At 63.6% G+C, this 56,559-nt stretch carries 51 protein-coding genes (2 of these 51 cut by a window edge); 31 read left to right on the top strand and 20 right to left on the bottom strand.

The annotated features are described in order from the left end of the window. The 3 genes in view from U873_RS0112175 to U873_RS0112165 are tightly spaced (at most 25 nt apart) and all read right to left on the bottom strand, a layout consistent with a single transcriptional unit that may run on beyond the window. Nucleotides 1-1,083 carry the 5' portion of a CynX/NimT family MFS transporter gene (locus U873_RS0112175; RefSeq protein WP_025128524.1) on the bottom strand. It extends 123 nt beyond the left edge of the window, so only the first 1,083 of its 1,206 coding nucleotides appear in the window; the start codon lies at nt 1,081-1,083; the stop codon falls past the left edge of the window. Then, a complete protein-coding gene (locus U873_RS0112170) occupies nt 1,070-1,531 on the bottom strand; it encodes a nucleoside deaminase (protein ID WP_025128523.1) in 462 nt (153 codons plus the stop codon). Before U873_RS0112170 ends, U873_RS0112175 begins: the two co-directional genes overlap by 14 nt. Before the next feature lie 25 nt (nt 1,532-1,556). Then, a complete protein-coding gene (locus U873_RS0112165; protein ID WP_043274532.1) occupies nt 1,557-2,219 on the bottom strand; it encodes an ankyrin repeat domain-containing protein in 663 nt (220 codons plus the stop codon). Between the two features lie 108 nt (nt 2,220-2,327). Here U873_RS0112165 and U873_RS0112160 point away from each other — a divergent pair, with 108 nt between their 5' ends. From U873_RS0112160 to U873_RS0112085, 14 genes are all read left to right on the top strand, one after another. Then, nucleotides 2,328-3,191 carry a LysR substrate-binding domain-containing protein gene (locus U873_RS0112160; protein WP_025128521.1) on the top strand — a complete coding sequence of 288 codons (864 nt, stop codon included), beginning with the start codon at nt 2,328-2,330 and terminating at the stop codon, nt 3,189-3,191. Between the two features lie 178 nt (nt 3,192-3,369). Continuing rightward, nucleotides 3,370-3,693 carry a hypothetical protein gene (locus U873_RS0112155; RefSeq protein WP_025128520.1) on the top strand — a complete coding sequence of 108 codons (324 nt, stop codon included), beginning with the start codon at nt 3,370-3,372 and terminating at the stop codon, nt 3,691-3,693. A 421-nt stretch (nt 3,694-4,114) separates the two neighbouring features. Next, the gene (locus U873_RS0112150) at nt 4,115-4,930 is read left to right on the top strand and encodes an energy transducer TonB (protein ID WP_025128519.1); all 816 of its coding nucleotides are present in this window, start codon (nt 4,115-4,117) and stop codon (nt 4,928-4,930) included. A gap of 55 nt (nt 4,931-4,985) precedes the next feature. After that, the gene (locus U873_RS0112145) at nt 4,986-5,711 is read left to right on the top strand and encodes a MotA/TolQ/ExbB proton channel family protein (protein ID WP_011058606.1); all 726 of its coding nucleotides are present in this window, start codon (nt 4,986-4,988) and stop codon (nt 5,709-5,711) included. Nucleotide 5,712: 1 nt separating this feature from the next. Further along, a complete protein-coding gene (locus U873_RS0112140; RefSeq protein ID WP_009041659.1) occupies nt 5,713-6,114 on the top strand; it encodes a biopolymer transporter ExbD in 402 nt (133 codons plus the stop codon). 537 nt (nt 6,115-6,651) lie between these two features. Continuing rightward, nucleotides 6,652-7,233, top strand: coding sequence for an alpha/beta hydrolase (locus U873_RS0112135; RefSeq protein WP_025128518.1), 582 nt, complete (start codon nt 6,652-6,654; stop codon nt 7,231-7,233). Between the two features lie 58 nt (nt 7,234-7,291). Next, nucleotides 7,292-8,230, top strand: coding sequence for a sigma 54-interacting transcriptional regulator (locus tag U873_RS0112130; RefSeq protein ID WP_025128517.1), 939 nt, complete (start codon nt 7,292-7,294; stop codon nt 8,228-8,230). A 107-nt stretch (nt 8,231-8,337) separates the two neighbouring features. Next, on the top strand, nt 8,338-8,772 hold the full coding sequence (locus tag U873_RS36645) for a hypothetical protein (RefSeq protein WP_157838077.1): 435 nt from the start codon (nt 8,338-8,340) through the stop codon (nt 8,770-8,772). Then, entirely contained in the window at nt 8,772-9,413 is a 642-nt protein-coding gene (locus tag U873_RS0112120) for a hypothetical protein (protein WP_025128516.1), read from the top strand. Before U873_RS36645 ends, U873_RS0112120 begins: the two co-directional genes overlap by 1 nt. Nucleotides 9,414-9,631: 218 nt before the next feature. Then, nucleotides 9,632-10,414, top strand: coding sequence for a MetQ/NlpA family ABC transporter substrate-binding protein (locus tag U873_RS0112115; RefSeq protein ID WP_011058610.1), 783 nt, complete (start codon nt 9,632-9,634; stop codon nt 10,412-10,414). Nucleotides 10,415-11,058: 644 nt separating this feature from the next. Beyond that, entirely contained in the window at nt 11,059-11,724 is a 666-nt protein-coding gene (locus tag U873_RS0112100) for an amino acid ABC transporter permease (RefSeq protein ID WP_025128514.1), read from the top strand. Then, nucleotides 11,705-12,364 carry an amino acid ABC transporter permease gene (locus U873_RS0112095; RefSeq protein ID WP_015633731.1) on the top strand — a complete coding sequence of 220 codons (660 nt, stop codon included), beginning with the start codon at nt 11,705-11,707 and terminating at the stop codon, nt 12,362-12,364. The genes U873_RS0112100 and U873_RS0112095 overlap by 20 nt, the downstream gene beginning before the upstream one ends. Continuing rightward, entirely contained in the window at nt 12,361-13,143 is a 783-nt protein-coding gene (locus tag U873_RS0112090; RefSeq protein ID WP_025128513.1) for an amino acid ABC transporter ATP-binding protein, read from the top strand. Before U873_RS0112095 ends, U873_RS0112090 begins: the two co-directional genes overlap by 4 nt. Further along, complete coding sequence (locus U873_RS0112085) at nt 13,140-14,024, top strand: transporter substrate-binding domain-containing protein (RefSeq protein WP_025128512.1); 885 nt, start codon at nt 13,140-13,142, stop codon at nt 14,022-14,024. Before U873_RS0112090 ends, U873_RS0112085 begins: the two co-directional genes overlap by 4 nt. Before the next feature lie 362 nt (nt 14,025-14,386). Here the strand turns inward: U873_RS0112085 and U873_RS0112080 are convergent, their stop codons facing one another. After that, on the bottom strand, nt 14,387-15,547 hold the full coding sequence (locus U873_RS0112080) for an AAA family ATPase (RefSeq protein WP_025128511.1): 1,161 nt from the start codon (nt 15,545-15,547) through the stop codon (nt 14,387-14,389). Nucleotides 15,548-15,816: 269 nt separating this feature from the next. Between U873_RS0112080 and U873_RS0112075 the strand changes: the two genes are divergently transcribed. The 4 genes from U873_RS0112075 to U873_RS0112060 all read left to right on the top strand — a co-directional run bounded on the left by U873_RS0112075 (nt 15,817) and on the right by U873_RS0112060 (nt 23,400). After that, on the top strand, nt 15,817-16,896 hold the full coding sequence (locus tag U873_RS0112075) for an efflux RND transporter periplasmic adaptor subunit (RefSeq protein WP_029978352.1): 1,080 nt from the start codon (nt 15,817-15,819) through the stop codon (nt 16,894-16,896). Between the two features lie 11 nt (nt 16,897-16,907). Further along, nucleotides 16,908-17,978: an efflux RND transporter periplasmic adaptor subunit gene (locus U873_RS0112070; RefSeq protein WP_025128510.1), complete on the top strand. Its 1,071-nt coding sequence runs from the start codon at nt 16,908-16,910 to the stop codon at nt 17,976-17,978. Continuing rightward, nucleotides 17,975-21,040, top strand: a complete 3,066-nt coding sequence (locus U873_RS0112065) for an efflux RND transporter permease subunit (protein ID WP_025128509.1) — start codon at nt 17,975-17,977, stop codon at nt 21,038-21,040. The genes U873_RS0112070 and U873_RS0112065 overlap by 4 nt, the downstream gene beginning before the upstream one ends. A gap of 104 nt (nt 21,041-21,144) precedes the next feature. Then, nucleotides 21,145-23,400 carry a glycoside hydrolase gene (locus U873_RS0112060; protein WP_025128508.1) on the top strand — a complete coding sequence of 752 codons (2,256 nt, stop codon included), beginning with the start codon at nt 21,145-21,147 and terminating at the stop codon, nt 23,398-23,400. A gap of 24 nt (nt 23,401-23,424) precedes the next feature. Here U873_RS0112060 and U873_RS0112055 read toward each other — a convergent pair whose 3' ends face one another. The 11 genes from U873_RS0112055 to U873_RS0112005 all read right to left on the bottom strand — a co-directional run bounded on the left by U873_RS0112055 (nt 23,425) and on the right by U873_RS0112005 (nt 35,063). Further along, complete coding sequence (locus tag U873_RS0112055) at nt 23,425-24,051, bottom strand: bifunctional 2-polyprenyl-6-hydroxyphenol methylase/3-demethylubiquinol 3-O-methyltransferase UbiG (RefSeq protein WP_025128507.1); 627 nt, start codon at nt 24,049-24,051, stop codon at nt 23,425-23,427. Between the two features lie 152 nt (nt 24,052-24,203). After that, nucleotides 24,204-24,848, bottom strand: coding sequence for a methionine ABC transporter permease (locus tag U873_RS0112050; RefSeq protein ID WP_011058620.1), 645 nt, complete (start codon nt 24,846-24,848; stop codon nt 24,204-24,206). Next, the gene (locus U873_RS0112045) at nt 24,838-25,962 is read right to left on the bottom strand and encodes a methionine ABC transporter ATP-binding protein (protein WP_025128506.1); all 1,125 of its coding nucleotides are present in this window, start codon (nt 25,960-25,962) and stop codon (nt 24,838-24,840) included. The genes U873_RS0112050 and U873_RS0112045 overlap by 11 nt, the downstream gene beginning before the upstream one ends. 1 nt (nt 25,963) lies before the next feature. Beyond that, nucleotides 25,964-26,773, bottom strand: a complete 810-nt coding sequence (locus U873_RS0112040; protein ID WP_025128505.1) for a MetQ/NlpA family ABC transporter substrate-binding protein — start codon at nt 26,771-26,773, stop codon at nt 25,964-25,966. A gap of 112 nt (nt 26,774-26,885) precedes the next feature. Next, nucleotides 26,886-28,253 (bottom strand): LLM class flavin-dependent oxidoreductase, encoded by a 1,368-nt coding sequence (locus U873_RS0112035; RefSeq protein WP_025128504.1) that lies wholly within the window; start codon nt 28,251-28,253, stop codon nt 26,886-26,888. Beyond that, on the bottom strand, nt 28,253-29,452 hold the full coding sequence (locus tag U873_RS0112030; protein WP_025128503.1) for an SfnB family sulfur acquisition oxidoreductase: 1,200 nt from the start codon (nt 29,450-29,452) through the stop codon (nt 28,253-28,255). Before U873_RS0112030 ends, U873_RS0112035 begins: the two co-directional genes overlap by 1 nt. Nucleotides 29,453-29,491: 39 nt before the next feature. Continuing rightward, nucleotides 29,492-30,733 (bottom strand): SfnB family sulfur acquisition oxidoreductase, encoded by a 1,242-nt coding sequence (locus tag U873_RS0112025; RefSeq protein WP_025128502.1) that lies wholly within the window; start codon nt 30,731-30,733, stop codon nt 29,492-29,494. 599 nt (nt 30,734-31,332) lie between these two features. Continuing rightward, nucleotides 31,333-32,094 (bottom strand): L-cystine ABC transporter ATP-binding protein TcyN, encoded by a 762-nt coding sequence (gene tcyN / locus U873_RS0112020; protein WP_025128501.1) that lies wholly within the window; start codon nt 32,092-32,094, stop codon nt 31,333-31,335. Between the two features lie 4 nt (nt 32,095-32,098). Further along, nucleotides 32,099-32,764 carry a cystine ABC transporter permease gene (gene tcyL / locus U873_RS0112015; RefSeq protein WP_025128500.1) on the bottom strand — a complete coding sequence of 222 codons (666 nt, stop codon included), beginning with the start codon at nt 32,762-32,764 and terminating at the stop codon, nt 32,099-32,101. Then, nucleotides 32,764-33,561: a cystine ABC transporter substrate-binding protein gene (tcyJ, locus tag U873_RS0112010; RefSeq protein WP_025128499.1), complete on the bottom strand. Its 798-nt coding sequence runs from the start codon at nt 33,559-33,561 to the stop codon at nt 32,764-32,766. The genes tcyL and tcyJ overlap by 1 nt, the downstream gene beginning before the upstream one ends. 506 nt (nt 33,562-34,067) lie before the next feature. Next, complete coding sequence (locus U873_RS0112005) at nt 34,068-35,063, bottom strand: D-cysteine desulfhydrase (protein WP_025128498.1); 996 nt, start codon at nt 35,061-35,063, stop codon at nt 34,068-34,070. A gap of 189 nt (nt 35,064-35,252) precedes the next feature. Here U873_RS0112005 and epsC point away from each other — a divergent pair, with 189 nt between their 5' ends. Together epsC and betT are read left to right on the top strand one after the other, a co-directional pair. Continuing rightward, the gene (gene epsC, locus U873_RS0112000; RefSeq protein ID WP_025128497.1) at nt 35,253-36,179 is read left to right on the top strand and encodes a serine O-acetyltransferase EpsC; all 927 of its coding nucleotides are present in this window, start codon (nt 35,253-35,255) and stop codon (nt 36,177-36,179) included. Between the two features lie 723 nt (nt 36,180-36,902). Then, nucleotides 36,903-38,864 (top strand): choline transporter BetT, encoded by a 1,962-nt coding sequence (betT, locus tag U873_RS0111995; protein WP_177330264.1) that lies wholly within the window; start codon nt 36,903-36,905, stop codon nt 38,862-38,864. A gap of 37 nt (nt 38,865-38,901) precedes the next feature. Here betT and U873_RS0111990 read toward each other — a convergent pair whose 3' ends face one another. Further along, nucleotides 38,902-39,159 (bottom strand): hypothetical protein, encoded by a 258-nt coding sequence (locus U873_RS0111990; RefSeq protein WP_025128495.1) that lies wholly within the window; start codon nt 39,157-39,159, stop codon nt 38,902-38,904. A gap of 70 nt (nt 39,160-39,229) precedes the next feature. Continuing rightward, entirely contained in the window at nt 39,230-39,970 is a 741-nt protein-coding gene (locus U873_RS0111985) for an SDR family oxidoreductase (protein WP_025128494.1), read from the bottom strand. A 133-nt stretch (nt 39,971-40,103) separates the two neighbouring features. On the opposite strand from U873_RS0111985, the gene U873_RS0111980 reads away from it, so the two are divergent. Further along, a complete protein-coding gene (locus U873_RS0111980) occupies nt 40,104-40,994 on the top strand; it encodes a LysR family transcriptional regulator (protein ID WP_025128493.1) in 891 nt (296 codons plus the stop codon). An 895-nt stretch (nt 40,995-41,889) separates the two neighbouring features. Then, entirely contained in the window at nt 41,890-42,927 is a 1,038-nt protein-coding gene (gene mgrA, locus U873_RS0111975; protein WP_025128492.1) for an L-glyceraldehyde 3-phosphate reductase, read from the top strand. Nucleotides 42,928-43,030: 103 nt separating this feature from the next. Here the strand turns inward: mgrA and U873_RS0111970 are convergent, their stop codons facing one another. Then, a complete protein-coding gene (locus U873_RS0111970; RefSeq protein ID WP_025128491.1) occupies nt 43,031-44,227 on the bottom strand; it encodes an HlyD family secretion protein in 1,197 nt (398 codons plus the stop codon). Nucleotides 44,228-44,304: 77 nt separating this feature from the next. On the opposite strand from U873_RS0111970, the gene U873_RS0111965 reads away from it, so the two are divergent. Beyond that, complete coding sequence (locus tag U873_RS0111965; protein WP_025128490.1) at nt 44,305-45,900, top strand: DHA2 family efflux MFS transporter permease subunit; 1,596 nt, start codon at nt 44,305-44,307, stop codon at nt 45,898-45,900. Nucleotides 45,901-45,926: 26 nt separating this feature from the next. Here the strand turns inward: U873_RS0111965 and U873_RS0111960 are convergent, their stop codons facing one another. Continuing rightward, entirely contained in the window at nt 45,927-46,973 is a 1,047-nt protein-coding gene (locus tag U873_RS0111960) for a GlxA family transcriptional regulator (protein ID WP_256244331.1), read from the bottom strand. A gap of 289 nt (nt 46,974-47,262) precedes the next feature. On the opposite strand from U873_RS0111960, the gene U873_RS0111950 reads away from it, so the two are divergent. From U873_RS0111950 to lpdA, 8 genes are read left to right on the top strand one after another with little or no spacing between them, the layout of a single operon-like run. Beyond that, nucleotides 47,263-49,131 carry a fatty acyl-AMP ligase gene (locus tag U873_RS0111950; protein ID WP_081818644.1) on the top strand — a complete coding sequence of 623 codons (1,869 nt, stop codon included), beginning with the start codon at nt 47,263-47,265 and terminating at the stop codon, nt 49,129-49,131. Continuing rightward, entirely contained in the window at nt 49,128-50,036 is a 909-nt protein-coding gene (locus U873_RS0111945; RefSeq protein ID WP_025128487.1) for an acyl-CoA desaturase, read from the top strand. The genes U873_RS0111950 and U873_RS0111945 overlap by 4 nt, the downstream gene beginning before the upstream one ends. Nucleotides 50,037-50,067: 31 nt before the next feature. Beyond that, nucleotides 50,068-51,021 (top strand): acyl-CoA desaturase, encoded by a 954-nt coding sequence (locus U873_RS0111940; RefSeq protein WP_025128486.1) that lies wholly within the window; start codon nt 50,068-50,070, stop codon nt 51,019-51,021. A 51-nt stretch (nt 51,022-51,072) separates the two neighbouring features. Next, on the top strand, nt 51,073-51,393 hold the full coding sequence (locus U873_RS0111935) for an acyl carrier protein (RefSeq protein WP_025128485.1): 321 nt from the start codon (nt 51,073-51,075) through the stop codon (nt 51,391-51,393). An 18-nt stretch (nt 51,394-51,411) separates the two neighbouring features. Next, nucleotides 51,412-53,391, top strand: a complete 1,980-nt coding sequence (locus tag U873_RS0111930; protein WP_029978351.1) for an alpha/beta fold hydrolase — start codon at nt 51,412-51,414, stop codon at nt 53,389-53,391. A gap of 37 nt (nt 53,392-53,428) precedes the next feature. Next, on the top strand, nt 53,429-53,626 hold the full coding sequence (locus U873_RS34315) for a rubredoxin (protein WP_025128484.1): 198 nt from the start codon (nt 53,429-53,431) through the stop codon (nt 53,624-53,626). Nucleotides 53,627-53,663: 37 nt separating this feature from the next. Then, nucleotides 53,664-54,590, top strand: a complete 927-nt coding sequence (locus tag U873_RS0111920) for an alpha/beta hydrolase (protein WP_177330263.1) — start codon at nt 53,664-53,666, stop codon at nt 54,588-54,590. Beyond that, nucleotides 54,587-56,041: a dihydrolipoyl dehydrogenase gene (gene lpdA, locus U873_RS0111915; RefSeq protein ID WP_025128482.1), complete on the top strand. Its 1,455-nt coding sequence runs from the start codon at nt 54,587-54,589 to the stop codon at nt 56,039-56,041. Before U873_RS0111920 ends, lpdA begins: the two co-directional genes overlap by 4 nt. Before the next feature lie 59 nt (nt 56,042-56,100). Here lpdA and tauD read toward each other — a convergent pair whose 3' ends face one another. Further along, on the bottom strand, nt 56,101-56,559 hold the 3' portion of the coding sequence (tauD, locus tag U873_RS0111910) for a taurine dioxygenase (protein ID WP_025128481.1). It continues 381 nt past the right edge of the window; only the last 459 of its 840 coding nucleotides appear in the window; the start codon falls outside the window, past its right edge — the gene reads right to left on this strand; it ends in the stop codon at nt 56,101-56,103.

Raw genomic sequence — 56,559 nt, 5'->3', positions numbered from 1 at the left:
GCTGCCGGTGACTTGCCGCAGCCAGCCGCTCAGCCACGGCGACACGGCATTGATCAGAAAGCCCACGCCCTGGACAAAGGCCGCCAGTTGCCCGGCTTCCCGAGGGTCGCGACGGTGGTCCAGGGTGAGGATCAGGCTCAGGGCAAAACACGCCCCCAGGCCGAAGCCGATCAGCGCCACCCACAGGTGCGGGCTCTGCAAGGGCCACAGCACCAGCCCGAGAAACCCCACCGCCTGGGCCGCAAGGCTGATGCCCAGCAGCGGCCGGCGGTCGCTGCTGCGCTGGGCCAGGGCCGGCATCAGCAGGGCGGCGCTGACCTGGAAGACAGTCATGAAGGCCAGCAGCGAGCCGCTCTGGCTGGCGCTCCAGCCCATCTGCAGGTAGTAGGCCGGCAGCCAGGCCACCATGCTCATGTAGCCGCAGTTCACCAGGCCGAAATACAACGCCAGCAGCCAGGCGCGGCGGTTGCTCCAGAGCCCGGCCAGGGGCGCCGGGCTGCCGTTGCGGCGGCTGGCGCCCAGGGGCAGGCAGGCCCAGAGCAGCAGCGCGGCCATGGCCGGCAACAGCCAGACGCCAAGCCCCGCTTGCCAGTTGGCGAAGTGGCTGGCCACCTGCGGGCTGAGCAGGGCGGCAATGCCGCCACCGCCCATCAGCGAGGCCGAGTAGACGCCCATGGCCAGGGCCACCCGGTGCTGGAACTGGCGCTTGATCAGCGCTGGCACCAGGGCCTGGATCAAGGCCACCCCGGCGCCGCCGAGCAGGGCGCTGGCCAGCAGCGCCGCGGCCTGGCCGAAGAACAGCCGCACCAGGCAGGCCAGCAGCACCAGCAGCAGGCCCAGGGATACGCCCCGGCGTTCGCCGAGGCGGGCTTCGATCCGTACGCCCAGCAGGGCCACCAGGCCCATGCAGATCACCGGCAGGCTGGTGAGCCAGGCGCTGCTCTGGAAGCTCATGCCGGTGGCGCCGCGGATCTCGTTGAGCAGCGGGCTGACCGAGCTGAGGATCGGCCGCAGGTTGAGCCCCAGGCACACCAGCAGAGCCCAGCCGGCCCAGCGCTGGAACCTGGATTCAGTTCGCGGCATGGCGCGCCTGCCAATCCTGGTAGAGGGCAGTCATCGCCGCCTGGGGCAGGTGCCGCACCGGCAGGTGCTGGGCTTCCAGGGGCTTGCTCAGTTGCTGGTAGATGGCCGCGGTGGACAGGCCAAACGGCTCTGCTTGTTCATTGCTGGCCGCGAACACCGCGCGGGACACGCCGCACAGGTACATGGCGGCCAGGCACATGGGGCAGGGCTGGCCGCTGGCGTAGATCACGCAATCATCCAGGCGCGGGCCCAGTTGCTGGCTGGCGGTGCGGATGGCGAGCATCTCGGCGTGGGCGGTGGGGTCCTGGCTGAGGTGGATTTCATTCACCGCCTCGGCCAGCACCCGGCCGTTGCGCACCAGTAGCGCGCCGAACGGGCGGCCGCCCTGTTCGACATTGCGTCGGGCCAGTGCCACGGCCTGTTGCAGGTAGTGTTGATCGTCGTGCATGCAAGGTTCCTTCAAAAGGGGGGGCTCAGGCCGCGCCGGCATCGCGCAGCAGCTTGGCGATGGCGCTCTGGCCACGGCGCTCGGCTTGTTGCAGCGGGCTGAGGCCGGCGCGGTCCGGCAGGTTCAGGTCGGCCCCGGCGGCAATCAGTTGGGCGACGATCTGCTGGTGCGCCGGGCCGCCGTCGGACAGCACGATGGCTTCCATCAGGCAGGTCCAGCCCAGGTGGTTGACGTGGTCCAGTTCGACGCCGGCCTCGATCAGCAGGCGCACGGTTTCCACATGGCCGCGTTCGCAGGCCGGAATCAGCGCGGTGCCGCCGTAGCGGTTGGTGCTCTTGAGGTCGGCGCCGTGGGCCAGGGTCAGCTTGAGGATTTCGTTGTGGCCGCTGGCGCCGGCCAGCAGGTAGGGGCTGTCCTGGATCAGGTTCTTGCGGTTGACGTCGGCCCCGGCCTCGATCAGCGCCCGGGCGATGTCGACGCGGTTGTCGCGGGTGGCCAGCAGCAGCGGGCTGCTGCCATCCAGGCCGCGGCCATCGAGCGCCGCGCCTTGTTCGAGCAATTGCTGCACCTGGCTCAGTTGGCCTTTGCGCACGGCTTCGAGCAATGAACCGTCGTTGGCCATGACTACCCCCACAGTGAGCAGACCGGCGGCGATCAGGCCGCGTTTCAGAAAGCGCTTGAGTTGCATGAGAACCTCCCGTTCCTGCTGATGAAAGGGGAGTATGGTGATGACCCTTGGTATTCTGAAATTAAATATAATCATGCCAATCAGTGGTAATCAGGATGGTAGGTCAGCATGTTGGATCCCGTGTTGTTGCGCAGTTTTGTCGCGGTGGCCGAGAGTCAGAACTTCACCCGCGCCGCCGAGCGCCTGCACCTCACCCAGTCCACGGTGAGCCAGCAGGTACGGCGCCTGGAAGAGAGCCTGGGCTGCCAGTTGCTGGACCGCGACCAGCGCCGGGTGGTGGCCACGGTGGAGGGCGAGCGGCTGCTGGCCTATGCCCGGCGCATCCTGGCGTTGCATGAAGAAGCCTGCGATGTGCTGGTCAACCAGCGCAGCGAAGAAGTGCTGCGCCTCGGGGTGCCGGAAGATTTTGCCGCCGAGCGCCTGATGCCCATGCTCTCGCGCTTTGGCCAGGACTATCCGGCGGTGCGCCTGGAGGTCAGCAGCGGCCTGGGCCCGGAGTTGCTGCGCCAGTACCGGCGCGGTGAATTCGACCTGCTGCTGGTCAAGCAGATGGGCCACAGCGACGACTGCGTGGCGTCCTGGCCCGAGCCTTTGTGCTGGGTCGACAGCGTTCGCCAGCCGGCTTTTGGCCGTGATCCGCTGCCCCTGGTGGCGTTCCCGGTGGGTGGCCTGTACCGCCAGGAAATGCTCCATCACCTGGAAGTCGGCGGCTGGCCCTGGCGCATTGCCTATTCCAGCGCCAGCCTGGCCAGCGTCTGTTCGGCGGTGGCGGCGGGCCTGGGCATCAGCCTGTTGCCGGTGCGGGTGCTGGGCAAGGGGCATCGGATTCTCGGCGCTGACAGCGGTTTGCCGGATATCCAGGGCGTGCGTCTGGCGCTGTACGCCGGCAGCGGTCTGAGCCGGGCGGGCAAGGAGTTGCAAGAGCAGTTGAAGGCAGTGGCAAGCCTCAAGCCGCAAGTTGATAAGTTATAAGTGGTTACTGCCTGGTCATAAGTTATAGAGGGGTGTTTGCAGGCTATAGCCATTTAGTTAGTTGCTGGCGAAGTTTGTTTTGGACAGCATTGTAAATGCCGGCCATGCTGGGTTTTCAAGTTCCAGGAGGAACTTGCTTCATTGGATGAAACTTAAACCGCAGAAGGAAACCCGCATCATGTCGAGCATCAATGGAACCTACGTAAACTCCAACGCTGACGCCCGCCTGGTCGTGACCGACGGCAACGATTCCAACGGCTCGTTCAGCGGCGAGTTGACCCAGGCCGGGGTCAAGTACAGCGTGGCCGGGCACTACCACTTCCAGAACAGCAGCGGCCAGTCCACCATCATCAATGTCTCCGGCTACAACGACGGTTACGGCTACCAGGCCTGGGCCCTGTTCTCCCCGGATCACAACTACTCCCGACTGCGAGCCTCTGGCGCCCGCAGCAACTTCAGTGGCGATGTGGTCGGCCTGAATGGCGAGTTCGTCAAACAGTAACAACTTCGATAACAACCAGCTGCTGGGTAGTCGCCGGCTTATTTAAGTGGCGTGCTATTCCAGCGGCTTTTTCGTGCCTGTTCATAAAGTTCATTAAAAATTCTAAGGCTTGTTGTTAGTTGTGGCTGTTACCTGTGGAACTGTTGTTTTCCCCCTTCTAACGGCCTTATTTCGATGCTTTGCGGGAATATTTTCAATGCCTGTAAGGCATGGCCTTTTTCGCTCTGGGCTACAGCCCTTTAAACACGGGGCCTGGCTCTTTTGCTGAGCATCTAATATTCGATTTCGATCTATGTATAACTTGAAAGATTACTTTAAGAGATAAGCGCAGGGCACCGATCATTGACCCCGCGGTACCGTTGCGTGGGGGTTGTTCAAACGCCGGTGCCGGGTTTTTCAAAAGATCCTAGGGAGTGAATTCATGGGCAATGTCCAGACCGCCGCCAGTGCACACGAGGTGCTGTGGCGCCAGGCACCGAGCGGCGAGTTGGTCGATCTCGGCCGGCCTCACCGCTTGCCGTTGGGCCAACTGCGTCTGCAACGTACGCCCAAGGGGATACTGCGCCGCCGTGAGGCAATCATCCTCGGCGCTGCGGCGCTGGTGCTGCACGCCGCGGTGATCTACTGGCTGAGCCAGAAACCGACCCCGGTGCTGCCGATTGTGCCGCCGGAAATTCCGCCCATGACCATCGAGTTCTCGCACCCGGCGCCGCCGGTGGTCGAGCCGCCTCCGCCTGTGCCGGTACAGCCGGTGGTGGAGCCGCCGCCCCCGGTGGAGGACGAGTTGGCGGTCAAGCCGCCACCACCCAAGCCGGTGCCCAAACCCAAGCCCAAACCGGTGCCCAAGCCCGAGCCGAAACCTGCACCCAAACCGGTGCAGCAGACCCCGGCACCGCCGCAGCCCACGGCCCCGGTAGCCGCTCCGGCGCCGCCCGCGCCACCGGCCCCGGCACCCGTGACTCCAGCTTCCGCCAACGCCGCGTACCTGAAGAACCCGGCGCCGGAATACCCCTCCCTAGCCCAGCGCCGGGGCTGGGAAGGCACGGTGCTGCTGCGGGTGCATGTGCTGGCCAGCGGCAAGCCCGGGGAGATTCAGATTCAGAAGAGCAGTGGTCGCCAGCAACTCGACGATGCGGCCCTGGCAGCGGTCAAGCGCTGGAGCTTCGTGCCCGCCAAGCAGGGCGATGTGGCCCAGGACGGCTGGGTCAGCGTACCCATCGATTTCAAGATTCATTGAGCCGCAAGGCCGATCAACCAACACGCGCTAAACGCTTACACAGAGGGAACACATCATGACGTTACTGGCATCTCCACTGGAATCCATCGAAAGCGCGGTGATCTGGCTGCTGGTGGTCTTCTCCGTCGCCACCTGGGGCCTGGCCCTGGTCAAGGGCGTGCAGTTCGCCCGCCTCAAGTCCCAGGATCGCAAGTTCCACAATCAGTTCTGGGCGGCGTCCAGCCTGGACTCCGCCGCCTCGTTGAGTGAAACCCAGCCCGGCGCGGCAGCCCGGGTGGCCCAGGCCGGTTATGCGGCGATCCAGGTCGGCGAAGCGCCCCACGCGGCGGACCTGAGCCAGGCGATCAACCATCAGGACCGCTTGGAGCGCGCCCTGCGCCAGCAGATCGTGCGTGAGCGCCGCTCCCTGGAAACCGGCCTGGCGGTGGTCGCCAGTATCGGCAGCACCTCGCCCTTCATCGGCCTGTTCGGCACCGTCTGGGGGATCATGGAAGCCTTGAAAGGCATCAGCGCCGCCGGTTCGGCGAGCCTGGAAACCGTGGCCGGTCCCATTGGCGCAGCCCTGGTGGCGACGGGGGTGGGGATCGCCGTCGCAGTGCCGGCGGTACTGGTCTACAACTACTTTTTGCGGCGCCTGAAGCTCACCGCCGCCGACCTCGACGACTTCGCCCACGACTTCTACAGCCTGGCGCAGAAGAACTCGTTCCGCGTGCTGATCCACCCGAGCGTGCACAAGGCCGCGGCCCAGGGCAGCCCGCAGAAAGTGAAGGAGGCGTCCTGACATGGCCTTCTCCACCCAAGACAGCGATGAAGTGCTGAGCGAGATCAACGTCACCCCGCTGGTGGACGTGATGCTGGTGCTGCTGGTGGTGTTCATCGTCACCGCGCCGCTACTGACCAACGCCATCCCGATCAACCTGCCCAAGACCGAGGCCGTGGCCCCGGTGGAGCAGAAGGACCCGCTGGTGGTGAGCATCGACGGTGCCGGCAAACTCTTTATCAACAAGGACGAGATCCAGCCGGACCTGCTGGAAACCAACTTGCAAGCGGCCAAGGCCAAGGACCCGGAAGTGCGGGTGCAGCTGCAGGCCGACGATGGCGTCAACTACGGCGAAGTGGCCCGGGCCATGGCGTCCATCGAGCGTGCGGGCATCACCAAACTGTCGGTGATCACCGCCCGCTGACAACGAGCAACAAAGCCACGACTTTTCAGGCCGTCTCCTTGGCAGGGTGCGGCCTTTTTTTTGCCTGGCGAAAACCCACCTGCAAAGCCCCCACCGAAACGCCCTCCCGTTGCCCCTCACCGGCCAGACCCCCACCGAAATCACGCCAGCTGTAGGAGCTGGCTTGCCAGCGAAGGCGCCCGCCAGATCGACACAAGGCCCACGGCCCCTCACCGGCCAAAACCCCACCGAAATCGCGCCAGCTGTAGGAGCTGGCTTGCCAGCGAAGGCGCCCGCCAGATCGACACAAGGCCCACGGCCCCTCACCGGCCAGACCCCCACCGAAATCACGCCAGCCGTAGGAGCTGGCTTGCCAGCGAAGGCGTCCTAGAGCGCGATGCAAGGCTTGAGGGCCCCTTTCGCCGGCAAGCCGGCTCCTACAGACGGCGGGGTCTTATATTCATTTAAGGTATTAATAAATAGCTTCTTATTCCTTAACGAATATAAATCCCCTCCCTATACTCGTTCGGGAACAGACACGCAGCAGGAGAGTTCCCCATGCGCAACGAATCCATTCGCTACTTGATTGTGCCGGGCTGGCAAGGATCGCCAGAAGATCATTGGCAAACCCACTGGCAGAACAGCCTGCCCAACAGCGCGCGGGTGGAACAGGCCGATTGGCTGACGCCGCGCCGCGAAGACTGGGTGGCGGCCCTGGCCGAAGCCATCGCTGCCGACGACACTCCGGTGATCCTGATTGCCCACAGCCTGGGTTGCATCACCGTGGCCCACTGGGCCGCGCGCGCGCCCGTGGCCGCCCTGCGCCAGGTGCGCGGCGCGCTGCTGGTGGCGCCGGCCGATGTCGAGCGCCCGGCCTGCGCCCCGGCGCTGCGCAATTTCGCGCCAATCCCCCGGCACCCGCTGCCGTTTCCCAGCCAGGTAGTCAGCTCGGACAACGACAGCGCCGTGAGCGCGCCGCGGGCCCTGGAACTGGCCCGCGACTGGGGCGCCGAAGCCGGCATCCTGGCCGGTGCCGGCCATATCAACGTCAAGTCCGGCCACCATCGCTGGGAGCAGGGTTTCGCCTACCTGTACCGCCTGCAGAACCGCATGGAACAACACGCCCTGCGTCGTGCCTGATCGTCTTTTTTTCGTTTAAACGCCCCCGTCCCCAGGCGGCCTGGGGCGGGAGCCTGCCATGAGTGCCCATACCCCATTCGGTCAGCCGTTGCTGACCTTCCCCGATGCCGAGAAAAGCCCCCTGAGCATCCGCGCCAAGGCGCTGGTGTTCGTCGACCCGCGCTCGCGGCAGTTGCGCGAAGAGCTGGAGCAACTGGCGCCGCGTTCGGTCTCGGTACTGATCCGTGGCGAAACCGGCACCGGCAAGGAGCTGCTGGCCCGGCACATCCACCGTGCCAGCGATCGCAGTGGCCTGTTCGTCTCGGTGAACTGCGGCGCCATCAGCCCGACCTACGCCGACGCCGAACTGTTCGGTTATGCCGCCGGCAGTTTCAGCGGTTCGGCCAGCAGCCGCGCCGGCTGGTTCGGCTCGGCCAATGGCGGAACCCTGTACCTGGATGAGATCGGCGACCTGCCGCTGCCGATCCAGACCAAGCTGCTGGCCGCCCTGGAGAACCACGAAGTGACCCGGGTCGGCGCCCAGCAACCGAGCCCGGTGGACGTGCGCCTGGTGGCGGCCACCAGCATCGACCTGGCCCAGGCGGTGGCGGCGGGCAAGTTTCACGAGCGCCTGTATCGCTACCTCAGCGAAGGCCAGCTGGAGCTGCCGGCGTTGCGGGAACGGGTGGGAGACATCGAATCCCTGGCCGAATACTTCCTCGGCATCTACAGCCAGCGCCTGGACCTGCCGGTGCCGCTGATCAGCGAAGCCGCGCAGCAGGCCCTGGATCGCCACAGCTGGCCGGGCAACACCCGGGAGCTGGAGAACGTCATCCACTTTGCCCTGCTGGTGAGCAGCGGCGAGGAGATTCTCCCGGAGCACCTCAACCTGCCGGAAACAGTGTCACCGCTGAGTGAGTTGGAGCGGCAAATAGAGGTGTTGCTGCGGGGAAGTGAGAGTGAGCGCGGAGGGTTGAAGGCTGTGCTGGAGAAGGTTGCGCAGCGGTTGGGATTGTAGAGCGGAGCGAGCACGAGAGTTATTGCAAAAGCAATGGTTGTACATGCAAATGATTTGCATTAACTTCTTCGAAAAGGAAATCTGCTTCAAGCATTAAAGGGATTTTTATGAGAAGAATATCTTGTGCGGTCATTTTTCTATCTGCTCTGGCCCCCAACGCCTATGCGTATCTCACTGAACTGGCGATGTTTTCTCGTGCCAACTGTTTCGGTTTCAACGAGTCAGTCAGTTGGGACACGATACGTACATGGAAATTAGAAACATCGTCTGTGCAATACAACACTGTGGATGGCAGTTACAGGGAGTTTTACGATAAATCCGACAGTACCTGGCGGTCTTATGCAGGTTGCGGATTTTGTGGCATGGATTGGGAAGTCTACGGTTTCCATTATGCGGACGGGAAATATGGCGATCCTGACTACAGTGCTCAACAGGATCATCTGCTTGTCAATGTCTGTACTGCTGGCTGGTCTCCAAGTGTAGCTGACGGTTCGCCCTGCCTCGAAACCTACACGACCTCTTGCAATCTGACGGAGTGGTGATGATGCGCTTGTTGATGATCTGCATAAGCATGTTGCTCGTTTCATTCTCGGCAATTGCGGAGTTGGAAATTCACCCTCTAAGTGGTAACGCACATATTCAAAGTATCATTAATAAGAGACCCTCCTCATCCCGAATTGAGCCTGAGAAAAGATCGAGCTTTCCAAGCTTCGAGCAATTCAGTTCGATGGTCACACTCGCTCAGAAGACCGATAAAAGGCTATCTCAAGCCGTCAGGTTTAAATCGGAGTCGAGAGCGGCAATTGAAAAATTGGGATGTCAGTTTTCCAAAGAAGCCCCCTCCGGTGTCGAGATGAAGGAGGGCGGTTTGAACGGTGTCATGTCACTTTATTCGTGCGGTGCTGACTATGTTGTCACCTACGAGTCCCACTATGAACGTGAGCTGACGCAGCGTGTAGTTGTTTACGACGATGATTACGCCAAGCCTCAAGACCTCGGTAAGCCCTTGGTGAAAACGTCGGAAAAAGTAGTGGGCGGAGTCAGGAAGACCGGGTTGCGCTGGATGAACTCGAAGCATGAAGTGAGGTATGACATTTACGCCAGCCTGGAGGGTGATGGTGCACTGGAGAAGGCACTGACGTCGGTCATTACCAAGGTTGCCATTGAAGTCGGTAATCGATAGATCGCAGGCGTTGTGTAACGGAGCAACGAGACGTACCGGCAGGCTAGCCAGCTATCCATTTTGTACCAGTCAAAAGGGTATAAGTTCTTGCGAAAAAGATATTGTTCGGGAATAAAAAATCTCGGTATTGTCCGCTTCACGCCAGCAGTGGCACTTCACTGGCACCTGAATCCTCTCTATTTGAAGCCGTCGTCGACCTCGACACCTAAGGACCCTGCATGAAAAAAGTTCTGTTGTTCACCGCACTGGCGGCAGCCCTGAGCGCAGGTATCGCCCAGGCCGGCGAGAAGCTGGTGGTCGCTGCGACCCCGGTGCCCCACGCCGAAATCCTGGAGTTGATCAAGCCAACCCTGGCCAAGGAAGGCGTGGACCTGGAAATCAAGGTCTTCACCGACTACGTGCAACCCAACGTGCAGGTCGACCAGAAGCGTCTGGACGCCAACTACTTCCAGACCCTGCCGTACCTGAAGAGCTTCAACGAAGGCAAAGGCACCCATCTGGAAACCGTGATCGGCGTGCACGTCGAACCTTTCGGCGGCTACTCGAAGAAGGTCAAGACCCTGGCCGAGCTGAAAGATGGCGCGACCATCGCCATCCCCAACGAAGGCAGCAACAGCGGCCGTGCCCTGATCCTGCTGCAGAAGGCTGGCCTGATCGAGCTCAAGGACCCGAAGAACGCCGTGGCCACGCCCAAGGACATCGCCAAGAACCCGCACAACTTCAAGTTCAAGGAACTGGAGTCGGCCATGCTGCCACGGGTCCTGGACCAGGTTGACCTGGACATGATCAACACCAACTACGCCCTGGAAGCCGGCCTGAACCCGGCCAAGGATGCGCTGATCATCGAAGGTTCCGATTCGCCTTACGTGAACTACCTGGTGGCCCGTCCGGACAACAAGGACAGCCCGGCCATCCAGAAGCTGGCCAAGGCCCTGACCAGCCCAGAGGTAAAAGCCTTTATCGAGAAGAAATACAGCGGCGCCGTACTGCCGGCGTTCTGATGAACTAGGCTACTGACGCGACAAACCCCTTCAAGGTTTTAAACGCCGACGGCTAGCACAGCGTCGGCGTTTTTTATGGCCTCGGCGAAAGCCGTGGCAGCCTGGCGAGGCGCGCTTGGGGGATGCAGCGCTTTTGGGACGCCAGCGCTCAGCGCCGTAGGAGCCGGCTTGCCGGCGAAGAGGCCCTGGAGATTTGTGTCGCTCTTGCGGGCGCCTTCGCTGGCAAGCCAGCTCCTACACAAACCAGCTCTTGCACAGGTCAGTTGCTGCACAGGGCAGCGGCTACAGCGGAGCGCTCTTGGCGATGGGTTGGGTGGCCCGGCGCAACGCCGTCAGCCATTTCATCAGTTCGTGGGGGTCCAGCGGTTGCGGAGTCTTTGCATCGGCCATGGCGGTCGTCCTTGAGAGGTGCAGCGTCCAGTGGGAAGGCGGGCGCGAAAGCGCCGTTCGACCCGGTAGAAAAGGTAGTAGCCCGGCGCCAGCCCGGCAAATCCGCGGGTTAGGTTTTTGGGTGATATCCATATGCCTTAACGGTATTTAAATTCTGCTTTTTATAGCTATAAAGTCGCGGCAGCCGGGCGGTTACCCATCGCCCCAAGGACTGCACCACCGCCGCGCTACCCCTGCGGCGTCCAGGATGATTCATGACCCTCGACTACGCCTTTATCCTCAGCACCCTGCCGGCCTTTCTCAAAGCCGTGGGGGTGACCCTGCAGGTCGGCCTGATCGCCATCGGCACGTCCTTGCTGGTGGCCCTGATCAACGCCACGCTCCTGGTGTTTCGCACCCCCTACCTGCACCGGCTGATCGGTCTGTACGTGGAACTGGCGCGCAATACACCGCTGCTGATCCAGCTGTTCTTCGTCTACTTCGCCTTGCCGGCCCTGGGGATCAAGGTCTCGGGTTTTGCCGCGGCGATCATCACCATGACCTTCCTCGGTGGCGCCTACCTCACCGAGGTGCTGCGGGCCGGGGTGGAAGCCGTGCCCCAGGCGCAGCTGGAGTCGGGGCGCTCCATCGGCCTGTCGCGCTGGCAGCTGTTGCGCTACGTGATCCTGCCTCAGGCCGGGATCCTCAGCCTGCCGTCGCTGTTCGCCAATTTCATTTTCCTGCTCAAGGAAACCACCGTGGTCTCGGCGGTGGCGGTGCCGGAAATCCTCTACACCACCAAGAGCTACATCGCCCTGTACTACAAGACCTATGAAATGCTCGCGGTGCTGACGCTGATCTGCGTGCTGTTGTTCCTGCCCCTGTCGCTGTTGCTCAGCCGTCTGGAAAGGAGGTTGCAGCATGGCCAGTTCGGGTCTTGAGCTGTTGCTGGTGTCCCTGCCGCAACTGGCCCGGGGCGCTGCGCAGACCTTGTCGATTTCCTTGCTGAGTATTGCCTTCAGCACCCTGGGCGGCGTGCTCTATGGCGTGCTGCGTAGCCTGCAGCGCAAGGTGCTGGACGTACCGCTGCGGATCTACCTGGAGCTGTTCCGGGCGATTCCGGTGCTGGTCTGGCTGTACCTGCTGTTTTTCGGTTTTCCGATCTTCTTCGGCATCAGCATTCCCAGCTTCACCTGTGCGGTGCTGGTGCTGTCGCTGTGGGGCGCCAGCGAAGTTGGCGAGGTGGTGCGCGGGGCCCTGCAATCCCTGCCCCGGGGCCAGCGTGAAGCGGGCCTGTCCATCGGCCTCTCGGGTGCCCAGCTGTACGGCTACGTGCTGCTGCCCCAGGCGCTGAAACGCATGACGCCACCGACCATCAACGTCTACACGCGGATCATCAAGACCAGTTCCCTGGCGGTGCTGATCGGCGTGGTGGACGTGATCAAGGTCGGCCAGCAGATCATCGAGCGCACCTACGAATCGGTGCTGATCTACGGCGTGCTGTTCCTGTTTTTCTTCTTTATCTGCTACCCGTTGTCGGCCGCCTCCCGCGTGCTGGAACGGCGCTGGACGCAAGCATGAGCGCATTGATCGAGTTCCAGGGTTTCAACAAGTTCTTCGGCTCGCAGCAGGTGCTCAAGGAGGTCGACCTCTGCGTGGCGGCGGGTGAGGTGATCGTCATCCTCGGCCCCAGCGGCTGCGGCAAGAGCACCCTGCTGCGCTGCCTCAACGGCCTGGAAACGGCCCACAGCGGCCACCTGCGTTTTGCTGGGCGCGAGCTTTTGAGTGCCGCCACCGACTGGCGCCAGGTGCGCCAGCAGATCGGCATGGTGTTCCAGAGCTACCACCTGTTTCCCCACATGAACGTGCTGGACAACATCCTCCTGGGGCCGCTCAAGGTGCAGAAACGCGAGCCTCGCGAAGCCCGGGCCCAGGCCGAGGCGCTGCTGGAGCGGGTGGGCCTGCTGGACAAGCGCGAGGCCTTTCCCCGGCAGCTTTCCGGCGGCCAGCAGCAACGCATCGCGATTGTCCGCTCGTTGTGCATGAACCCCCAGGTGATGTTGTTCGACGAGGTCACCGCGGCGCTGGACCCGGAGATGGTCAAGGAAGTGCTGCAAGTGATCCAGGGCCTGGCCCGGGACGGCATGACGCTGTTGATCGTCACCCATGAAATGGCCTTCGCCCGGGCCGTGGCCGACCGCGTGGTGTTCATGGACGCCGGGCGCATCGTGGAACAGAACACCCCCGAGGCTTTCTTCACGAACCCGCAGAGCGCACGCGCGCAGCAGTTCCTGGAGAAGTTCTCCTTCGTTGAAGCACTGCCCAAGAAAGCCCCTAAAAAGGAACTGGAGCTCTTATGAAAACTGCCAAGTCTTCGCTGTTGTTACTGCCGCTGTTCGGTCTGGCCCTGCTGGCCGGCTGCGATAAATCCGCCGAGGCCCCCAAGCCTGCAGCCACCGCCGCCAGCGCCGCGCCGGCGACCGGCTACCTGGACAAGATCAAGGCCCGGGACAAGTTGATCGTCGGCGTGTTCACCGACAAGCCGCCGTTCGGTTTCGTCGATGAAACCGGGCGCTATGTCGGTTTCGATACCGACATCGGCCGGCAATTCGCCAAGGACCTGCTGGGGGACGAGAACAAGGTTGAATTCGTCGCCGTGGAACCGGCCAGCCGCATTCCCTTCCTGCAGAGCGACAAGGTCGACCTGATCCTGGCCAACATGACCGTGACCCCGGAGCGCAAGGAAGCGGTGGAATTCACCAACCCCAACCTCAAGGTGGCGGTCCAGGCCCTGGTGCCCGAGGGCAGCGAAGTGAAGAGCCTGGATGACCTGGCGAGCCGCACCACCATCGTCACCACCGGCACCACCGCGGACATCTGGCTGACTCAGAACCATCCGGACTGGAAACTGCTGAAGTTCGAGAAAAACACCGAATCCCTGCAGGCCCTGGCCAATGGTCGTGGTGATGCCTATGCCCAGGACAACCTGATTCTGTTCAGTTGGTCCAAGCAGAACCCAGGCTACCGCGTACTGCCGCAGACCCTGGGCGAGCAAGCCCCGATCGCCCCGGCGGTAAAAAAGGGCAACATCGAACTGCGTGACTGGGTGAATGCCGAATTGGCCAAGCTGGGCGAAGAGAAATACCTGCTCAAGCTGTATGACCAGTACGTGCGCAAGGAACTGAGCGACGACACCCGGCCTGAGAGCGTGATTGTCGAAGGCGGCAAATGGCAGGGCTGACCCTGCCCGACCTGTAGGAGCTGGCTTGCCAGCGAAGGCGCCCGCAAGAGCGCTGCAAGGTTCAAGGGCCTCTTCGCCAGCAAGCTGGCTCCTACGGGGCTGGCGCGGTGTGGCGGATGGCTGTAGGAGCTGGCTTGCCAGCGAAGGCGTCCGCGAGAGCGATGCAAGGCTCGAAGGCCTCTTCGCCAGCAAGCTGGCTCCTACGGGGCTGGCGCGGTGTGGCGGATGACTGTAGGAGCTGGCTTGCCAGCGAAGGCGTCCGCAAGGGCGATGCTGGGCTTGAGGGTTTGAGGGCTCGAAGGCCTCTTCGCCAGCAAGCTGGCTCCTACGGGGGGATGGCAGTCGGGGTCGGCGGGGATGGTTCAGTCGGGCCAGTACCAGGCCGGTTCGTCGAGCATCCGCTGGCCGACGATGCCGGTCTGGCCCAGCTCTTTGTCCAGCACGATGCAGTTGCATTCCGGGTCTTGCTGCAAGGCCGCGATCAGGCGCCGGGCGTGGGACACCACCCACACCTGGCACTGCTCGGAAGCGCTGATGATCAGGCGCGCCAGGGCCGGCAACAGGTCCGGGTGCAGGCTGGTCTCCGGTTCGTTGAGCACCATCAGGCTCGGTGGGCGCGGGGTCAGCAACGCGGCCACCAGCAGCAGATAGCGCAGGGTGCCGTCCGACAGTTCCGCCGCCGACAGCGGCCGCAGCAATCCTTCCTGATAGAACTCGATGGCAAAACGTCCGCCCGGCAGCGGTGCGATGTCCAGGCGTGCGCCGGGAAAGGCATCGCTGATGGCGGCGTCGAGGGCCTCGGGGTCGCCGATCTCGCGAATGGTCTGCAACGCCGCCGCCAGGTCGCGGCCATCGTGATGCAGCACCGGCGTGCGGGTGCCCAGTTGGGGTTGGCGCACCGGGGCTTCGCTGTCGCTGCGAAAGTGATCGTAGAAGCGCCAGCGGCGGATGAATTCGCGCATCTGCAGCACTTCCGGCGAGCCGCGCAGGCTGCCCACTTGATCGAACAGGCTGTCGAAGCTCGGCGTGTGCTGGCTCAGCACGTCCCAGCTGCGGCCCTGGCGTGCACGGATCAGCGGGCCGTCGCGGTCCACCAGCAGGCTGGCGGGACGATAGAACGGCCCGGACCAGATGCACTCCTTCTTGATCTGCGGGTCCAGGGCAAACACCGAGTTGCTCGGTTCCGGCAGGCCCAGGGCGATGGCGTAGCTGAAGTCTTCACCGGCAAAGCCCAGGCGCAGGCGCTTGCTCGAAGAACGCACGCTGGCTTCGATCGGCACTTCGCCCTTGCGCATGCGCCGGGTGAGCTTTTCCGGCCCGGCCCAGAAAGTCGAATCCAGCCCGCCTTCCCGGGCCAGGGCGTTGACCACTCCGCCCTGGGCGGTTTCCGCCAGCAGGCGCAGGGCGCGGTACAGGTTGGATTTGCCGCTGCCGTTGGCGCCGGTGATCAGGTTCAGCCGACCCAGGGGAATCACCAGTGTGTTGATGGAGCGGTAATTGGCCACCGCCAGGGTCTTGAGCATGCCGGGTCTCCTGTTGCGTGGTGCGCAGTGTGCCTGATTTGTCGCTGCACAGCTTGCGTGTGCCCGATGGTGCAGGCGCCCGGGGCCTGCCTGGATGGCGCGCGTTGCGCGGTGTGGCGGCGGCTGTGTGCCGGGGCGCCGGCCGAGCGCAGGCACGCTCCCTCGCCACAAAAAACCGGTTATGAGAGCGGCGTGCAAGGGTTGAACCCTGTTCTAAGCTCACAGTCGTAACGTCACTGGCGAGACAGCATCACGCAAAAGGAGCCTGCATGGCTGCGTTCAATTCGAAGTGGATAGTGGGATTGACCCTGTTGCTGCTGCTCGGCGGCTGCGGGGCGGAGAAACCCGGGGAAAAGGAGCGTCCGCGGGTACGCATCCTGGAGGTGCAGAGCAGTGATTTCGCGCCTTCGGTGACCCTCACCGGTGACGTCCAGGCCCGGGTGCAGACCGAACTGTCGTTCCGCGTCGGTGGCAAGATCATCCAGCGCATGGTGGATGTCGGCGATCGGGTCACGGCGCAGCAGGTGCTGGCCAAGCTCGATCCCAAGGATCTGCAGACCAATGTCGACTCCGCCGCCGCTTCGGTGTTCGCCGAGCAGGCGCGGGTCAAGCAGGCCAGCGCGGCGTTTGTCCGCCAGCAGAAGCTCTTGCCCAAGGGCTACACCAGCCAGAGCGAATACGATTCGGCCCAGGCCGCCCTGCGCAGCAGCCAGAGCGCCCTGAGTGCGGCCCAGGCGCAACTGGCCAACGCCCGCGAGCAACTGAGCTACACCGAGCTGGTGGCCGAGGCACCGGGGGTGATCACCGCGCGCCAGGCCGAGGTCGGCCAGGTGGTGCAGGCCACGGTGCCGATCTTCAGCCTGGCCCGGGATGGTGAGCGTGACGCGGTGTTCAACGTCTACGAATCGCTGCTGATGCAGCCGCCGGGCCAGGAAACCATCCACATCAGCCTGCTGGACAACCCCAAGGTGACCACCACCGGCAAGGTCCGCGAGGTGACGCCGGTGGTCTCGGCCCAGAGCGGCACGGTGCAGGTCAAGGTGGTGCTCGATTCGTTGCCGCCGGGCATGGACCTGGGCTCGGTGGTCAGCGCCACCGCACGGGCCCACGGCAAGGCCAGCGTGGTGCTGCCCTGGTCGGCCCTGACCAAGAACCTCAGCGAACCCGCCGTGTGGCTGGTGGGCGAGGACGGCAAGACCGCTCTGCACGAGGTCAAGGTCGGACGCTACCTGACCGGCAAGGTGATCATCAGCGACGGCCTCAAGGGTGGTGAGAAAGTGGTGGTGGCGGGTGGGCAGTTGCTGCACCCGGGGATGTTCGTCGAGATCGCCTCGCAGACCAGGGACTAGGGAGCACAACCATGAAGCGCCTGCTGCCGTTGTTGTGTGCCAGCGCCTTGCTGTTGGGCTGCTCCAAGGAAGAGCCGGCGCCGGAGCCGGTGCGCCCGGTGCTGTCGATCCAGGTGACGCCCCAGGCCGAGGAAAGCCTGGGGCGCTTTGCCGGCACCATCCAGGCCCGCTACGAGACCAACCTGGGCTTCCGGGTGCCGGGGCGCATCGCCAACCGCAATGTGGATGTCGGCGCCGAAGTCGGGCCTGGGGACTTGCTGGCGACCCTGGACCCCACCGATCAGCAGAACCAGTTGCGCGCCGCCCAGGGTGACCTGGCCAAGGTCGAGGCGCAGTGGATCAACGCCCAGGCCAATGCCCGGCGCCAACAGGAGCTGTTCGATCGCGGCGTGGGCGCCCAGGCGCAACTGGACATCGCCCAGACCGACCTGAAGACCACCGGCGCTTCCCTGGACCAGGCTAAGGCCTCGGTGCGCCAGGCCCAGGATCAGCTCAACTACAGCGAACTGCGCAGCGATCACGGCGGCGTGATCACCGCCTGGAATGCCGAAGCCGGGCAGGTGGTGACCGCCGGCCAGCAAGTGGTGACCCTGGCCCGGCCGGAGATCAAGGAAGCGGTGATCGACCTGCCGGCCAGCCTGGTGGACCAACTGCCGGCCGGTGTGGAATTCACCGTCGCCGCGCAACTGGACCCAAGCATCAACACCACTGCCACGGTGCGCGAGATCGAGCCCCAGGCCCAGAGCGCGACCCGTACCCGCCGTGCGCGCCTGACCCTCAAGGACACCCCCGAAGCCTTTCGCCTGGGCACCGCCATCAGCGTGACCCTGAGCACCGCCATCGAGCCGCGCACCGAACTGCCGCTGACGGCCCTGCAAGAGGTGCAGGGCCAGACCCGGATCTGGGTCATCGACCCCCAGACCCAGACCGTCGCCCCACGCGAGGTCACGGTGCTCAGCCGCGACAGCGCTTCGGCGTTGATCAGCCACGGCGTCAAGCCCGGCGAGCGGGTGGTCAGTGCCGGCGTCAATAGCCTCAAGCCGGGGCAGAAAGTCAAATTCGACGAGGACCGCGCACCATGACGCCCGACAGCAAAGGGAGCTTCAACCTGTCCGAATGGGCGATCAAACATCAGTCCTTCGTCTGGTACCTGATGTTCGTCGCGCTGCTGATGGGCGTGTTTTCCTACATGAACCTGGGGCGTGAAGAAGACCCGTCCTTCACCATCAAGACCATGGTCATCCAGACCCGCTGGCCCGGCGCGACCCAGGAAGAAACCCTGAAGCAGGTCACCGACCGCATCGAGAAGAAGCTCGAAGAGCTGGACTCCCTGGACTACGTGAAAAGCTACACCCGCCCCGGCGAATCGACGGTGTTCGTCTACCTGCGCGACACCACCAGCGCCAAGGACATTCCCGAGATCTGGTACCAGGTGCGCAAGAAGATCAACGACATCCGCGGCGACTTTCCCCAGGGCCTGCAAGGTCCGGGGTTCAACGATGAGTTCGGCGATGTGTTCGGTTCGATCTACGCCTTCACCGCCGACGGCCTGAGCATGCGCCAGCTGCGCGACTACGTGGAGCAGGTACGGGCCGAGATCCGCGAAGTGCCGAACCTGGGCAAGGTGGAGATGGTCGGCGAGCAGGACGAAGTCATCTACCTGAACTTCTCCACCCGCAAGCTGGCGGCCCTGGGCATCGACCAGCGCCAGGTCCTGCAGAGCCTGCAATCGCAGAACGCGGTGACCCCGGCCGGGGTGATCGAGGCGGGGCCGGAGCGCATCTCGGTGCGCACGTCCGGGCAGTTCGCCTCGGAGAAGGACCTGGCCACGGTCAACCTGCGGCTCAACGATCGCTTCTACCGGCTGGCGGACATCGCCGAGATTAGCCGCGGCTATGTCGACCCTTCCACGCCGCTGTTCCGCTTCAATGGCAAGCCGGCCATCGGCCTGGCGATCGCCATGAAGAAGGGCGGCAACATCCAGGACTTCGGCAAGGCCCTGCACGCGCGCATGGACCAGCTGACCGCCGACCTGCCGGTGGGCGTCGGGGTGCACAAGGTGTCCGACCAGGCCGAAGTGGTGGAAGAGGCGGTGGGCGGTTTTACCAGCGCCCTGTTCGAGGCGGTGATCATCGTCCTGGTGGTGAGCTTCATCAGCCTCGGGGTACGCGCCGGGCTGGTGGTGGCCTGCTCGATTCCGCTGGTGCTGGCCATGGTCTTCGTGTTCATGGAGTACAGCGGCATCACCATGCAGCGGATCTCCCTGGGGGCGCTGATCATCGCCCTGGGGCTGCTGGTGGACGACGCGATGATCACCGTGGAAATGATGGTCACGCGGCTGGAGAAGGGCGAGAGCAAGGAGCAGGCCGCGACCTTCGCCTACACCTCCACCGCCTTCCCGATGCTCACCGGGACCCTGGTGACCGTGGCCGGCTTCGTGCCCATCGGCCTCAACGCCAGCTCTGCCGGTGAGTACACCTTCACCCTGTTCGCGGTGATTGCGGTGGCCATGCTGGTGTCCTGGATCGTCGCGGTGCTGTTTGCCCCGGTGATCGGCATCCACATTCTCAGCACCAACATCAAACCCCATTCCGAGGAGCCGGGGCGTATCGGACGCGCCTTCAACGGCGGCCTGCTGTGGGCCATGCGCAACCGCTGGTGGGCCATCGGCATCACCGTGCTGCTGTTCGTGGCGTCGGTGTTCTGCATGCGGTTCGTGCAGAACCAGTTCTTCCCGTCATCGGACCGGCCGGAGATCCTGGTGGACCTCAACCTGCCGCAGAACGCCTCGATCAACGAGACCCGTCAGGCCGTGGACCGCCTGGAAGCGACCCTCAAGGACGACCCGGACATCGAGCGCTGGAGCACCTACATCGGCGAGGGCGCGATCCGTTTCTACCTGCCCCTGGACCAGCAGTTGCAGAACCCCTACTACGCCCAGCTGGTGATCGTCAGCAAGGGCCTGGAGCAGCGCACGGCCCTGACCCAGCGCCTGCAGAAGCGCCTGCGCGAAGACTTCGTCGGCATCGGCAGCTATGTCCAGGCTCTGGAGATGGGCCCGCCGGTGGGGCGGCCGATCCAGTACCGGGTCAGCGGCAAGGACATCGACCAGGTGCGCAAGCACGCCATCGAACTGGCCACCGAACTGGACAAGAACCCGCACATCGGCGAGATCATCTACGACTGGAACGAGCCCGGCAAAGTGCTGCGCATCGACATCGCCCAGGACAAGGCGCGGCAGTTGGGGCTGTCCTCGGAGGACGTGGCGCAACTGATGAACAGCATCGTCAGCGGCTCCACCGTGACCCAGGTGCATGACGACATCTACCTGATCAACGTGGTCGGCCGCGCCGACGACAACGAGCGCGGCTCGCCGGAAACCCTGCAGAACCTGCAGATCGTCACCCCCAGCGGCACCTCGATCCCGCTGCTGGCCTTCGCCACCGTGCGCTACGAACTGGAGCAGCCACTGGTGTGGCGCCGCGACCGCAAGCCGACCATCACCATCAAGGCCGCGGTGCGCGATGCGATCCAGCCCACCGACCTGGTCAAGCAACTGAAGCCGGACATCGATAAGTTTGCCGCGCAACTGCCTGCCGGCTATTCGGTGGCCACCGGCGGCACCGTGGAGGAAAGCGGCAAGGCCCAGGGGCCGATTGCCAAGGTGGTGCCGCTGATGCTGTTCCTCATGGCGACCTTCCTGATGATCCAGCTGCACAGCGTGCAGAAGCTGTTCCTGGTGGCCAGCGTGGCGCCCCTGGGGCTGATCGGCGTGGTCCTGGCCCTGGTGCCCACGGGCACGCCCATGGGCTTTGTGGCGATCCTCGGGATCCTCGCGCTGATCGGCATCATCATCCGCAACTCGGTGATCCTGGTGACCCAGATCGACGACTACGAGCGCGACGGCTATCACCCCTGGGACGCGGTGCTGGAAGCCACCCACCATCGACGGCGGCCGATCCTGCTGACTGCCGCGGCGGCCAGCCTGGGGATGATCCCGATTGCCCGGGAAGTGTTCTGGGGGCCGATGGCCTACGCCATGATCGGCGGCATCATCGTCGCCACCTTGCTTACCCTGCTGTTCCTCCCGGCGCTGTATGTGGCCTGGTACAAGATTCGCGAACCGCAGAAAGAAGCCGGTTGAGGCAGGGCCCTGTGCGTGTTGCGCACAGGGCTGTTCCCGGATGCCGGCGGGACGGGCGGCGCTTTGCTTTACACTCTGGGCATTCATTCGAGAAGGGATTGCTCATGCCCTGCGTTGCCCGGCCTCTGCGTGGCCTGTTACTCGCCGCCGCCCTGCTGCTGTCGCCCTGGGCGCTGGCCCAGCCGTTGTTGGAAAACTCGTTGTGGCAGGTCGAGATCGATCCGGCGACCCTGGCGATTCGCGTGACCCCTGCCGGTCAGCCGGCCGTGCAAGCCTCGGCGGGTGTGGACAACCACCGGGTCAGCGCCTTGCAACAGACGCCGCAGCAGCTCAGTTGGCAATGGGACGATGGCGCCTGGAGCCTGAGCGCGACCCTGCGCCAGCGCGACCTGGTGTTCTCCATCCAGGCCCGGGAGCCGGGCTCGCTGACGTTTCTGCGCCAGCCGGCCAGCGCCATGGGCAGGGGGCTGGTCTGGCCTTTGGCCGAGGGGCACTACGTACCGACGGGGGACCTGCGCTGGCAACGGTTTCTACTGGACCAGGGCGAAGTCAACAGTACCCAGGACCTGAGCCTGCCGCTGTGGACCCTGGATCACGGCGCCTTCACCCTGAGCTGGCTACTGACCCGACCCTATAACAACCGCCTGAGCCTGAGCGCCGAAGGGCCGGCCATGGCGCTGACGGGGCAGCATCAGTTCACCCGCCTGGAACCCGATGCGCCGCTGACCATGACCTTGTACCTTGGCGACGCCGACCTGCTGGCGGGCGCCAAGCGCTATCGCCAATGGCTGATCGACAACGGGCGCTACGAGACCCTGGAGGCCAAGCTGGCGCGCACGCCGCAAGGCAGCAAGTTGCTGGGGGCCAGTCATGTTTATCTGTGGGGCAACGATCTGCTGGGGAGCGACGATGTGCGCAACTGGCCGCAGTTGCTACAGGACTTGCAGGGTAACGAGCCGCTGGCGATGAAGCTGCGGGCCGGCCTGGACAAGGACAGCGCGCAGATCCTTAAGGCGCCGGCGGCCAACCTGGATGCCTATCAGCGCACCACCCTGCTGCGCGGCCTCAACAGCGCGCTGAACCAGCAGGCCCGTCTGGGCTGGCAGGGCGCGGACGAGCCCGACATGCAAGCCCTGGCCCAGGGTTACGGCGAGCTGCGCACGCAGGTGGCCAAGGTCTTTGCCACGGCCTTGAACACCGACCCGGCGCGTTGGGGCAGCAGCCTGTCGCTGGCGACCATGGAGCGTTTGCAGGCGGCCGGGCTGAGCCGTTTGTGGCTGGGCCTCGGCGAAGGTTGGGAGGGCGGGCTATGGCACCCCGAAGCGGTGCGGGCCGGGGTGGCCGCGGGTTATCTGGTGGCGCCCTACGACTCCTACGAGACCGCGTTGCGCAGCAATGAAAACCCCGACTGGAGCACCGCCCACCTGGGCTCGCGGGCCAACCGCGAGTGCGCGATTGTGCTGGAAAACGGCCAGCTCAAAAGCGGTTTCCAGCAGTCCGGGCATTACACCGACCCACGTTGCGTCAGGCCATTGCTGGAGGCCCGGGTCAAGGCCGTGCAGGCCCGGGTCGGGTTCAACAGTTGGTTCCTCGATGCCTACGCCACCGGCATGCTGTTCGACAGCTACCGCGCCGAGAGGCCGATGACCCAGGCGCAGAACGCTGAGGGCAATATCGATGCTTCGCGCTGGATTGCCGAGCAGCAGCAACTGGTCAGCGGCTCCGAAGACGGCAATGGGGTGACGGCCGGCGGCGTGCTGTTCGCCCATGGCATGCAGACCCCAGTCATAGGCTGGGGCGATGAGCAGATGAGCAAGGAGGTGAAGTCGCCCTACTACCTGGGCAACTGGTACCCGCCGGAGCAGCCAGCGGTGTTCTTCAAGAGCGCGCCGCTCAAGGAGCCCTACCGCACGGTGTATTTCGCGCCGGCGACACGTGTGCCGTTGTACCAGGCGGTGTTCCATGGGTCGCTGGTGACCAGCCACCATTGGCTGTTCGACAGCCTAAAATTGAGCAATGTGCGGGTCGAGAACGAATTGGCCCAGCTGCTCTACAACGTGCCGCCCTTGTATCACCTGAGTGCCGCCACCCTGCGCCAGCGCCTGCCGCCGATGGTCCGCCAGGATGCATTTTTCCAGCCTTTGCACCAGCGCCTGGGCACCCAGGCCCTCACGGATTTTCGCTGGCTGACGGCGGACCGCCAGGTGCAGCAGACCACCTTTGCCGACGGTTCGCGGCTGCTGGCGAATTTCGATGCCCACGCCCGTGAAGTGCAGGGCGTGAGGTTGCCGGGGCAGAGCATCAAGGCACTGCTGGCGGACGGCGAGGTGCGTGAGTATCAGGTCGCGCGCCAGCCCTGAGCCGCCCGGCGGCAGGCCGTGGCCTCAGGCCTTGCGCCAGACGCTGGCCAGCCATGGCTGTTGCTCGCGCGGCAGGCCGGCGGGGCGGTAGTAATGCTCCAGCTCGACAAAGCCGGCATCCGTCAGCAATGCCTGCCAAGCCGCCAGGTCGTGGTAGGCGCCGTAGCGCGGGCCGTTCCAGCCTTCCTGGTTATCACCCCGGGGATTGGAGCTGAACAGCACGCCGCCGTTCTTGAGGCTGGCATGCAGTTGCTTGAGCACCCGCGGCAGTTCCTGGCGGGGAATGTGGAACAGCACCGCGTTGGCGAAGATCCCGTCGAAGCGTTCGGCCGGCAGCTCGAGCTTGAGGAAGTCCTGCTGCCAGACCTCGCAGCCGCTGTCTTCCCGGGCCATCTGGGCGAAGCGCTCGCAGCCGTCGAGGCCGACGGCGATATGGCCCAGGCGGGTAAAGGCTTGCAGGTCGCGGCCGGGGCCGCAGCCGAAATCCAGTACGGTGAACGGCGCTTTGCCCTGGATATGCCGCAGCAGCGCGTCGATGTTCTGGCTCACATCGTGGTCGCGGGTGCCTTCGCGAAAACCTTCGGCCACCTGGTTGTAGTGGCCGAGGGTGGTTGCGGTGATGCTTTCGAGATCGTCGGGGGCGAGTTTCATGGCGGGCTGCGTGGGTAGAAGGGAGGCAGCAAATATACCTCCAATGGCGACCTGGCGGCCTTTTCGCGAGCAAGCTCGCTCCTACAGGTTGTGTGCAGTCCCTGGTAGGAGCGAGCTTGCTCGCGAAGGCGTCCGAACGGCCACCGCCGCCCTCAACGCTTGTTCAGCACCCGCGCCAGGCGGTCGCCACCCAGCTGGATCGCCGCCACCAGGATCACCAGCAGCACGATCACCGTGAGCATGATCTGGCTGTCGAAACGCTGGTAACCGTAGCGGTAGGCAATGTCCCCCAGGCCACCCGCGCCAATCGCCCCGGCCATGGCCGAAGAGTTGATCATGGTCACCAAGGTGATGGTGAAGCCACCGACGATGCCCGGCAGCGCTTCGGGCAGCAGCACGTGCCAGACGATGTGCCAGCGCCGGCAACCCATGGCCTGTGCGGCCTCGATCAGGCCGTGGTCGACCTCACGCAGGCTGACTTCGGCGATCCGCGCAAAGAACGGCGTAGCGGCGATGGTCAGCGGCACTACTGCCGCCCAGACGCCGTAAGTGGTGCCGACGATCAAGCGGGTAAAGGGAATCAGCGCCACCATCAGGATCAGGAACGGAATCGAGCGGAACAGGTTGACGAAGGCCCCCAGCGCCCGGTTCAGGTTCGGCGCCTCATAGATCCCGCCCTTGCCGCTGGTGACCAGGATCACCGCCAGGGGAATCCCCGCCAGCAGGGCAATCAGCGAGGACACGCCAACCATCAGCAGGGTGTCGAGGATGCCCTGCAACAAACGATCAAACCACATAGCCCAGTACCTCCACCTGCTGTGCCCATTGCTCGGCCCGCTGACGCAGCTCCACGGTGCCCAGGGACGAGCCCTGGACCGCCAGCAGCAGTTGCCCCAGGGCATGGCCCTGGATCCGTTCGACTCCGCCCTGCAGCAGGCGCACTCGCCCGCCCAGGGCGCTGAACAAGGCCGCCAGGTCCGGCTCCTCGCGGCCGCCGCCGGTAAAGCGCAGGCTCAGGACCACTGCCGCATCGGCGGACTCGGGCTGGCTGCGCAGGCGGCTTTGCAGGTCCTCGGGCAGGCCCTGCTGCAAGGGTGCCAGCAGGGTCTTGCTGACCTCGTGTCGAGGGTTGCCGAACACCTCCCAGACCGGCCCCTGCTCGACAATGCGCCCGTGCTCGAGCACCACCACCCGGTCGCAGATCTCGCGGATCACTGCCATCTCGTGGGTGATCAGGATGATGGTCAGGCCCAGGCGCTGGTTGATCTCTTTGAGCAGGCCGAGGATCGACTGGGTGGTCTCCGGGTCCAGGGCCGAGGTGGCTTCGTCGCAGAGCAGGATCTCGGGGTCGTGGACCAGGGCCCGAGCGATGCCCACGCGCTGCTTCTGGCCGCCGGACAGCTGCGCCGGGTAGGCCCGGTGCTTGTCCTTGAGGCCCACCAGTTCCAGCAGTTCGCGCACCTTGCGCGCGCGCAGGTCCTTGGGCACCCCGGCCACCTTCAATGGCAGCTCGACGTTGTGCCACACGGTCTTGGCCGACATCAGGTTGAAGTGCTGGAAGATCATGCCGATGCGTCGGCGCAGGGCCACCAGGCGGTCTTCGTCGAACTCGCCGATGTCCACCTGGTCGATCAGCACCCGGCCGCTGCTGGGCTGCTCCAGGCGGTTGATGGTGCGGATCAGCGACGACTTGCCGGCGCCGCTGCGGCCGATGATGCCGAACACCTCGCCGCGCTGGATCGCCAGGTCGATGCCGTGCAGGGCCTGCACCGGCCCCTGCTGGCCCTGGTAGGTCTTGCCCAGGCCGATAAAGCGCACCTGGGCGCGGTTCAGCTCGGGGTGCAGTTCGGCCTGCCCGGCGCTCTGGGGCGCAGGTTCCGGCAGCTTGCGCTGGAGAGTCGCGACGCTCATTTCAACCTTCCCAGCCGGCTTGGTAGAGCGTGCCGTGGGCCTTGTCCAGGGCGGCGCGAACGGCTGGCGAATGCTGGTAGATGTCGACGAACTTGATCAGCCGCGGGTCGTTCTTGCTCTTGGGCTGGATCACGAACTGGATCACGTATTCCTTGTGGTCCAGGCCGTCGAACAGCAGCGCCGAGCCGGCATCGAAGGTCTTGGCCAGGCGAATGTAGGCCGGGTAGCCCTGGACCAGGTCGGCGTCGTCATAGGCGCGCACCAGTTGCACGGCTTCCACCTGGAGGATCTTGATCTTCTTTGGATTGCTGACGATGTCTTCTTCGGTGGCCTTGTAGCCGACCCCCGGCTTGAGGGTGATCAGCCCGGCCTTGGCCAGCAGTTGCAGGCCGCGCCCGCTGTTGATCGGGTCGTTGGCGATGGCCACGCTGGCGCCTTGGGGCAGTTCGGCGAAGCTGTGGTATTTCTTCGAGTACAGGCCGACGTTGTTGATGATGCCCGGGGCGAAGGGCACCAGGTCGAAACCGGCGGCGGCCTTGGCGTTTTCCAGGAAGGGAATGTGCTGGAAGTAGTTCACGTCGATATCGCCGGCGGCCAGGCTGACGTTGGGCGCGATCCAGTCGGTGAACTCCACCAGCTCCACCTTCAGGCCCTGTTTGCCGGCCTCTTCCACGGCGGCTTCCAGGGGAATGGCGAAGGCGGCGGTGGTGCCGACCTTGAGGGGGGCGTCAGCGGCGAACACGGCGCTGCTGAACAGGCCGAGGGCGAGGGCCAGGGCTTTGACCGGGTGGCACAGGCGTGTGGTTTTCATATGGGTCAGGGTCCGAGTCGGGGCCAGGGAATGGGGTGTGGTTGCGGGCCTCTTCGCTGGCAAGCCAGCGCCTACAGTGAGGTGTGTAGGAGCCGGCTTGCCGGCGAAGCGGTTAGCGGCGGTAGGCCGCGCCGGTGTGTCGTTCGGGCAGCTTGCGGCCTTCGTGGAACAGTTTTTCCCGCAGGGTGCCGCTGTCGTAGGCGGTCTTGTAGGAGCCGCGCCGCTGCAGTTCGGGGATCACCAGGTCGATGAAGTCGACGTAGCTTTCCGGGGTGACGATGCGGGTCAGGTTGAAGCCGTCCAGGCCGGTTTCGGCGATCCAGGATTCCAGGTCGTCGGCCACTTGTTCGGGGGAGCCCACCAGGGTGAAGTAGCGACCACCGAGGGCGTGCTGCTCCAGCAGCTTGCGCCGGGTCCAGTCGTTGTTCTGCAGGTGCTTGGTGGCCGACTGGATGGCATTGCTCTTCACGTACTGGATAGGTTCGTCGATCTCGTACTGGGAAAAATCGATCCCGGTGGAAGCAGAGAAATGCGCCACCCCAGCTTCGGCGCTGGCGTGGCTGCGGTACTCGGCATGTTTCTTCCAGGCCAGTTCCTCGGTCTCGCCGACTATCACGTTGAGGCCCATGAACACCTTGATGTCGTCGGGGTTGCGCCCGGCGGCCACGGCGCTGGCGCGGACCTTGTCCACCTGGGCCTTGGTCGCGGCTTTGTTCTGCCCGCTGATGAACACGCATTCGGCGTGGCGTCCGGCGAACAGCAGGCCGCGATCCGAACTGCCGGCCTGGAACAGCACCGGGGTGCGCTGGGGCGACGGTTCGCACAGGTGGTAGCCGCTGACCTGGTAGAACTCGCCCTGGTGCTCGACCTTGTGCACCTTGTCCGGCTGGGCGTAGATCCGCTGCTGTGGGTCATTGAGCACTGCGTCATCTTCCCAGCTGCCTTCCCAGAGTTTGTACAGCACCTCCAGGTACTCGTCGGCCTGGTCGTAGCGGCGGTCGTGCTCGATCTGCTCCTTGAGGCCCATGGCCTGGGCGGCGCTGTCCAGGTAGCCGGTGACGATGTTCCAGCCGACCCGGCCACGGCTCAGGTGATCGAGGGTGGAAAGCCTGCGGGCGAACAGGTAGGGCGCCTCGTAGGTGAGGTTGGCGGTGAGGCCGAAACCCAGGTTGCGGGTGACCGCGGCCATGGCCGTGACCAGCAGCAGCGGGTCGTTCACCGGCAGCTGGATCGACTCCTTGAGGGGCACCTCCACCGAGTTCTGGTAGACGTCGTAGACCCCGACGATGTCGGCGATGAACAGCCCGTCGAACAGCCCGCGCTCCAGCAGCTGGGCCAGTTCGGTCCAGTATTCGAGGGTCTTGTACTGGGTCGAGTTGTCCCGCGGGTGGGTCCACAGGCCGTGGTTGATGTGCCCGACGCAGTTCATGTTGAAGGCGTTGAGCAGGATCTTCTTCTTGGCGGTTTCCGGCGTGGCCATCAGATGGTCCCCCGCAGTGGCGGGTTCTGCTGGTTCAGGTAGTAGTTGCCCACCGCGTGGTACTTCCAGCGCACCGGGTCGTGCAGGGTGTGCACCCGGGCGTTGCGCCAGTGGCGGTCCAGGCCGTGCTCGGCCAGGGTTGCCTGGCTGCCCGCCAGTTCGAACAGGGTGCTGCCGGCGGCCAGGGAGATTTCCGTGCTCAGGGCGCGGACCTCGGCCACGGCAATGGACGCGGCGGCCACGGTGTCGGCGTTGGTCTCGGCCTGGGCGCGGTCGAGGAATTCCCCGGCGCGCTCCAGCAGGGCCTCGGTGGCGTGCAGGCGGATGCTCAGGTGGCCGAAGCTCTTGATGGTCAGCGGGTCGTCGGTGGCCTTGTCGTTACCGGAGTCGATCCAGGGCCGGGTCTTGGTACGCACGAAGCGCAGGGCATCCTCGTAGGCGGCGCGGGCGATGCCGGTGTCGATGGCGGCGTGGAGAATCTGCGCCAGCGGGCCGACCGGGGTCGGGCGTTCGAAGGCACTCTGGAACGGCACCACGTCGGCTTCGTCCACTGCGACGTTTTCGAACAGCACCGAGCCGCTGCCGGTGGTGCGCTGGCCGAAGCCGCTCCAGTCGTCAATCACGCTCAGGCCCTGGGCGTCGGCGGGGACGAAGGCCAGTTGCTGCACGCCGTACTCATCCACCACCGAGGTGGGAATGCGCTGGGCATAGATGGCGCCGGTGGCGTAGAACTTGCGCCCGTCGATGCGGTAGCCCGGAGCGTTGCCGTCGCGGCTCAGGCGGGTGGTGCGGTCGTGGGCGGTCTTGGTGCCGAGTTCGGCCAGGGCATTGCCGAAACGCCGGCCAGCCAGGACTTCGGCGTACAGCCGTTGTTTCTGTGCTTCGCTGCCGTTCACCCGGAGTACTTCCAGGGCGTAGAAGTGGTTCTGCGGGATCTGCCCCAGGGAGGCGTCGGCCTCGGCGATCAGGGCAATGACCTTGGCCAGGGTGACGTTGGAGACCCCGGCGCCGCCGTATTCCTTGGGCACGCTGATGCCCCACAGGCCGGAGCGGGAAAAGGCTTCCAGTTCGGGGTGCGGCAGGCGCCGCTCGCGATCGCGCAGGGCGCTGTCGCGTTTGAAATCTTCCGCCAGGTCGCTGGCGACAATCAGGGCTTGCTCATCGCTGGTGATGACCGCGACGTGTTGAGAAAGAGACATGTGTTTCTCCAGAGATCTGGTCAAAAGCGTTCTGGGCGGTTAAATCCAGGAGTGCCGGGCCGGCAGCGTGCCGTTCAGGTGATAGGCGCCCACGGCGTGGTACTTCCAGCGCACCGGGTCGTGCAGGGTGTGCACCCGGGCGTTGCGCCAGTGGCGGTCGAGGTTGAATTCGGCGAGGGTGGCGCGGCTGCCAGCCAGCTCGAAGAGCTTTTCGCTGGCCAGCAGCGAGACCTCGGTGGTCAGCACCTTGGCCTCGGCCACGGCGATCGAGGCGCGGGCTGCGGACTCAGCGGTGATGGGGGCCGCGCTGACCTGGTCCAGCACCTGGCCGGCCTTGCGCAGCAGGGCTTCGGCGGCGTGCAGTTCGATCTGCAGCTTGCCGATATCGGCGATCACATAGAGGTCGTCGCTGGCTCGTTCAACGTTGGCGTCGATCCATGGGCGTGAACGCTCACGGACAAAGCTGATGGCGTCCTTCAGGGCTTCGCGGGCGATCCCGGCGTCGATGGCCGCCTGGATCAGTTGTGACACCGCGCCCTGGATGTTCGGCGATTCATTGATCCGCCAGTTGTCCAGCACCAACTCGGACTCGACCCGCACATCGTTGAGCAGGATGGTGCCGCTGGCGGTGGTGCGCTGGCCAAAGCCCGACCAGTCATCGACGATGCGCAGCCCCGGGGTGCCACGGCGGACAAAGGCCAGCACTTGGCGGCCTTCTTCGTTGAGTGCCTTGACCGCGACCCAATGGGCGAACAGGGCGCCGGTGGAGTAGAACTTCTGGCCATTGATCACATGGCCGTCGGCGTCGGCGCTGATCCGCGCCTTGAGCTCCAGGGTGTTCTTGGTGCCACGTTCCGGGCCGGCATTGCCGATGCGCCAGCCCTCCAGCACGCTTTGCAGCAGTTGTTTCTTCTGCCGCTCGGTGCCGCAGCCGAGAATCAGGCCGAGGATGCCGAACTGGTTTTGCGGGATTTGCCCCAGGGCCGGGTCGGCCGCGGAAACGATGGCGAAGACTTCGGCCAGGGTGACGAAGGACACCTGTGGCCCGCCGTAGGCCCGGGGCACGGAAATACTGCCCAGGCCGCTGCGGGTGAATTGTTCGATCTGCGCCCAGGGCAGCTTGCGCTGGCGGTCGCGCTGGGCGGCCTGCTGGCGGGCCGCGTCGGCCAGTTCATGGGCAGCCTGAAGGGCTTCGGCGTCGTTGCGCAGAACCCGAGCGGGCAGCAAAAGGGGAGCGATATCCAGGTCACTCTGGACCTGGGCTTCGATCAGACTGGACATCAGCGCCACTCCTTGGCTGCACGCAATGCCCTGGCGATCTGCACTGGGGTGATTGTGTTCCGGACCATACCTACCTCACATCTTTTGGATAGGCCGCGTCATGCGGCGAAATCAGAATCAAGAATGTCCGGTGGTCCGGTGCATATACCCTATGCGTGTATAAAAATTAAATAAACTAACTTTTAGGAATATGAATAGAAGGGTTGAATCGAAGCCCGCAGGCGTTATGGATCAAGGCCTTAGCGTGCTTCTACGACTATGGTTTCAGCGACGAATGCCTCCCCAAAACCACCCCGTAGCTGCACGTAGGAGCTGGCTTGCCAGCGAAGGCGTTCGCGAGGGCGATGCAAGGCTTGAGGGCCTTTTCGCCGGCAAGCCGGCTCCTACGAGGGGGATGAGAGGCCTGGCCTGCTGTAGGAGCTGGCTTGCCAGCGAAGGCGTCCGCGAGGGCGATGCAAGGCTTGCGGGCCTTTTCGCCGGCAAGCCGGCTCCTACGAGGGGGATGAGAGGCGTGGCCTGCTGTAGGAGCTGGCTTGCCAGCGAAGGCGTCCGCGAGGGCGATGCAAGGCTCGAGGGCCTTTTCGCCGGCAAGCTGGCTCCTACAAGGGGGCGTGGCTTGCGCTGAGAAACTTGCTCAGAAACTGTCGGGTGCGCTCTTGCTGAGGGTTGGCGAACAGCGCCTTGGCTTCGCCCTGTTCGACGATCACCCCCTTGTCGAAGAAGATCACTCGGTTGGCCACGTCCCGGGCGAAGCTCATCTCGTGGGTGACGATGACCATGGTGCGTTTCTCTTCGGCCAGGCTGCGGATGGTGGCCAGCACTTCGCCCACCAGCTCGGGGTCGAGGGCCGAGGTGGGTTCGTCGAACAGGATCACCCGGGGTTCCATGGCCAGGGCCCGGGCAATCGCCACCCGCTGTTGCTGGCCACCGGACAGGCGCCTTGGGTAGCTGTCTTCCTTGCCCGCCAGGCCGACCTTGGCCAGCAGCGCGCGACCCAGGGCGATGGCTTGTTCCCGTGGGGTTTTCTTCACCACCAGCGGGCCCTCGATGACGTTCTCCAGGGCGGTGCGGTGGGGGAACAGGTTGAAGTTCTGGAACACGAAGCCCACTTGCTGGCGCAACTGGCGGATCCGCCCTTGTTGCTGGCTCAGGGGGATGCTGCTGTCGATGCTGATGTCACCGATGCGGATGCGGCCGCTAGTCGGTTCTTCAAGAAAATTCAGGCAGCGCAGGAAGGTGGTCTTGCCCGAGCCGCTGGGGCCGATGATGGCAACCACCTCGCCTTCCTTGACCTCCAGGTCGATGCCGTTGAGTACGGTCTGGCCCTTGAACTGCTTGGTCAGTTTTTCCACCACGATCATGGCTTCAGGACTCCTGGTCGTGCCGATTGACCCGCTCTTCCAGACGGTTCTGCAGGTGCGCGAGCACGCTGGCGAGAATCCAGTAGATCAGAGCGGCGGCAAGATACATGGTGAAGATTTCGAAGGTGCGGGCGGTGATCAGCTGCGCCTGGCGGAACAGTTCCGGTACCTGGATGGTGGCGGCCAGGGCCGTGTCCTTGACCAGGGAAATGAAACTGTTACCCAGCGGCGGCAAGGCGGTGCGCATGGCTTGCGGCAGGATCGCCCGGCGCAGGGTCTGGGCCCGGGTCATGCCGATGCTGGCGGCGGCCTCCCATTGGCCACGCTCGATGGAGCCGATGGCGGCCCTGAGGATTTCACAGGCATAGGCCGCCATGTTCAGGGAGAAACCGATCAGCGCCGCGGGCAGCGGGTCCAGTTCCAGCCCCAGTTGCGGCAGGCCGTAATAGATCACGAAGAGCTGCACCAAGAGCGGCGTGCCGCGAAAGAACGACACGTAGATGCGGGCAATCCAGCTCAGCAGCTTGAAGCGCGACAGCCGCATCAAGGCCAGGCCAAAGCCCAGCAGCAGTCCGAAGAACATGCCGCCGAGGCTGAGGATGACCGTGTAGTACGCGCCCTTGAGAAGAAATGGCGCTGAATCCAGCGCCAGTTGCAGGCCTGCTTCCATTATTGGGTGACGTCAGCGTTGAAGTATTTTTCCGAGAGTTTTTTCAAGGTACCGTCGGCCCGCAGTTCCTCGATGGCCTTGTTCACCGCAGCCAGCAGTTCAGGTTCGCCCTTGCGCAGGGCCACGCCGGCTTCCTGGCGGGAGAAGGGCTCACCGGATACCACCAGGGTGTCCTTGGTTTTCTTGATCAGCTCGAAGGCCGCCAGGCGGTCCACCAGGATGGCTTCGATACGGCCTACGCGCAGGTCCTGGTACTTGGTCGGATCGTCGTCGTAGGTCTTGATGATGGCGGTGGGCACATTGTCCTTGAGCCATTGCTCGTAGTTGGTGCCCAGGCCTACGCCGACCTTGTGGCCACCCAGGTCGGCGGCGGTCTTGAACTTGCCTTCGTCCTTCTTCTGGGTCAGGGCCTGGATGCCGGAGACGGTATAGGGGATGGAGAAATCGTACTTTTTCTTGCGCTCTTCAGAGATGGTCACCTGGTTGACCACGGCGTCCAGGCGCTTGGACTCCAGGGCGGCGAGAATGCCGTCCCACTTGGTCGGCTGCAGCTTGACCTTGACCCCGAGCTTTTGCGCCAGGGCTTCGGAGAACTCCACCTCGAAGCCGGTCAGTTTGCCGTTTTCGTCCACATAGCTGAACGGTGGGTAAGTGCCTTCCAGGCCGACGTTGATGACGCCGGCATCCTTGATTTTCTGCAGTTGCTCGCCGGCAACCGCTTGCCCCATCAGTCCGGCACTGAAGGCCAGGCCCAGTGTGCCAATCAGCAGATTGCGACGCAGTACGGAAAGATTCATGACAAGCCCCTGTGTGTTTTCTTATGCACGATGCGGGTGGAGTTGCAGGTCAATCGGTGAGGCGAAAGCAACGCTTTATCCTGCCTTAAATGCAGCATATGCGTCTCGTGGCAAATGAGCCTGCGGCGCGACTATAAGGCGGCATTAATAGGTTTAAAAATAATATAAATTCAATTTGTTATTCCATTTTGTTCGGTTCTTCTCGCGCCATCCCCCGTAGGAGCTGGCTTGCCAGCGAAGGCGGCATCGCGGGCCATGCAAGGCCCATGGGCCTCTTCGCCGGCAAGCCGGCTCCTACAAAGAGCTCCATTGCCCTGGCCTCGTAGGAGCTGGCTTGCCAGCGAAGGCGTCGTCGAGGGCGGCGCAAGGCTCGTGGGCCTCTTCGCCGGCAAGCCGGCTCCTACAAAGAACTCCATTGCCCTGGCCTCGTAGGAGCTGGCTTGCCAGCGAAGGCGTCGTCGAGGGCGGCGCAAGGTTCGTGAGCCTCTTCACCGGCAAGCCGGCTCCTACGAGAAGGCGCCGGCGTAGGCGAACAGCGCCGGGGCCCCGCCGGTGTGCAGGAAGATGATCGGGCCCTCGTCGAAACGCTGGCGGCCGACCCCATCCAGCAGGCCGGCCATGGCCTTGCCGGTGTACACCGGGTCCAGCAGCAGGCCTTCCTGGCTGGCCAGCAGCTTGACCGCTGCCAGGGTTCCGGCATTCGGTTCACCGTAGCGCGGGGCGAAGTACTCGTCCCACAACTGCACGTTGAATGCGTCGGGCAGCTTCACTCCCAGCAGCTCGGCAGTGCGCTCGGCCAGGCCCTGGACCTTGGGCCGCTGGTCTTCTTCGCTGCGCGACACGGTGATGCCGATCACCGGCAGCTGTGGCAGCACTTCGCTCAGGGCCAGGGCCAGGCCGCTGTGGGTGCCGGCGCTGCCGGAGGCCAGCAGCACCGCGGCAAATTCCAGGCCGCTGTCTTCGATCTGCTGCGCCAACTCCAGGCCGGCGCGCACGTAGCCCAGGGCCCCCAGGGCGTTAGAGCCGCCGATGGGCACCAGGTAGGGTTTCTTGCCGTTGCTGCGCAGGCGCGCGGCCAGGGCGCGCAGTTGCTCGTCGGCCTGGTCGAGGTTTTCCACCAGCTCGACCTTGGCGTCGAACAGATCCAGCAGCAGGCGGTTGCCGTTGCCCAGGTAGTTGGGGTCCTCGGTGCCGATCGGGTTCTCCAGCAGGGCCACGCAGCCCAGCCCCAACTGGGCGGCCAGGGCTGCGGTCTGGCGCACATGGTTGGACTGGAGGGCACCGGCGGTGATCAGCGTATCGGCGCCCTGGGCCAGGGCATCGGCGGCCAGGTATTCGAGCTTGCGCAGCTTGTTGCCGCCCATGGCCAGGGGCGTGAGGTCGTCGCGTTTGATGTAGATGTCACGACCGATCCAGGCCGACAGGCGTTCGAGCTTTTCCAGGGCGGTGGTAGACCTGAGCAGGTCGAGACGATTAAAGCGGGCGAGCTGTTGTTTGATCATGGGGCCGCACGGAACAGGGAAGGTGCAAGGACTATAGGCAGCGATATTTGCCCGGGCAACCGCCAATCGCTTATGCGAAAAAGTGCTTGGGTCCGCACAATTAGTTCTTAAACGTGGTCGTGACCGGGCGTAAAGTGATCGCCGTTTGCGCGGCCCGATTGTCCGGCCGCCCGAGTAAGGAGTCTTATCGTGAGCGAGCGTTCCAGCCATTGGCAATTGCACACCATCGTCGGCCAACTGCGCGATGCCCGTGATCAGTGGCGTACCCGCAACGGTCGGGTCAGCGGTGAGCAGGGTGGGCGCGAGCTGCCTTCGCGAGCGGCCATGGCAGAAATCCTTGAAGCCCTGTGCGGCGCGCTGTTCCCCATGCGCCTGGGGCCGGTGGACCTGCGCGAGGAGAGCGAGGACTTCTACGTTGGCCACACCCTGGACGCGGCGCTCAATGCCCTGCTGGCCCAGGCACGCCTGGAACTGCGCTACGTGGCCCGGCACAACGGCGAAGCGGATGCCGAGGTCAACGCCCGGGCGATCCGCCTGATCCAGGATTTCGCCCTGGCCCTGCCGGGCCTGCGAGTGCTGCTGGACACCGATGTACTGGCGGCCTATCACGGTGACCCGGCGGCCCGCAGCGTCGATGAAGTGCTGCTGTGCTACCCGGGCATCCTGGCGGTGATCCACCATCGCCTGGCGCACCACCTGTATCGCGCCGGCCTGCCGTTGCTGGCGCGCATCAGCGCGGAAATCGCCCATTCGGCCACCGGTATCGACATTCACCCGGGGGCGCAGATCGGCCGTAGCTTCTTCATCGACCACGGCACCGGCGTGGTGATCGGCGAGACCGCGATCATTGGCGAACGGGTACGCATCTACCAGGCGGTGACTCTGGGGGCCAAGCGCTTCCCGGCGGACGAAGACGGCCAGTTGCAGAAGGGCCACCCGCGCCACCCGATCGTCGAGGACGACGTGGTGATCTATGCCGGCGCCACCATCCTCGGGCGGATCACCATTGGCAAGGGCTCGACCATTGGCGGCAACGTCTGGCTGACCCGCAGCGTGCCGGCCGGCTGCAACCTGACCCAGGCCAACCTGCAGCACGACGACGGCTCGCAAAAGTAGGCGCTGGCTTATGAACGGGCTGGCTTGTGTAGGAGCTGGCTTGCCAGCGAAGGCGTCCCCCAGAGCGATGCAAGGCTTGCGGGCCTCTTCGCCGGCAAGCCGGCTCCTACGGAAGAAGGTGTACGGCGGTTTGCTGTAGGAGCTGGCTTGCCAGCGAAGGCGCCCCCGGGAGCGACGCAGGCTTGCGGGCCTCTTCGCCGGCAAGCCGGCTCCTACGGAAGAAGGTGTGCGGTGGCTTGCTGTAGGAGCTGGCTTGCCAGCGAAAGCGCCCTCGAGAGCGACGCAAGGCTTGCGGGCCTCTTCGCCGGCAAGCCGGCTCCTACGGAAGAAGGTGTGCGGTGGCTTGCTGTAGGAGCTGGCTTGCCAGCGAAGGCGCCCCTGAGAGCGACGCAGGACTTGCGGGCCTCTTCGCCGGCAAGCCGGCTCCTACGGGAGAGTGGCCGGCTCGGCAAGGGGCTTTTTTCTGCTGAACGATTGCGTTCGACATACGTCATACCCTTCCCTGAGCTAGCGTACTGACAGTACCGCTGAGCCCTGCGATTAGTCCTGAGCCCCCTATCCATGTTTAACTTGAACGCTTGTTCAAGTTAAACCGGTGGTTCGCTGCCCGCTCACAACAGGAGGCTTGCCTTTGCTGAGTCCGTACATTTCAGCCATGTTTCACCCCCTCGAGGTGCACCACTCATGAGTGCGCCATCCACCTCCGCGAATACTCTGATTCGCATGAACCCTCCGGTGTTCTACTTCGCCGCGAGCTTTATCCTGATCTTCGGCGTGGTGGTGATTTCCATGCCGGAACAAGCCGGCGCCTGGCTCCTGGCAGCGCAAAACTGGGCGGCCAATACGGTCGGCTGGTACTACATGCTGGCCATGACCCTGTACCTGGTCTTCGTGGTGGTCACCGCCTTGTCCGGCTACGGCAAGATCAAGCTCGGTGCCGACCACGACGAACCCGAGTTCAGTTACCTGTCATGGGCCGGCATGCTGTTCGCCGCCGGGATCAGCATCACTCTGTTCTTCTTCTGCGTCTCCGAACCCCTGACCCACATGCTCCAGCCGCCCCAGGGCGAGGCCGGCACCGCCGAGGCGGCGCGCCAAGGCATGCAGCTGCTGTTCCTGCACTGGGGCCTGCACGGTTGGGGGGTGTTCGCCTTCGTCGGCATGGCCCTGGCGTATTTCGCCTACCGGCACAACCTGCCCCTGGCCCTGCGTTCGGCGCTGTACCCGCTGATCGGCAAGCGCATCAACGGTCCTATCGGTTATGCGGTGGACGGCTTCGGCATCATCGCCACGGTGTTCGGCCTCGGGGCCGACATGGGCTTTGGTGTGCTGCACCTCAATTCCGGTCTCGACTACCTGTTCGGCATCGCCCACACCCAGTGGGTCCAGGTCGGGCTGATCACCCTGATGATGGGCGCGGCGATCATCGTCGCGGTGTCCGGTGTGGACAAGGGTGTGCGGGTGATGTCCGACATCAACATGCTGCTGGCGGTGGCACTGCTGCTGTTCGTGCTGTTCGCCGGCCCTACCCAGCACCTGCTCAATACCCTGATCCAGAACCTCGGTGACTACCTGGGGGCCTTGCCGGTCAAGAGCTTCGATGTCTACGCCTACAACAAGCCCAGCGACTGGCTGGGTGGCTGGACGGTGTTCTACTGGGCCTGGTGGATTGCATGGTCGCCGTTCGTGGGCCTGTTCATCGCGCGTATTTCCCGTGGCCGGACCATCCGCGAGTTCGTCTTCGGCGTGCTGCTGATTCCCCTGGGCTTCACCCTGGCGTGGATGTCGATCTTCGGTAACAGCGCCATCGATCAGGTGCTCAACCACGGCATGAGTGCCCTGGGCATGTCGGCCATCGACAACCCGTCGATGACCCTCTACCTGCTGCTGGAAACCTACCCCTGGAGCAAGACTGTGATCGCCGTCACGGTGTTCATCAGCTTCGTGTTCTTCGTCACCTCGGCCGACTCCGGCACCGTGGTGCTCTCGACCCTTTCCGCCCGCGGCAACAACGCCGACGAGGACGGGCCGAAATGGCTGCGGGTGTTCTGGGGGGCGATGACCGCGCTGGTCACCAGCGCGCTGCTGTTCGCCGGCAGCATCGACTCGCTGAAATCGGCGGTGGTCCTGACCTCGCTGCCGTTCTCGCTGATCCTGCTGCTGATGATGTGGGGGCTGCACAAGGCGTTCTACCTGGAGTCGCAACGTCGTATTGCCCAATTGCACTCCCTGGCGCCGGTGGCACCTTCACGTCGTGGCAAGGGCGGTTGGCGCCAGCGCCTGAGCCAGGCCGTGCACTTCCCGTCGCGGGATGAGGTGTATCGCTTCCTTGACCAGACCGTGCGCCCGGCCATCGAGGAGGTGACGGCGGTGTTCGTCGAGAAGGGGTTGAATGTGGTGACCCAGCCCGACCCGGCCAACGACAGCGTCAGCCTGGAGATCGGTCATGGTGACCAGCATCCGTTCATCTACCAGGTGCAGATGCGCGGTTACTTCACCCCGTCCTTCGCCCGTGGCGGCATGGGGCCCAAAGAGTTGCGCAATCGTCGTTACTACCGGGCCGAAGTGCACCTGGCCGAGGGCAGCCAGGATTACGATCTGATGGGCTACACCAAGGAGCAGATCATCAACGACATCCTCGATCAGTACGAACGCCACATGCAGTTCCTGCATCTGGTGCGTTGATCGGCAGGTGGGTTGGCGAGGGGCAATCCCTCGCTGATCAGGCCCGGGTGAGCAGCAGATAGAGCGCCAGGGCCCCCACCGGCAGTGCGAACACCAGGCTACCGATCACCAGCTCCGATCCCAGGGGCTGGTGGGCGGTGACCACGCCTACCGCTGCGTTGATCACTGTCAGCGCCAGCCACAGCCCGATGAAACCGTAGCTCAGGGCTTCCCGACTGAACCCCAGCCGTTCGCCGATGAACAGCACCAGGGCCAGCAGCGCCAGGCCGAAGGTGATGATGATGGTGGTGTGCATGCCGGGTTTCTCCCTGCAGTGGCCGGCTGGCCGGCGAAGGGGCGTGCGGCCCTGTCATCCAGCATAGGCGTCAAACCAGCCCGCCATTGGCCCGCAGGATCTGTCCGTTGACCCAGGCCGCCGCCGGGCTCGCCAGGAAGGCGACGACGCTGGCAATGTCCTGCGGCTGCCCCAGGCGCTCCAGAGGCGGCATCTTGGCGAAGTTGCGGATCTGCTCTTCGCTCTTGCCCTGCAGGAACAGTTCGCTGGCCACCGGCCCCGGCGCCACGGCGTTGACCCGGATGTTGCGCCCGCGCAGCTCCTTGGCGAACACCTGGGTCAGGGATTCCACCGCGGCCTTGCTGGCGATGTACACCGCGTAGCCCGGCAGGTTGAGGCCCACCGTACTGCTGGAGAAGTTGACGATGCAGCCGCCGTCATTGAGACGGGTGGCGGCCTCGCGCAGGGTATTGAAAGTGCCGCGGGTGTTGACGGCGAAAGTCTGCTCGTACAGCTCGTCGCTGTGCTGGGCCAACGGCAAGACCTTGAGAATGCCGGCGTTGTTGATCAGCACGTCGACCCGGCCCAGTTGCTTTTCGGTCTCGTCGAACAGCCACCTTACATCGGCGGCACTGGCCACGTCGGCCTTGACCGCGATTGCCTGGTGCCCCGCCTGGCGCAACTCCACCACCAGCCTGGAGGCTTCCTCGGCGCTGCTGGCGTAGTTGATCGCCACGGCGTAGCCGTCCTCGGCCAACTGGCGGGCGATCACCGCACCGATGCCTCGGGAGGCTCCGGTGACAATGGCAACTTTTGCGGCTTGAGCGGTCATGGCGAGTGTCCTTTTGCTAAGGATGAATGGCTTGAAGTGGCTGCAGGTTTGCTGATTTACCTCGACCAATAAATGCGCCAGAGTTGCCTTGACTGTTCAATTGTCGCCAACAATCCAGCCTCCGGAGCCGCCTGTGGACCAAGTCAAAGCGATGAAGGTATTCGTGCGGATCTACGAGCGCAGCAGTTTCACTCTAGCTGCCGATGACCTGAACCTGCCCCGGGCGACCCTGACCCATACCCTCAACCAGTTCGAAGCCTGGCTCGGCACCCGTTTGCTGGAGCGCAGCACCCGCCGGGTACGCCCGACCCTGGACGGCGAGGCTTATTACCCGCGGTGCGTGCAGCTGCTGGCGCAGTTGGAGGAGGCCGAACTGGCGTTTCGCACAGTGGCGCCTCAAGGGCGCTTGCGGGTGGACATGCACGGCACCCTGGCCAAGCATTTTGTCATCCCGCGGCTGGGGCAGTTCATGCAACGTTATCCACAGCTCGAATTGTCCATCAGCGAGGCCGACCACTTTGTCGATCTGATCGCCGAGGGTGTGGATTGCGTATTGCGGGCCGGCACCCTGGAGGACTCTTCGCTGGTGGGGCGGCGGGTGGCGAACTTGCGCCAGGTGACCTGCGCCAGCCCCGATTACCTGGGGCAATTCGGCGAGCCGCGTAGCCTGCAGGAGCTCGGTCAGCATCGGGCGGTGAACTATGTTTCACCCATGGCGAGCCGGGTATTGCCTTTTGAGTTCCTGGTGGACGGCGAGCTGCGAGAGGTGGCCATCGATGGCGGGCTGTCAGTATCCGGTGCCCAGGTCTACGGTGCGTCGGCGCTGGCTGGCCTGGGCATTATCCAGTGCCCGCATTATCACGTGGCCGAGCAGATCGCTCAGGGCTTGATGGTGGAAATCCTTGCCGATATGCCGCCACCGCCCATGCCGGTGTCGGTGGTCTACCCCCAAAACCGCCAGCTGTCGCCACGGGTGAGGGTGTTTGTCGACTGGCTGGCGGAGGTCTTCGCCAAGGCGGTCTGAACGGGCGGGAAGGGCATGCAGGCAGATTGCCGTTTAGTGTTGCCGATCCTTGGCACGGCAGCAGGCTCCCGCACCATAAACTCAACAGCCAAAGACCTCATCAGATGCTTTTGCAGCGGCCCAGCTCGCTGTTTTTCCTCGCCTTTGACCTGTGTGAGTGCCATCCAGCGCCTGCCCGGCGCGAATCGTTTTTGCCAGCTATAAACAATCAGTGCCCGGCGCTCGTGCGCTCTGCCTCGATGGTTTCTCGACGTGCTGCAGGATTTCCAGAGCTCGCTTTCCACTGGGCGCTCGTCCCTTTTCGCCCATGGCGCACCTTCTACGTAGTTTTCAGGCCTTTCTGGTTAAATTTTATACAAGGCATTTTGATGTTACTGAATACGATTAAGTACTGTGCTACGTGGTATGTATAAACTGATTTTTTGCAGCCTTTGTGATGCTCGGATAAAAAACGGTAAATGGACCCTCGATGCATGCTTCAAGTGCTGATTTGGCGCTGGCTCATGATCGGCATTGCATATTTCATTGGGCAATCCGTGAATGAGTGTGGTTGAGTGGCCTGAGCGAAAAACTCCTGAAAGTGCTGTTTTTGCCGCTCGAAAGGGGACTAAAAACAGTACGAATTCAGTACGAAATAAAGCCTTGAGCTTCGACCGCCCATGGCCTTCATTGCAGGCCAGGTGCTTGTCTGGCGGAACTGCTGTCCCGTGATCGGTTCAGAACTGCGTAGGCGTGCCGGACTTTGTGCGGGCCTTGGTGGCCGACAGGGTCGCAGGAGCCGTTCCATCCGCTTGAACCCCTGAGTTGCCATCCGGGCCTGCCAATGGCCGGTGCTGCTTCGAACGCTTTGCGAAGCCCCGGGAAGTGATGGCTGGTCAATCCAAGAGAGGAATCGATGACTTATTTCGCTGCCGAGAATCGCTACGACTCTATTCCCTATCGCCGAGTCGGCCGCAGCGGCCTGGTGCTGCCGGCGCTGTCCCTGGGGCTTTGGCACAACTTCGGCGACAGCACGCCGATCGACACCCAGCGCGCGCTGCTGCGTACGGCTTTCGACCTGGGCATCAACCATTTCGACATGGCCAACAACTACGGCCCGCCCTATGGCAGTGCCGAGATCAACTTTGGGCGCCTGCTGCGGGAGGACTTCAAGGCCTATCGCGACGAGCTGATCATCTCCAGCAAGGCCGGTTGGGACATGTGGCCCGGCCCCTATGGCCAGGGCGGTGGTTCCCGTAAATATGTGCTGGCCAGCCTCGACCAGAGCTTGCAGCGGCTGGGGGTGGACTATGTGGATATCTTCTATTCCCACCGCTTCGACCCGGACACGCCCCTGGAGGAAACCGCCAGCGCCCTGGCCAGCGCCGTGCAGCAGGGCAAGGCGCTGTACATCGGCATTTCCTCCTATTCGGGAGTGAAGACCCGGGAAATGGCGGCGTTGCTCAAGGAGTGGAAGGTGCCGCTGCTGATTCACCAGCCGGCATACAACATGCTCAATCGCTGGGTGGAGAAAGACCTGCTGGACACCACCGAAGAGCTGGGTGTCGGGGTGATTGCCTTTACTCCGCTGGCCCAGGGGCTGCTCACCGACAAGTACCTCCAGGGCATTCCCGAGGATGCACGGGTCAATCGCCCAGGCGGTGGTTCGCTGCAGGCTTCGCACTTGTCGGAGGCCAATATCGCTCACGTGCGTGCCCTCAACGAGATCGCCAGGAACCGCGGCCAAAGCCTGGCGCAGTTGGCCCTGGCCTGGACCCTGCGTGATCCGCGAGTGACCTCGGCATTGATTGGTGCGAGCCGGCCGGAGCAGATCATCGAGAACGTCGGTGCGCTGCAGAACCTGGGGTTCAGTGTGGAGGAGTTGGCAGAGATCGATCATTTCGCCAAGGAAGGTCGCATCAACCTGTGGGAGAAACCGTCCACGGCCGAGTAGGGCGCTGCGCAACGCGGAACGACAACAGCCCCCTGGCGAGCGATCGGCAGGGGGCTGTTGGTTTTCGTAAGCCGCGGCGGCCCGGGGCTTGTGGTTGATGTGGTTATTTTGCGCTGTTGGCGCTGACCTTCAAGGCCGGCTGGCTGTCGGCCCGGGCCAGGGCTCGCTCCTGGGAATCATCCAGATCGACTTTTGCCGTGACCGAAAGGCCGGGGCGCAGGCGCTCGAGGCCTGGCTGGTTGGCGTCGAAGCGAATCCGCACCGGTACCCGCTGGACGATCTTGGTGAAGTTGCCGGTGCCTGGCTCGAAGGGCAGCAGGGCAAAGGTCGAGCCCGAGCCCGGTGCCAGGCTTTCCACGGTGCCGACGATGCTCACGCCCGGCAGGGCATCGATCTTGATCCGGGTCGCTTGCCCCGGGTACATGTGCTGGGTCTGGGTTTCCTTGAAGTTGGCCAGTACATAGAGTTCATGCAGCGGCACCAGGGTCAGCATGCGTGAGCCCGGTTGTACGTAGTCCCCCACCTGAATCTGGCGATTGCCCACGGTGCCGTCCATCGGCGCATAGACCGTGGTGTGCCTCAGGTCCTGCTGCGCCAGCTCCAGTCGGGCCTTGGCGGTGACCACCCGGGCCTGGGCCATTTGCAGTTGCGCCTGCAGGCGCTGGCGCTGGGCGGAGGTCACGGCGAGGTCGTTTTCCGCGACCTGCAACATCGCCTGGGCATAAGCGTGGCCTTGTTCCGCGGAGATGGCCTGGGTGCTGTACTTCTCCACTTCGTTGCGGGCCACGGCGCCGGTGGTGACCAGGGTGTCGAAGCGGTTGCGCTCCGCTCCGGCGCGCTTGGATTCGGCCTGGGTGGTACGGATCGACGTGCGCGCCGCCAGGACCCGGGCATTGGCCAGGCGCAGTTCCGCGTCCTGGATGGTCAGGGCCGCTTCGGCCAGGGCCACCTGGGCCAGATTGTCGGCCAAATCGCCCTCGGCCAGGGCCACCCGGCTGTCGAACTCTTCAGTGTTGATGCGCACCAGTGGCTGTCCGGCACTGACGCTCTGGTGATCCTTGACCAGGACCTCGGTCACCAGGCCGTGGACACGTGGCGCCACGGAAGTGGCATCGGCGGCGATATAGGCATCGTCGGTGGCTTCAGTGGATGGCGCCATGAGCACCCAGGCCACTCCGATCGCCACCAGGGTCAGGGCGATAGCACCGGCGATCAGAGGACGCTTGGAGCGCTTGCGCGGTTTTTCCGTCTCTTGAGCGGCTTGCAGGATGGCGTTCTGAGTCTGGGTGCTCTGCTCCATGTTGAAGCTCCATGCGGTTTTGAATTACGATCATAATATTCACATGTCGGTCGCAATACTACAGGGAAGTACCTACCGTGACGACAAGCGCATCTGACCTCCCTGACGTGGGCGCCGAGCCTGGTCAACAGTCCACCCGCCGCAAGTTTCTGGTGTTCACGATCATGGCCTTTGGCATGTTCATGGCGTTGATCGACATCCAGATCGTTGCCGCCTCGCTCAATGAAGTTCAGGCCGGACTCAGTGCCGGTCCCGATGAGGTGAGCTGGGTGCAGACCGCCTACCTGATCGCTGAACTGATCATGATTCCCTTCTCGGCCTTCCTCGCCCAGGCGATTTCCACCCGCTGGCTGTTCTCTGCCAGCGCGGCATTCTTCACCTTGTTCAGCATTGGCTGCGGAATGGCCTGGAACATCGAATCGATGATCGTGCTGCGGGCGCTGCAGGGCTTTGCCGGAGGCGCCATGGTGCCTACGGTGTTTGCCGTGGGGTTCGTCCTGTTCGAAGGCAAGCAACGGGCGATGGTCCCGGCCATCCTTGGCATGACGGCGGTGCTGGCGCCGACCCTGGGCCCCACGGTCGGCGGGCTGGTGACCTTCTACCTGGACTGGCGCTGGATCTTCTTCATCAACGTGTTGCCTGGCCTGCTGATCTGCATTGGCTCGGCCTTGCTGATCAATGTGGATCGCCCGGATCTGTCCATGTTGCGGCGTATCGACTGGCTGCATTTCGTCGCCATGGCGCTGGCGCTGGGATGCTTTGAATACGTGTTGGAGGAGGGGCCGCGCAAGGACTGGTTCAGTGACACCGGGATAGTCATTGCGGCCTGGGTTTCCCTGGTTTCCTTCGGTTTGTTTATCGAGCGCTCGTTGTATTCGAACAATCCGGTCGTGTCGCTGGTGCCGTTTCGCGACCGGACCTTTTCCATTGCCTGCCTGTTGAACCTGGTGATCGGCTTTGGCCTTTATTCGTCGACCTACCTGATCCCGGTATTTCTCGGCCGGGTGCGTGGCTTCGACAGCCTGGAGATTGGCACGACGGTATTTGTCGTGGGTATCGGGCAACTGGTCAGTACCATTATTGCGGCCCGGGCTTCGGAGAAAGTTGATCGACGCCTGATCATCTCGGTGGGCTTCCTCGGGCTGGCCATGAGCCTATGGCTGACGTCCCGGGTGACCTCCAACTGGGGCTTCGATGAACTGCTGGTGCCCCAGGTGGCCCGCGGCCTGTTCCTGATGCTGTGCATCGTGCCCAGCGTCAACATGGCCCTGAGTTCATTCCAGGGTGTGCAGTTGCGCCAGGCCTCCGGGCTGTTCAACCTGATGCGCAACCTGGGCGGGGCGATCGGTATTGCGACGGTCAACACCTGGCTGCAGGACGATGCCCGGACCCAGACCCTGCGCTTGTCGGAATCACTGGGGGCCAAGGCCGTTGCCGCGCAGGAACTGATGGGGCAACTGGCCCTGAAGATCGCCGCCGATACCCCGGACGCCACCCATGCGTTCCTCATGGCCCAGGGCATTCTTGGCCGGCTGGTAGGGCGCGAGGCCCTGACACTGGCGTTTGGCGATGTGTTCCGGCTGATGGCGATGATGTTCGTGGTGGCGTTGCTGCTGGTGCCGCTGTGCAAGGTGCCCCCGGCCACAGCGGATGCAGCCGAGGAGGAAAAGTGAGCGCCCAGGTTCCCGGCATCGGGCGCCTACATGATCGGTGGCCCGGACCTGGCCTTGCGCAGTTGGCTGGGAGTGCAGCCCATGTTTTTCCACATCAGCCGGCGTAACGCCGTCGAGTCGGAGTAGCCCACTTTGAAGGCAACTTCTTCAATGCTCATATTGGTGGTTTCCAACAAGCTTTGAACATGTTGCAGGCGAACTTTTTGAATAAAGGCCATGGGTGGTTTACCCGTGGCGCTGCGAATTCTGCGAGATAAGGTTTTCTCGGTAATCCGCAAATGTTCGGCAATGATGCTGAGCGAGGGGACGTTGGGCAGGCAGTCTTCGATAAACTTCTCGAGCATCAGGACTTCACGGTTTTCTGTCTGCAAGTTGGATAGAGCCATGTAATGATATTGCGCAGGCCGACCATCTATCAGCAGATACTGCATGGTCATTTCAGCAATTTGATTGCCCATCTTATTGCGCAGTACATAGAGCATCAGGTCCATCTGAGACATACCTGCGCCCGCAGTAATCATATTCCCGTCATGAATAAGCATACGCTTTGTGTCGAGTATGGCCTCGGGATAGCGCTGCTTGAAAGTGTCATATAGCTGCCAATGGGTAGTGACGGTCCGCCCCTCCAGGATCCCCGCCTCGCCGAGCACGAAAACCGCTGAGCAGGAGGCGGCGGTCTGTTGCCCGCGCAGGTGGTGTGCGTGGACCAGACTGCTGAGTTTGCGAATATCGTTATGCCCGAGCCGGGTGACCAGTTCTGTCGACAAGCTCAGCCCCGGCTGCCTTTTTTCCCGACGACAACCAAAGAAATCCAGCTCCTGAGTGTTCTCCAGCCCAAGCCCCGGGATGACCAGCATGCTGCCTTCGATGGCCTGCGCCCGCTCCAGTGGCAGCGCATCAAGGTGCATGCCGTTTCTCATGCGCACCGATTCACTGCTGCCAATGATCTTCCAGGTGATGGTGGGTCGCCCCATGACTTCGGCGATCTGGTTGGCGGTACGCAACACATCCAGGGTGATCGCGACACTCGACCCCATGGCGCCTTCCAGTGCGATAAGCGTGAGCACATCCATGTCCATTTTCTCCCTGTAAGTGTCCATTTGTGCATTAGCAAAATATACAAGCCGGTGGCAGACTTCTCAACGCATCCAGATTTCACTTTCGCTGCCCACTACATCTCCTGTGGGACATAAAAATATGCATTCATCAAGTGAATGCGTTGCTCTGTCAGTAAAATGACATCTTTAATACTGCCCAGTAAAAAGTCCCCCTTCATTGGGGAGTTTGTTCGGTTCCTTAGTGCAAAAAATAATAAACGACCATTAGGTCAGCATATGGATCTCCATTTAAAAAGGATTTTGAATGAACTACTCCGTGCCTCGCGCTTATCTAAGCGACATTAATCAAGCTTTCTCGACACATACATCAGTTGATGATCTGTCGCTGGCCGGGATTCTTGGTATCGAATGTTTAAGTACTGTTACCGAAGTACTGGCCTATCGTGCCTGGGCGCAACCTGAGGCCACGGCCTTTATCCACCTGCTCGATGGCGAGCAGGAAGAGGCCTCGATCACGTACGCCGAACTGTGGAAGCGTAGTCAACAATTGGCCGCTGCGCTGCAGATCTTCGAGCCCCGGGAAAAACGGGTGCTGATGCTGTTCGAGACGGGTATCGACTACATCGTTTCGCTCTTCGGCCTGCTTCTCGCCGGCGCGGTGGCGATTCCGGCCTTCCCGCCCGTGGGCACCCGGGGCCTGGAGCGCCTGGCGCTGATCTGTGCCGATGCGCACCCGCAGATTGTGCTTACCGGCGCGCGTTTCATGCGCTCCCGGGAGCGGGTCAACGCCTTGCTGCAAGGCGGCCTGCCCGAACCACAGTGGGTCGACCCGGAGCAACTGGGGGCCGGGGATTCATCCTGGCAGGCACAGGGTGTCACCCCCGGCCAGTTGGCCCTGTTGCAATACACCTCGGGTTCCACTTCGGCCCCCAAGGGCGTGATGCTGACCCATGGCAACCTGTTCAGCAATTGCCGCAGTGCCAGCCAATGGATGGGCGCAGCCAAGGATCGCGTGGGTTGCAGCTGGCTGCCGCCCTATCACGACATGGGCCTGATGGGCGGGATTCTGCAGCCGATCTACGATGCATTTCCCACCGTGCTCATCAGCCCCGGGCATTTTGTCCAGCGGCCACTGCGTTGGCTGGACGCGGTGTCCAGGTATGGCGCCGACGTCACCATCGCGCCGAACTTCGCCTTCGACCTGTGTGTGGACAACATCACCGATGAGGAGTTGGCAGCCCTAGACCTGAGCCGGCTCAAGGCGGTCTATTGCGGGGCCGAACCGGTCCGGCCAAGCACCCTGGAGCGCTTCGCCAAGCGTTTTGCCGCGGCCGGTTTCAACCCCGCGGCCCTCGGCCCCTGCTACGGGCTGGCCGAAGCCACAGTGCTGGTGTCCGGCAAGCCCCATGACGAAGCGGCATTCAGCACCCAGGTGGATCGGCAGCAGCTCGCCACCGGCACCCTGGCCATCGTCGATGCACAAGACAGCTTCGCACTGCCGCTGGTCAGCAGCGGGCGGGTGGCTCCGGGCCTGCGCCTGGCGATTGTCGACCCCGCCAGTCTGCAACCGCTCGCCGATGGCCAGATCGGCGAGATCTGGGTCCAGGGAGGCAATGTGGGGGCTGGCTACTGGGGCAAGGAAACGCTGAGCGAGCAGGTGTTCCGCGCCACTTTGCCGGGCATCGATGGGCACTTCATGCGCACAGGTGATCTGGGCACCTTGTATCGGGGCGAGCTGTTTGTCACGGGCCGCCTCAAGGACCTGATCATCATCGCCGGACGCAACCTCTATCCCCAGGACCTGGAGCTGGCGGTCGAAAGCGCCGATCCGCGTATCCGCAGCAACGGCTGCGTGGCGGTGGGCGTGGATAACGGCCAGCAGGAGCAGTTGGCGATCGTGGCCGAGATCAAGCGCAGCGAAAAGCTCGATGACGCCCAGCAGGAACAACTGCGCCAACTGATCACCAGCACCCTGGTCAGCCAGTTCGGCGTTGCCCCGGCCCGCATTCACCTGGCGCCCATGGGCGGCATCCCCTTGACCACCAGCGGCAAGGTCCAGCGCCAGGCCACTCGGCAGGCCCTGCTCAACGACAGCCTGTCGCGCTATGGCGCCGGACGTGCGGCTGCGGCCTCGGCACACCCCCTTAAAACTGCTACGGATGCTTTGTCATGACGGCCATGAATCCTCATATCGATCGCACGGGTCATCGCGAGCGCCAGCTGGCCTGGCTGACCGTGGGTGTCCCGGCAGTGGGCACCCTGGTGGCCCTGGTTCTGGCCTGGCACCAGGGCATTGGCTGGCTGGAAATCGGAGCGCTGGCCAGCATGTACCTGCTGACCGCGCTGGGCGTGGAAGTCGGGATGCACCGATTCTTCTCCCATCACGCATTCAAGGCCGGCCCGGTGATCACCGCGTTCTTCGGCATCGCCGGTTCGATGGCGGCCCAGGGGCCGATCCTGTTCTGGGCTGCGACCCACCGCCAGCACCACGCCTTTACCGACAAGGAAGGCGACCCCCATTCGCCGCGCCCCCTCAAAGAGGGGCTCGTCGCCAATCTCCAGGGCTGGTGGCACGCTCACCTGGGTTGGCTGTTCAGCCTGAGAAAGCAGAACTGGAGCCAGTTTGTTCCGGATCTGCTGCGTGATCGCCTGATCATGCAGATCAACCAGCGCTACTACCTGTGGATCATCCTCGGCCTGCTGATCCCGGCGCTGGCCTGCGGGCTGATTACCCGCAGTTGGGAGGGAGCGCTCAGTGGCCTGCTGTGGGGCGGCTTCGTGCGGATCTTCCTGGTGGACCACGCCACCTGGTGCATCAACTCGTTCGCCCATCGCACCGGCTCCCGTGACCACAAGACCCGAGATACCAGCCGCAATGTGTTCTGGCTGGCGATTCCAACGGTGGGCGGGGGCTGGCACAACAACCACCATGCCTTCCCGGCGCTGGCCCATGCCGGCCTCAAACCCTGGCAGCTGGATATCGGTGGGTTGTTCATCGAACTGCTCGCCCTCTGCGGGCTGGTCTGGGACGTCAAGCGGCCCGGCTCGCCGGTGGCTGCAGAACCTTCAGAAAGCTGATGGCCGGTACTTACCTCACAGGAAGCTATTCATGGACGAGATAGTCACAACCACAGCGGCTCCAGAGATCGGCGGGATTGCCCAGCTGAGTCCGGATGCGGCGAAGACCAAGGCCCGGGTGGCACTGGCGGTGATGCTGGTGCCGCTGTTCGGGGCCTTCGAGGCAATCCGCCTCTGGGTGACCGGCCAGGCCCATGCCCTGGATTTCATCCTCTTCGGGGTGTTCTACGTGATCCAGATGTTCGGGGTCTCGATGGGTTACCACCGCTACCTGGCCCATCGCGCCTTCAAGACCTCGCGGCTGATGAGCAGCCTGATGCTGATCGCCGGTTCGATGGCAGCCCAGGGACCGATCCTGTTCTGGGTCACCACCCATCGCCGGCACCACACCTACAGCGACCAGCACGGCGATCCGCATTCGCCGAACCTGATGGGACAGAGCCGCTGGCAGCGGGCCAAGGGCCTGTGGCATGCGCACATGCCGTGGATGCTGGCACCGGACATGTCGAGCTGGAACTTCTTTGCACCGGACATCCTGCGTGACCGTCGCCTGTTCTTCTACAACCAGACCTACCTGTTCTGGGTGGCGCTGGGGGTGATCCTGCCGGGCGTGATCGGCGGCCTGGTCACCCAGAGCTGGTCCGGTGCCTGGAGCGGCCTGATCTTCGGTGGCCTGGCGCGGATCTTCGTCGCCAACCAGGCCGCCTGGTGCGTGGGTTCCATCTGCCACCGCTACGGCGGACGGCCGTTCGTGACCCACGACCAGAGCACCAACAACTGGCTTATCGCGTTCCTCACCTTTGGTGAAGGGCTGCAAAACAATCACCACGCATTCCCTGCCTGGTACCGGCATGGCGTGCATTGGTGGGAGCCCGACTTGTCGGGCTGGACACTGGCGTTAATGGGCAAGCTGAGACTGGTCTCAGACCTGCGTTCACCCTCACAGGCAATGATCGACAAAGTCCGTAAGCGTCAGGCCTCCTGAACAGCGGGATCGTCTGATCGTGTTAACCACCCACTCATCAAGGAAGATCCTATGTCCAACTTCATTTCCAACCTGTTGAGCACCCTGAGTTTCTCCGAGAAAAAGCAGGCGGCGGTCGAGCTCAACGAAGACAGCATCAAGCACTGGCTGGTACAGAAAATGGGCGCTCTGCTGAAGATCGATCCTTCCCAGGTCGATACCGCCCGCAGCTTCGAGTCCTACGGTCTGGACTCGCTGGTGGCAGTGAAAGTGGCGGGCGACCTGGAGAAGTTCATGGAGCAGCGCCTGTCGCCGGCCCTGCTGTTCGAATACTCCAGCATCGATGATTTGTCCAAATACCTGGCCAATGAACTGACCCCATCCGAAGTTTGATTTCGCAGGAGCTTGGCCATGGCCTTATTACAGATGCCCACGCAAAAAACGGATAAATTCAACGACCTGCTCCGACGTTCAGGGGAGATTGAAGGCTTGCGTCTGACCGACGCGATCCCCAAGCACCTGTACCAGCCCCGGGTATGGCGCGGGATGCTCAGCTTCATCGTCAGCTACGCGCTCTACATCGGCGCGGTGGTGGCGGTTGCCCATGTGCACTGGATGTTCTACCTGCCCCTGTGGCTGATTGCGGGCCTGGGTGGCTGGGGTCTGTTCTGCGTCGCCCACGATTGCGGGCACAACTCCTTTTCGCGCAATCGCAGCTTCAACCACATCCTCGGGCATATCGCCTTGCTGCCGTTGCTGTACCCGTTCCATGGCTGGCGCCACATGCACAACATGCACCACGCCAACACCAACAACCTGGAAATGGACGTCGACTGGCGCCCGGTACTGCGGGTGCAATACGACGCCATGTCCTGGTGGGACAAGCTGGTCTACAGCAGCACCCGCACCTGGCTGTTCTGGCTGGGCACGGTCAACTACCAGCGTCACTCGGGTTTTCGCCCGTCGATGTTCCACAAGCTCGAAGCGCGCAACGAAGTCCGTCGCTCGATCCTGTTCATGGCCGTCGCCGCGCTGATCTACCTGCCGACCCTGGTCTACTTCACCGGCTTCACCGGCCTGTTCCTGTACTTCATCGCGCCATGGCTGGCGATCCATGCCTGGTTCAGCCTGACCACGATGATGCACCACATCAGCGACGAGACGCCGTTCCTGACCAAGGAGCACTGGAGTTTCAACAGCAGCCGGCTGCTGCTCACCACCGACTACATGTACCCCAAGTGGTTGCTGTTCCTGACCCACTACATCTCGGTGCACACCGCGCACCACGTGGCGCCGATCATTCCCCACTACAACCTGCCCGAAGCCCAGGCCGCGTTGAAGACCGCCTTTCCCGGCATGGTCCGGGAGAAGCCCCTGACCGTGAAGGACGTGTGGCATGTGACGCGCAACTGCCACCTGTACGATCCGGTCAACGGCTTCTACGAGTCCTTTGACCGGCCGGCCCAGGCCGCCGGGGGCCAGACGACTCCGGGCGCCAGCACGTCCAGTGGTCCGTTGAGCATCAAGCAGCAGGCGCTGCGCAGCTACATGAGCGTACTGGGCTCGATCTCTCCGGGCAGCGCCGGTGCCAAGGCCACCGACCTGTTCGGCTATACCCGGGAATACATCAAGCAGCCGGACAAGGAAATGAGTCCCCTGGGCGCCCAGCGCTTCCATATCAAGGGTGTTCCCGGGGTTCCCCATGGCTATCAGTGGGGCAGCGGCGATCAGACCATTCTCCTGGTCCATGGCTGGGGCGCGGACAGTCGCAGCCTGTATTCCTTCACTCGCATCCTGCAGCGCCAGGGCTTCAAGGTCGCCACCTTCGATGCGCCAGCCCACGGCATCTCGCCGGGCTCCCTGAGCACCATGACCGAGTTCAAGGACGCGGTGAAGGCGGCGATCGTTGCCCTGGGTGATGTGGTCGGGGTGGTCGCTCATTCCCTGGGGGGGATCGCCGCCACCGGTGCCCTGGCCGAGCTGGCCGAGACCCATCCGGTCAAGGCCCTGTGCCTGCTGGGGTCGCCGGCCAATCTGCCAGTGGTGATCGATCGCTGGGCCAACGGTTACCTGAAGCTCAAGCCGGCGGTAGTCCAGGCCATGCACCGCGAGTTGTGGAAACGCAACGGCGTACCGGTGCAGCACTGGGACATTCCGGCGCTGGGCAATGCCCTGCAACTGCCGACCCTGGTGCTGCATGACCTCAACGACCCGATCGTGCCGTTCTGCGAAGCACAGCAGATCACCACGCTGATGCCCTGGGCGAAGCTGGAACCGGTGTCCGGGCTCGGGCACGTGCGGATCCTCTCCGATGCCGCGGTGCTGGAGCAGGTGGCGCAGTTCCTCGCCGAGCACATCAAGGTGGCCGAAGTGGCCCAGGTCAGGGCATGAAAGTGCCCCACAACCCTTGGATGATGGTTAACCACCCATGACGAGCTATGCAGGAAGTGCCGTGGCCGAATCCGGCCTGTGGATGTGCCTGATCTGCGGCTGGATCTACGACCAGCGGCTGGGCGACCCGGACTCGGGGGTGCCTCCGGGCACCGCCTGGGATGACATTGCCGAGGACTGGACCTGTCCGGAGTGCGGCGTGAGCAAGTTGGACTTCAACATGGTGAAGCTGTAACCCAGCGCTTGAAATCTGTAGTCGATGAGGAAGGAAGATGGCGACCCAAGAGCAACCGTCGGTACCCACCAAGGGCCGGCGCCGCAGCTTCAAAAAAATGCTCTTCAAGGGCATTTATCAAGGGGTTCTGGGAGCGTTGCGTTGCAGCTTCTGGATTGAGTCGCGGCTGCTTCCTCAGCGGGCTGCGCAGCGGGCGCTGAAGATGTTCACCACACCGCAACGGCTGCGCCAGCATTTCCCGCTGACGCTGCCCAGCGCCACGGTGCAGGACCTGGAAACCGACGAAGGGCGGCTGCGCTGCTTTCGCTGGACACCGCCGCAGGCTCGGCGCCGAGTGGTGCTGGTGCACGGCTGGAGTGGCGCCAGCACCCAGTGGCAGTACCTGATCGCGCTGTTGCTGGAGCAGGGCTGCGAAGTGCTTTCCTTCGACTGCATCGGCCATGGCGGCAGCGGTGGTCGGCAGGCGTCGTTGCCGACCTTCGTCAGCATGCTCGACCAGGTGCAGAAGCAACTGGGCCCTTTCGACACGGTGATCGGCCATTCCCTCGGGGGGGCGGCGGCCGGTTATGCCTTGAGCACCGACGTCGGCAAGGGTTTCCAGCGAGCGGTGCTGGTGGCGGCGCCGGCCGACATCGAAAACGTGGTCCGGCGTTTCGCGGCATTTCTGTGGATCAATGATGACGTCAGGCAACGCATGCAACTTCTGGTTGAGCAACGCTATCAGAAGGACATGCGCAGCCTGGCGGTCAGCCGTTATGGGCGCCAGGTGGACGTTCCGGTGCTGTTGGTGCATGACCAGCAGGACCAGGAAATTCCGGCGGATGATCTGCAATCCTTCGCTGAAGGGTTGCGCCACCGGCAGGTCCTGCAAACCCGCGGGCTTGGCCATCTGAAAATTCTCAGGGACAGCGCGACCATGACGGCCGTGGTCGATTTTGTCTGTGCAAAGGAAGGCAACGCATGAGTGAAAGTTACGATGTGATCGTTATCGGCGCCGGCCCCGGCGGCTATGTCGCCGCGATCCGGGCTGCGCAACTGGGACTGAAGACGGTCTGTATCGAGCGCTACAAGGGCAAGGACGGAAAAACCGCCCTGGGTGGCACCTGCCTCAACGTCGGCTGCATCCCGTCCAAGGCACTGCTGGACAGCTCTCACCACTATTACGAGGCGCGCAACGGTTTCGAAGTGCACGGCATCGGCATCAGCAATCCGCAAATGGACGTGCCGGCGATGCTGGCGCGCAAGGACAACGTGGTGCGCAACTTCAACGGCGGCATTGCCTCGCTGTTCAAGGCCAACGGCGTGGCCCTGCTGGAAGGTCACGGCAAGCTGCTGGCCAACAAGGCAGTGGAGGTCACCGCGGCCGATGGCAGCACCCAGCGCATCAGCGCCACCAGCATCATCCTCGCCCCCGGCTCACGGCCCATCGATATCGCTGCCGCGCCGCTGACCGGCGAGGTGATTGTCGATTCCACCGGGGCCCTGGAATTCACCCAGGTGCCCAAGCGCCTCGGGGTGATCGGCGCCGGCGTCATTGGCCTGGAACTGGGCTCGGTCTGGGCTCGACTGGGCGCGGAAGTCACCGTGCTGGAGGCCCTCGACAGCTTCCTTCCGGCGGTGGACGTGCAGATCGCCAAGGAGGCACAGAAAATCCTCGGCAAGCAGGGCCTGGATATCCGTCTCGGGGCGCGGGTCACCGCCTCCGAAGTGCAGGGTGACAGCGTCAAGGTCAGCCTCAGCGAGGCGGGCGAGGACAAGCAGCAGACCTTCGACCGACTGATCGTCGCCGTCGGTCGTCGGCCCCTGACCACCGACCTGCTGGCCGCCGACAGTGGCGTGCAGCTGGACGAGCGGGGCTTCATTCACGTCGACGGCCAATGCCGTACCAGCGTCCCCGGGGTGTTCGCCATTGGCGACGTGGTCCGCGGCCCGATGCTGGCCCACAAGGCCTCGGAAGAAGGGGTGATGGTGGCCGAGAGTATTGCCGGGCATCACCACCCGCTCAATTACGAGCTGATCCCCTCGGTGATCTACACCCACCCGGAAATCGCCTGGGTCGGCCAGACCGAGCAGGCTCTGAAGGCCGAGGGTGTCGAGCTGAACATCGGCACCTTCCCGTTCGCTGCCAGCAGCCGGGCCATGGCGGCCAACGACACCGCCGGGCTGGTCAAGGTGATTGCCGATGCCAGGACCGACCGGGTACTGGGCGTGCACGTGATCGGGCCGGGTGCGGCGGAGCTGGTCCAGGAAGGGGCCATCGGCATGGAGTTCGGCACCAGCGCCGAAGACCTGGGGATGATGGTGTTCTCCCACCCGACCCTGTCCGAAGCCCTGCATGAGGCGGCATTGGCGGTGAATGGCCAGGCGATCCATATCGGCAACCGCAAGAAAAGACCCGCGGCCAGCCTCAAGTAGTCAGCCCGCCCGGCCCCGCTCATTCAGCGGGGCCGGGCACTGTTGCATGCCCTCGCGCTTCAGCGAAAGAACGGCACATCCCCAAGAATGGTTGCGCGCTGCATCACCCGGCGCTGTGGGCGGTAATCGTCCACCGCATAGTGCTGGGTCACGCGGTTGTCCCAGAAGGCCACGTCGTTTTCCTGCCAGCGCCAGCGGATGGTGAACTCCGGGCGGGTGGCGTGGGCGAACAGCAGCTTGAGGATGGCCTCGCTTTCACTCTCCGACAGTTCGTTGATCCTGGTGGTGAAGCCGTCATTGACGAACAGCGACTTGCGTCCGCTCACCGGGTGGGTGCGGATCACCGGGTGCGACAGCGGCGGGTTGTTGCGCCGGGTTTGCTCCCAGCGTGCCAGGTCCTCCGGGGTGTTGCCGAAGCGCTCGAGGGGGAAGGACTTGATGAACTCGTGGGTGGCAGTCAGGCCCTGCAGCAGGTTGCGCATCGGCTCCGACAGCGCTTCGTAGGCGGCGATGCCACT

Source organism: Pseudomonas sp. PH1b (assembly GCF_000633395.1).
In the GTDB taxonomy this organism is placed as follows: domain Bacteria; phylum Pseudomonadota; class Gammaproteobacteria; order Pseudomonadales; family Pseudomonadaceae; genus Aquipseudomonas.
Note: the sequence above shows the minus strand (reverse complement) of the source record. Positions and strands in the feature narration are given on the sequence as shown.

Excerpts from the sequence above, each read along its gene's own strand:
- U873_RS0112080 (WP_025128511.1), bottom strand. The coding sequence starts at position 15,547 with ATGCTCAAGACCCTGGCGGTGGCCAATTACCGCTCCATCAACACACTG.
- U873_RS0112100 (WP_025128514.1), top strand. The coding sequence starts at position 11,059 with ATGACCCTCGACTACGCCTTTATCCTCAGCACCCTGCCGGCCTTTCTC.
- U873_RS0112160 (WP_025128521.1), top strand. The coding sequence starts at position 2,328 with ATGTTGGATCCCGTGTTGTTGCGCAGTTTTGTCGCGGTGGCCGAGAGT.
- U873_RS0112165 (WP_043274532.1), bottom strand. The coding sequence starts at position 2,219 with ATGCAACTCAAGCGCTTTCTGAAACGCGGCCTGATCGCCGCCGGTCTG.
- U873_RS0112145 (WP_011058606.1), top strand. The coding sequence starts at position 4,986 with ATGACGTTACTGGCATCTCCACTGGAATCCATCGAAAGCGCGGTGATC.
- U873_RS0112025 (WP_025128502.1), bottom strand. The coding sequence starts at position 30,733 with ATGTCCAGTCTGATCGAAGCCCAGGTCCAGAGTGACCTGGATATCGCT.
- U873_RS0111985 (WP_025128494.1), bottom strand. The coding sequence starts at position 39,970 with ATGACCGCTCAAGCCGCAAAAGTTGCCATTGTCACCGGAGCCTCCCGA.
- U873_RS0111970 (WP_025128491.1), bottom strand. The coding sequence starts at position 44,227 with ATGGAGCAGAGCACCCAGACTCAGAACGCCATCCTGCAAGCCGCTCAA.
- U873_RS0112115 (WP_011058610.1), top strand. The coding sequence starts at position 9,632 with ATGAAAAAAGTTCTGTTGTTCACCGCACTGGCGGCAGCCCTGAGCGCA.
- U873_RS0112090 (WP_025128513.1), top strand. The coding sequence starts at position 12,361 with ATGAGCGCATTGATCGAGTTCCAGGGTTTCAACAAGTTCTTCGGCTCG.
- tcyJ (WP_025128499.1), bottom strand. The coding sequence starts at position 33,561 with ATGAATCTTTCCGTACTGCGTCGCAATCTGCTGATTGGCACACTGGGC.
- U873_RS0112050 (WP_011058620.1), bottom strand. The coding sequence starts at position 24,848 with ATGTGGTTTGATCGTTTGTTGCAGGGCATCCTCGACACCCTGCTGATG.
- U873_RS0112070 (WP_025128510.1), top strand. The coding sequence starts at position 16,908 with ATGAAGCGCCTGCTGCCGTTGTTGTGTGCCAGCGCCTTGCTGTTGGGC.
- U873_RS36645 (WP_157838077.1), top strand. The coding sequence starts at position 8,338 with ATGAGAAGAATATCTTGTGCGGTCATTTTTCTATCTGCTCTGGCCCCC.
- U873_RS0111935 (WP_025128485.1), top strand. The coding sequence starts at position 51,073 with ATGTCCAACTTCATTTCCAACCTGTTGAGCACCCTGAGTTTCTCCGAG.
- U873_RS0111960 (WP_256244331.1), bottom strand. The coding sequence starts at position 46,973 with ATGGATGTGCTCACGCTTATCGCACTGGAAGGCGCCATGGGGTCGAGT.
- U873_RS0111945 (WP_025128487.1), top strand. The coding sequence starts at position 49,128 with ATGACGGCCATGAATCCTCATATCGATCGCACGGGTCATCGCGAGCGC.
- U873_RS0112085 (WP_025128512.1), top strand. The coding sequence starts at position 13,140 with ATGAAAACTGCCAAGTCTTCGCTGTTGTTACTGCCGCTGTTCGGTCTG.
- U873_RS0112095 (WP_015633731.1), top strand. The coding sequence starts at position 11,705 with ATGGCCAGTTCGGGTCTTGAGCTGTTGCTGGTGTCCCTGCCGCAACTG.
- U873_RS0112075 (WP_029978352.1), top strand. The coding sequence starts at position 15,817 with ATGGCTGCGTTCAATTCGAAGTGGATAGTGGGATTGACCCTGTTGCTG.
- U873_RS0111940 (WP_025128486.1), top strand. The coding sequence starts at position 50,068 with ATGGACGAGATAGTCACAACCACAGCGGCTCCAGAGATCGGCGGGATT.
- U873_RS0112150 (WP_025128519.1), top strand. The coding sequence starts at position 4,115 with ATGGGCAATGTCCAGACCGCCGCCAGTGCACACGAGGTGCTGTGGCGC.
- tcyN (WP_025128501.1), bottom strand. The coding sequence starts at position 32,094 with ATGATCGTGGTGGAAAAACTGACCAAGCAGTTCAAGGGCCAGACCGTA.
- U873_RS0111920 (WP_177330263.1), top strand. The coding sequence starts at position 53,664 with ATGGCGACCCAAGAGCAACCGTCGGTACCCACCAAGGGCCGGCGCCGC.
- U873_RS0112170 (WP_025128523.1), bottom strand. The coding sequence starts at position 1,531 with ATGCACGACGATCAACACTACCTGCAACAGGCCGTGGCACTGGCCCGA.
- U873_RS0112060 (WP_025128508.1), top strand. The coding sequence starts at position 21,145 with ATGCCCTGCGTTGCCCGGCCTCTGCGTGGCCTGTTACTCGCCGCCGCC.
- U873_RS0112120 (WP_025128516.1), top strand. The coding sequence starts at position 8,772 with ATGATGCGCTTGTTGATGATCTGCATAAGCATGTTGCTCGTTTCATTC.
- U873_RS0112045 (WP_025128506.1), bottom strand. The coding sequence starts at position 25,962 with ATGAGCGTCGCGACTCTCCAGCGCAAGCTGCCGGAACCTGCGCCCCAG.
- mgrA (WP_025128492.1), top strand. The coding sequence starts at position 41,890 with ATGACTTATTTCGCTGCCGAGAATCGCTACGACTCTATTCCCTATCGC.
- U873_RS0111950 (WP_081818644.1), top strand. The coding sequence starts at position 47,263 with ATGAACTACTCCGTGCCTCGCGCTTATCTAAGCGACATTAATCAAGCT.
- U873_RS0112040 (WP_025128505.1), bottom strand. The coding sequence starts at position 26,773 with ATGAAAACCACACGCCTGTGCCACCCGGTCAAAGCCCTGGCCCTCGCC.
- U873_RS0112065 (WP_025128509.1), top strand. The coding sequence starts at position 17,975 with ATGACGCCCGACAGCAAAGGGAGCTTCAACCTGTCCGAATGGGCGATC.
- lpdA (WP_025128482.1), top strand. The coding sequence starts at position 54,587 with ATGAGTGAAAGTTACGATGTGATCGTTATCGGCGCCGGCCCCGGCGGC.
- betT (WP_177330264.1), top strand. The coding sequence starts at position 36,903 with ATGAACCCTCCGGTGTTCTACTTCGCCGCGAGCTTTATCCTGATCTTC.
- U873_RS0111990 (WP_025128495.1), bottom strand. The coding sequence starts at position 39,159 with ATGCACACCACCATCATCATCACCTTCGGCCTGGCGCTGCTGGCCCTG.
- U873_RS0112055 (WP_025128507.1), bottom strand. The coding sequence starts at position 24,051 with ATGAAACTCGCCCCCGACGATCTCGAAAGCATCACCGCAACCACCCTC.
- U873_RS0112030 (WP_025128503.1), bottom strand. The coding sequence starts at position 29,452 with ATGTCTCTTTCTCAACACGTCGCGGTCATCACCAGCGATGAGCAAGCC.
- U873_RS0112140 (WP_009041659.1), top strand. The coding sequence starts at position 5,713 with ATGGCCTTCTCCACCCAAGACAGCGATGAAGTGCTGAGCGAGATCAAC.
- U873_RS0112130 (WP_025128517.1), top strand. The coding sequence starts at position 7,292 with ATGAGTGCCCATACCCCATTCGGTCAGCCGTTGCTGACCTTCCCCGAT.
- U873_RS0112155 (WP_025128520.1), top strand. The coding sequence starts at position 3,370 with ATGTCGAGCATCAATGGAACCTACGTAAACTCCAACGCTGACGCCCGC.
- U873_RS34315 (WP_025128484.1), top strand. The coding sequence starts at position 53,429 with ATGACGAGCTATGCAGGAAGTGCCGTGGCCGAATCCGGCCTGTGGATG.
- U873_RS0111930 (WP_029978351.1), top strand. The coding sequence starts at position 51,412 with ATGGCCTTATTACAGATGCCCACGCAAAAAACGGATAAATTCAACGAC.
- U873_RS0112035 (WP_025128504.1), bottom strand. The coding sequence starts at position 28,253 with ATGGCCACGCCGGAAACCGCCAAGAAGAAGATCCTGCTCAACGCCTTC.
- U873_RS0112135 (WP_025128518.1), top strand. The coding sequence starts at position 6,652 with ATGCGCAACGAATCCATTCGCTACTTGATTGTGCCGGGCTGGCAAGGA.
- tcyL (WP_025128500.1), bottom strand. The coding sequence starts at position 32,764 with ATGGAAGCAGGCCTGCAACTGGCGCTGGATTCAGCGCCATTTCTTCTC.
- U873_RS0112005 (WP_025128498.1), bottom strand. The coding sequence starts at position 35,063 with ATGATCAAACAACAGCTCGCCCGCTTTAATCGTCTCGACCTGCTCAGG.